This window comes from Mesorhizobium qingshengii (assembly GCF_027563465.1).
Classification (GTDB): domain Bacteria; phylum Pseudomonadota; class Alphaproteobacteria; order Rhizobiales; family Rhizobiaceae; genus Mesorhizobium; species Mesorhizobium qingshengii_A.
Genome location: NZ_JAPFQA010000015.1, coordinates 56679 through 110585, shown reverse-complemented (window position 1 = coordinate 110585; position 53907 = coordinate 56679). Strand labels below are relative to the sequence as shown.

At 63.8% G+C, this 53907-nt stretch carries 59 protein-coding genes and 1 riboswitch (2 of these 60 running past the window's edge); of the genes, 32 read left to right on the top strand and 27 right to left on the bottom strand.

Annotation, left to right across the window (positions count from 1 at the left end; all coding sequences use genetic code 11):
• Positions 1-553: the final stretch of an acetolactate synthase large subunit gene (locus OOJ09_RS25515; protein ID WP_269907843.1), read on the top strand. 1001 nt of this gene lie to the left of the window's left edge; 553 of the gene's 1554 nt are visible here — the last part of the coding sequence; its start codon lies off the left edge, out of view; its stop codon occupies positions 551-553.
• Positions 554-582: 29 nt separating this feature from the next.
• Here the strand turns inward: OOJ09_RS25515 and OOJ09_RS25510 are convergent, their stop codons facing one another.
• Complete coding sequence (locus tag OOJ09_RS25510; RefSeq protein WP_269907842.1) at positions 583-885, bottom strand: BolA family protein; 303 nt, start codon at positions 883-885, stop codon at positions 583-585.
• A 180-nt stretch (positions 886-1065) separates the two neighbouring features.
• On the opposite strand from OOJ09_RS25510, the gene OOJ09_RS25505 reads away from it, so the two are divergent.
• The 6 genes from OOJ09_RS25505 (at position 1066) to OOJ09_RS25480 (ending at position 7067) form a co-directional block, all read left to right on the top strand.
• Positions 1066-1695, top strand: a complete 630-nt coding sequence (locus OOJ09_RS25505; RefSeq protein ID WP_091584801.1) for a J domain-containing protein — start codon at positions 1066-1068, stop codon at positions 1693-1695.
• Positions 1696-1818: 123 nt separating this feature from the next.
• Positions 1819-2805, top strand: coding sequence for a cobaltochelatase subunit CobS (gene cobS / locus OOJ09_RS25500; protein ID WP_091584803.1), 987 nt, complete (start codon positions 1819-1821; stop codon positions 2803-2805).
• 61 nt (positions 2806-2866) lie between these two features.
• Positions 2867-4765: a cobaltochelatase subunit CobT gene (gene cobT, locus OOJ09_RS25495; RefSeq protein WP_269907841.1), complete on the top strand. Its 1899-nt coding sequence runs from the start codon at positions 2867-2869 to the stop codon at positions 4763-4765.
• Positions 4766-4952: 187 nt separating this feature from the next.
• Positions 4953-5969 (top strand): esterase-like activity of phytase family protein, encoded by a 1017-nt coding sequence (locus tag OOJ09_RS25490; RefSeq protein WP_269907840.1) that lies wholly within the window; start codon positions 4953-4955, stop codon positions 5967-5969.
• A gap of 247 nt (positions 5970-6216) precedes the next feature.
• The gene (locus OOJ09_RS25485; RefSeq protein ID WP_269907839.1) at positions 6217-6585 is read left to right on the top strand and encodes an ArsR/SmtB family transcription factor; all 369 of its coding nucleotides are present in this window, start codon (positions 6217-6219) and stop codon (positions 6583-6585) included.
• The gene (locus tag OOJ09_RS25480) at positions 6582-7067 is read left to right on the top strand and encodes an SRPBCC family protein (RefSeq protein WP_269907838.1); all 486 of its coding nucleotides are present in this window, start codon (positions 6582-6584) and stop codon (positions 7065-7067) included. The genes OOJ09_RS25485 and OOJ09_RS25480 overlap by 4 nt, the downstream gene beginning before the upstream one ends.
• 41 nt (positions 7068-7108) lie before the next feature.
• Here OOJ09_RS25480 and OOJ09_RS25475 read toward each other — a convergent pair whose 3' ends face one another.
• From OOJ09_RS25475 to rpmB, 3 genes are all read right to left on the bottom strand, one after another.
• Positions 7109-7789 (bottom strand): spermidine synthase, encoded by a 681-nt coding sequence (locus OOJ09_RS25475; RefSeq protein ID WP_269907837.1) that lies wholly within the window; start codon positions 7787-7789, stop codon positions 7109-7111.
• A gap of 22 nt (positions 7790-7811) precedes the next feature.
• On the bottom strand, positions 7812-8498 hold the full coding sequence (locus tag OOJ09_RS25470) for a queuosine precursor transporter (RefSeq protein WP_269907836.1): 687 nt from the start codon (positions 8496-8498) through the stop codon (positions 7812-7814).
• A 158-nt stretch (positions 8499-8656) separates the two neighbouring features.
• Positions 8657-8953 (bottom strand): 50S ribosomal protein L28, encoded by a 297-nt coding sequence (rpmB, locus tag OOJ09_RS25465; RefSeq protein WP_091585249.1) that lies wholly within the window; start codon positions 8951-8953, stop codon positions 8657-8659.
• Between the two features lie 257 nt (positions 8954-9210).
• Here rpmB and OOJ09_RS25460 point away from each other — a divergent pair, with 257 nt between their 5' ends.
• From OOJ09_RS25460 to OOJ09_RS25450, 3 genes are read left to right on the top strand one after another with little or no spacing between them, the layout of a single operon-like run.
• Entirely contained in the window at positions 9211-9999 is a 789-nt protein-coding gene (locus OOJ09_RS25460) for a DUF3108 domain-containing protein (RefSeq protein ID WP_269907835.1), read from the top strand.
• 44 nt (positions 10000-10043) lie between these two features.
• On the top strand, positions 10044-10958 hold the full coding sequence (locus OOJ09_RS25455; protein ID WP_269907834.1) for a DMT family transporter: 915 nt from the start codon (positions 10044-10046) through the stop codon (positions 10956-10958).
• Positions 10955-11629, top strand: a complete 675-nt coding sequence (locus OOJ09_RS25450; protein ID WP_269907833.1) for a lysoplasmalogenase family protein — start codon at positions 10955-10957, stop codon at positions 11627-11629. Before OOJ09_RS25455 ends, OOJ09_RS25450 begins: the two co-directional genes overlap by 4 nt.
• Here the strand turns inward: OOJ09_RS25450 and OOJ09_RS25445 are convergent.
• Together OOJ09_RS25445 and gloB are read right to left on the bottom strand one after the other, a co-directional pair.
• The gene (locus tag OOJ09_RS25445; protein WP_269907832.1) at positions 11604-12044 is read right to left on the bottom strand and encodes a cupin domain-containing protein; all 441 of its coding nucleotides are present in this window, start codon (positions 12042-12044) and stop codon (positions 11604-11606) included. The two genes, OOJ09_RS25450 and OOJ09_RS25445, sit on opposite strands and share 26 nt — an antisense overlap.
• Before the next feature lie 21 nt (positions 12045-12065).
• The gene (gene gloB / locus OOJ09_RS25440; RefSeq protein ID WP_269907831.1) at positions 12066-12833 is read right to left on the bottom strand and encodes a hydroxyacylglutathione hydrolase; all 768 of its coding nucleotides are present in this window, start codon (positions 12831-12833) and stop codon (positions 12066-12068) included.
• Between the two features lie 225 nt (positions 12834-13058).
• On the opposite strand from gloB, the gene OOJ09_RS25435 reads away from it, so the two are divergent.
• From OOJ09_RS25435 to OOJ09_RS25425, 3 genes are all read left to right on the top strand, one after another.
• A complete protein-coding gene (locus OOJ09_RS25435) occupies positions 13059-13847 on the top strand; it encodes a class I SAM-dependent methyltransferase (RefSeq protein WP_269907830.1) in 789 nt (262 codons plus the stop codon).
• Positions 13848-13975: 128 nt separating this feature from the next.
• Positions 13976-15799 (top strand): ABC transporter ATP-binding protein/permease, encoded by a 1824-nt coding sequence (locus tag OOJ09_RS25430; protein WP_269907829.1) that lies wholly within the window; start codon positions 13976-13978, stop codon positions 15797-15799.
• Between the two features lie 85 nt (positions 15800-15884).
• The gene (locus OOJ09_RS25425) at positions 15885-16688 is read left to right on the top strand and encodes a DUF1194 domain-containing protein (protein ID WP_269907828.1); all 804 of its coding nucleotides are present in this window, start codon (positions 15885-15887) and stop codon (positions 16686-16688) included.
• 87 nt (positions 16689-16775) lie between these two features.
• Here OOJ09_RS25425 and OOJ09_RS25420 read toward each other — a convergent pair whose 3' ends face one another.
• Positions 16776-17690, bottom strand: coding sequence for a glycosyltransferase family 2 protein (locus tag OOJ09_RS25420; protein ID WP_269907827.1), 915 nt, complete (start codon positions 17688-17690; stop codon positions 16776-16778).
• Positions 17691-18056: 366 nt separating this feature from the next.
• Here OOJ09_RS25420 and OOJ09_RS25415 point away from each other — a divergent pair, with 366 nt between their 5' ends.
• Positions 18057-18377: a DUF1330 domain-containing protein gene (locus tag OOJ09_RS25415; RefSeq protein WP_269907826.1), complete on the top strand. Its 321-nt coding sequence runs from the start codon at positions 18057-18059 to the stop codon at positions 18375-18377.
• 62 nt (positions 18378-18439) lie between these two features.
• Here OOJ09_RS25415 and OOJ09_RS25410 read toward each other — a convergent pair whose 3' ends face one another.
• From OOJ09_RS25410 to metX, 4 genes are all read right to left on the bottom strand, one after another.
• Positions 18440-19432, bottom strand: a complete 993-nt coding sequence (locus tag OOJ09_RS25410) for a glycosyltransferase (protein ID WP_269907825.1) — start codon at positions 19430-19432, stop codon at positions 18440-18442.
• A gap of 166 nt (positions 19433-19598) precedes the next feature.
• On the bottom strand, positions 19599-20432 hold the full coding sequence (locus OOJ09_RS25405) for a Stf0 family sulfotransferase (protein ID WP_269907824.1): 834 nt from the start codon (positions 20430-20432) through the stop codon (positions 19599-19601).
• A complete protein-coding gene (gene metW, locus OOJ09_RS25400) occupies positions 20378-20992 on the bottom strand; it encodes a methionine biosynthesis protein MetW (RefSeq protein ID WP_269907823.1) in 615 nt (204 codons plus the stop codon). The genes OOJ09_RS25405 and metW overlap by 55 nt, the downstream gene beginning before the upstream one ends.
• A complete protein-coding gene (metX, locus tag OOJ09_RS25395) occupies positions 20989-22158 on the bottom strand; it encodes a homoserine O-acetyltransferase MetX (RefSeq protein WP_269907822.1) in 1170 nt (389 codons plus the stop codon). Before metX ends, metW begins: the two co-directional genes overlap by 4 nt.
• A gap of 120 nt (positions 22159-22278) precedes the next feature.
• Positions 22279-22356, bottom strand: a riboswitch (SAM riboswitch).
• A 134-nt stretch (positions 22357-22490) separates the two neighbouring features.
• On the opposite strand from metX, the gene hisC reads away from it, so the two are divergent.
• On the top strand, positions 22491-23600 hold the full coding sequence (gene hisC / locus OOJ09_RS25390; protein WP_269907821.1) for a histidinol-phosphate transaminase: 1110 nt from the start codon (positions 22491-22493) through the stop codon (positions 23598-23600).
• Between the two features lie 6 nt (positions 23601-23606).
• The gene (locus OOJ09_RS25385) at positions 23607-24542 is read left to right on the top strand and encodes a prephenate/arogenate dehydrogenase family protein (RefSeq protein ID WP_269907820.1); all 936 of its coding nucleotides are present in this window, start codon (positions 23607-23609) and stop codon (positions 24540-24542) included.
• A gap of 58 nt (positions 24543-24600) precedes the next feature.
• Here the strand turns inward: OOJ09_RS25385 and OOJ09_RS25380 are convergent, their stop codons facing one another.
• Together OOJ09_RS25380 and OOJ09_RS25375 are read right to left on the bottom strand one after the other, a co-directional pair.
• Positions 24601-25530: a sugar kinase gene (locus tag OOJ09_RS25380; protein WP_269907819.1), complete on the bottom strand. Its 930-nt coding sequence runs from the start codon at positions 25528-25530 to the stop codon at positions 24601-24603.
• Positions 25531-25537: 7 nt separating this feature from the next.
• A complete protein-coding gene (locus OOJ09_RS25375; RefSeq protein ID WP_269907818.1) occupies positions 25538-26536 on the bottom strand; it encodes a DUF2125 domain-containing protein in 999 nt (332 codons plus the stop codon).
• 153 nt (positions 26537-26689) lie between these two features.
• Here OOJ09_RS25375 and OOJ09_RS25370 point away from each other — a divergent pair, with 153 nt between their 5' ends.
• The 3 genes from OOJ09_RS25370 to OOJ09_RS25360 all read left to right on the top strand — a co-directional run bounded on the left by OOJ09_RS25370 (position 26690) and on the right by OOJ09_RS25360 (position 28992).
• Entirely contained in the window at positions 26690-27211 is a 522-nt protein-coding gene (locus OOJ09_RS25370) for a gamma-glutamylcyclotransferase (RefSeq protein ID WP_269907817.1), read from the top strand.
• A 115-nt stretch (positions 27212-27326) separates the two neighbouring features.
• Positions 27327-28274, top strand: coding sequence for an aldo/keto reductase (locus OOJ09_RS25365; RefSeq protein WP_269907816.1), 948 nt, complete (start codon positions 27327-27329; stop codon positions 28272-28274).
• Positions 28275-28365: 91 nt separating this feature from the next.
• Positions 28366-28992, top strand: a complete 627-nt coding sequence (locus tag OOJ09_RS25360; protein WP_269907815.1) for a LysE family translocator — start codon at positions 28366-28368, stop codon at positions 28990-28992.
• 9 nt (positions 28993-29001) lie between these two features.
• Here OOJ09_RS25360 and OOJ09_RS25355 read toward each other — a convergent pair whose 3' ends face one another.
• Both OOJ09_RS25355 and OOJ09_RS32080 read right to left on the bottom strand, forming a co-directional pair.
• Entirely contained in the window at positions 29002-29790 is a 789-nt protein-coding gene (locus OOJ09_RS25355; RefSeq protein WP_269907814.1) for a lysophospholipid acyltransferase family protein, read from the bottom strand.
• Complete coding sequence (locus tag OOJ09_RS32080; RefSeq protein WP_420107543.1) at positions 29739-30056, bottom strand: hypothetical protein; 318 nt, start codon at positions 30054-30056, stop codon at positions 29739-29741. Before OOJ09_RS32080 ends, OOJ09_RS25355 begins: the two co-directional genes overlap by 52 nt.
• A gap of 284 nt (positions 30057-30340) precedes the next feature.
• Here OOJ09_RS32080 and OOJ09_RS25345 point away from each other — a divergent pair, with 284 nt between their 5' ends.
• Positions 30341-30811: a DUF1348 family protein gene (locus tag OOJ09_RS25345; RefSeq protein WP_269907813.1), complete on the top strand. Its 471-nt coding sequence runs from the start codon at positions 30341-30343 to the stop codon at positions 30809-30811.
• Between the two features lie 24 nt (positions 30812-30835).
• Entirely contained in the window at positions 30836-31468 is a 633-nt protein-coding gene (locus tag OOJ09_RS25340; RefSeq protein ID WP_269907812.1) for a pyridoxamine 5'-phosphate oxidase family protein, read from the top strand.
• A gap of 6 nt (positions 31469-31474) precedes the next feature.
• Here OOJ09_RS25340 and OOJ09_RS25335 read toward each other — a convergent pair whose 3' ends face one another.
• From OOJ09_RS25335 to ftsE, 3 genes are all read right to left on the bottom strand, one after another.
• Entirely contained in the window at positions 31475-32197 is a 723-nt protein-coding gene (locus OOJ09_RS25335; RefSeq protein ID WP_269907811.1) for a YdcF family protein, read from the bottom strand.
• 98 nt (positions 32198-32295) lie between these two features.
• A complete protein-coding gene (locus tag OOJ09_RS25330) occupies positions 32296-33285 on the bottom strand; it encodes a cell division protein FtsX (protein ID WP_269907810.1) in 990 nt (329 codons plus the stop codon).
• Positions 33278-33937, bottom strand: coding sequence for a cell division ATP-binding protein FtsE (gene ftsE, locus OOJ09_RS25325; protein WP_023757234.1), 660 nt, complete (start codon positions 33935-33937; stop codon positions 33278-33280). The genes OOJ09_RS25330 and ftsE overlap by 8 nt, the downstream gene beginning before the upstream one ends.
• A gap of 308 nt (positions 33938-34245) precedes the next feature.
• On the opposite strand from ftsE, the gene OOJ09_RS25320 reads away from it, so the two are divergent.
• The 3 genes from OOJ09_RS25320 (at position 34246) to OOJ09_RS25310 (ending at position 35972) form a co-directional block, all read left to right on the top strand.
• Entirely contained in the window at positions 34246-34887 is a 642-nt protein-coding gene (locus OOJ09_RS25320; RefSeq protein ID WP_269907809.1) for a hypothetical protein, read from the top strand.
• A gap of 95 nt (positions 34888-34982) precedes the next feature.
• A complete protein-coding gene (hpt, locus tag OOJ09_RS25315; protein WP_269907808.1) occupies positions 34983-35525 on the top strand; it encodes a hypoxanthine phosphoribosyltransferase in 543 nt (180 codons plus the stop codon).
• Positions 35526-35600: 75 nt separating this feature from the next.
• Entirely contained in the window at positions 35601-35972 is a 372-nt protein-coding gene (locus tag OOJ09_RS25310; protein WP_269907807.1) for a response regulator, read from the top strand.
• Here the strand turns inward: OOJ09_RS25310 and OOJ09_RS25305 are convergent, their stop codons facing one another.
• Positions 35973-36920 (bottom strand): DMT family transporter, encoded by a 948-nt coding sequence (locus OOJ09_RS25305; RefSeq protein WP_269907806.1) that lies wholly within the window; start codon positions 36918-36920, stop codon positions 35973-35975.
• Positions 36921-37143: 223 nt separating this feature from the next.
• Between OOJ09_RS25305 and OOJ09_RS25300 the strand changes: the two genes are divergently transcribed.
• Complete coding sequence (locus OOJ09_RS25300) at positions 37144-38007, top strand: LysR substrate-binding domain-containing protein (protein WP_269907805.1); 864 nt, start codon at positions 37144-37146, stop codon at positions 38005-38007.
• Here OOJ09_RS25300 and OOJ09_RS25295 read toward each other — a convergent pair.
• The 3 genes from OOJ09_RS25295 to OOJ09_RS25285 form a co-directional block, all read right to left on the bottom strand.
• Entirely contained in the window at positions 38004-38375 is a 372-nt protein-coding gene (locus OOJ09_RS25295) for a glyoxalase superfamily protein (RefSeq protein ID WP_269907804.1), read from the bottom strand. The genes OOJ09_RS25300 and OOJ09_RS25295 overlap by 4 nt on opposite strands.
• Positions 38376-38430: 55 nt before the next feature.
• Complete coding sequence (locus OOJ09_RS25290; RefSeq protein ID WP_269907803.1) at positions 38431-41019, bottom strand: TIGR02302 family protein; 2589 nt, start codon at positions 41017-41019, stop codon at positions 38431-38433.
• Positions 41020-41134: 115 nt separating this feature from the next.
• Entirely contained in the window at positions 41135-42076 is a 942-nt protein-coding gene (locus tag OOJ09_RS25285) for a threonine/serine dehydratase (protein ID WP_269907802.1), read from the bottom strand.
• Between the two features lie 50 nt (positions 42077-42126).
• On the opposite strand from OOJ09_RS25285, the gene OOJ09_RS25280 reads away from it, so the two are divergent.
• Entirely contained in the window at positions 42127-42429 is a 303-nt protein-coding gene (locus OOJ09_RS25280; RefSeq protein WP_269907801.1) for an ArsR/SmtB family transcription factor, read from the top strand.
• A gap of 21 nt (positions 42430-42450) precedes the next feature.
• Here OOJ09_RS25280 and lysA read toward each other — a convergent pair whose 3' ends face one another.
• The 3 genes from lysA to argH form a co-directional block, all read right to left on the bottom strand.
• Entirely contained in the window at positions 42451-43719 is a 1269-nt protein-coding gene (gene lysA / locus OOJ09_RS25275) for a diaminopimelate decarboxylase (protein WP_269907800.1), read from the bottom strand.
• A gap of 68 nt (positions 43720-43787) precedes the next feature.
• Positions 43788-43994, bottom strand: a complete 207-nt coding sequence (locus tag OOJ09_RS25270; RefSeq protein ID WP_269907799.1) for a lipoprotein — start codon at positions 43992-43994, stop codon at positions 43788-43790.
• Between the two features lie 93 nt (positions 43995-44087).
• Entirely contained in the window at positions 44088-45488 is a 1401-nt protein-coding gene (gene argH / locus OOJ09_RS25265) for an argininosuccinate lyase (protein WP_269907798.1), read from the bottom strand.
• A 35-nt stretch (positions 45489-45523) separates the two neighbouring features.
• On the opposite strand from argH, the gene tlpA reads away from it, so the two are divergent.
• Positions 45524-46204, top strand: coding sequence for a thiol:disulfide interchange protein TlpA (gene tlpA, locus OOJ09_RS25260; protein WP_269907797.1), 681 nt, complete (start codon positions 45524-45526; stop codon positions 46202-46204).
• Between the two features lie 36 nt (positions 46205-46240).
• Here the strand turns inward: tlpA and OOJ09_RS25255 are convergent, their stop codons facing one another.
• Positions 46241-47281 (bottom strand): endonuclease/exonuclease/phosphatase family protein, encoded by a 1041-nt coding sequence (locus OOJ09_RS25255; RefSeq protein ID WP_269907796.1) that lies wholly within the window; start codon positions 47279-47281, stop codon positions 46241-46243.
• 238 nt (positions 47282-47519) lie between these two features.
• Here OOJ09_RS25255 and OOJ09_RS25250 point away from each other — a divergent pair, with 238 nt between their 5' ends.
• The 5 genes from OOJ09_RS25250 to OOJ09_RS25230 all read left to right on the top strand — a co-directional run bounded on the left by OOJ09_RS25250 (position 47520) and on the right by OOJ09_RS25230 (position 52825).
• Positions 47520-48872: an extracellular solute-binding protein gene (locus OOJ09_RS25250; RefSeq protein ID WP_269907795.1), complete on the top strand. Its 1353-nt coding sequence runs from the start codon at positions 47520-47522 to the stop codon at positions 48870-48872.
• 159 nt (positions 48873-49031) lie between these two features.
• Entirely contained in the window at positions 49032-49916 is an 885-nt protein-coding gene (locus OOJ09_RS25245) for a carbohydrate ABC transporter permease (protein WP_269907794.1), read from the top strand.
• 7 nt (positions 49917-49923) lie between these two features.
• Complete coding sequence (locus tag OOJ09_RS25240; RefSeq protein WP_269907793.1) at positions 49924-50838, top strand: ABC transporter permease subunit; 915 nt, start codon at positions 49924-49926, stop codon at positions 50836-50838.
• A gap of 14 nt (positions 50839-50852) precedes the next feature.
• Positions 50853-51953, top strand: coding sequence for a sn-glycerol-3-phosphate import ATP-binding protein UgpC (locus OOJ09_RS25235; protein WP_269907792.1), 1101 nt, complete (start codon positions 50853-50855; stop codon positions 51951-51953).
• Positions 51954-52015: 62 nt separating this feature from the next.
• Positions 52016-52825, top strand: a complete 810-nt coding sequence (locus OOJ09_RS25230; protein WP_269907791.1) for a phosphodiesterase — start codon at positions 52016-52018, stop codon at positions 52823-52825.
• Positions 52826-52878: 53 nt separating this feature from the next.
• On the opposite strand, the gene OOJ09_RS25225 is transcribed toward OOJ09_RS25230, so the two are convergent.
• Positions 52879-53907 carry the 3' portion of an ABC transporter ATP-binding protein gene (locus OOJ09_RS25225; RefSeq protein WP_269907790.1) on the bottom strand. It continues 54 nt past the right edge of the window, so the window shows 1029 of its 1083 coding nt (coding positions 55-1083); its start codon lies off the right edge, out of view; it ends in the stop codon at positions 52879-52881.

Here is a 53907-nt window from a genome sequence, read left to right as displayed (position 1 = left end):
AACGCCGAGTGGCAAGCTGACGGAAGATGCGATCGCGTTGTCGGTGGCGCGAAAGCTTCCCGCGGATGCGATCATCTGTGATGAGGCGATCACTTCGGCGCGGCGTTTCTTCGCGCTGTCGGCCTTTGCCGCGCCGCACGACTACATGATGGGCACGGGCGGATCGATCGGCGGAGGCATTCCGATGGCAACAGGGGCGGCGATCGCTTGTCCCGGTCGCAAGGTGATCAACCTGGAGGCCGACGGAAGCGGCATGTACACGGTGCAGGGGCTGTGGACGCAGGCGAGGGAAAACCTCGACGTGGTGACGATCGTCTTTTCCAACAGGACCTATGCGATCCTGCATGGCGAAATGCGTAATGTCGGCGTTAGCGCGATCGGCGAGAACGCCAGGCGCATGCTCGACCTCGACCATCCCGCGCTGGACTGGGTGTTGCTGGCCAAGGGCATGGGCGTGGAGGCGGCCCGCGCCGAAACGTGCAAACGGTTCGACGTGCTGCTGGACAGTGCCTTGTCGCGGCGCGGGCCGTTTCTCATCGAAGCGGTGCTCTGAGCGCCGCGGAAGGCGAGGGGCGACCTGGCCTACCAGCGGGTCTTTTCGCCGGGAGCCGCCGGTTCGATCGCCAACGCATGCACGCCGGCCTTCAGTTCGTCGGCAAGCAACTCGTTGACGGCGCGGTGACGGTCGATGCGGCTCATGCCGGCAAAGGCGGAAGCGACGACGCGGACGCGAAAATGCGTCTCGCCGGTGCCGTCATAGGTGCCGTGATGGTCGGAGCCGGAATGGTGATGGCCGGCGTGGAGATGGCTTTCGTTGATGATGACCAGCCGGTCCGGCGAAAATGCCTTGTTGAGCTTGTCCTCCATGGTCGCCTGTATGGACATCGCCGTCTCCCTTCACCACATATGGCTGGCGCAGCAGCCCATAAAACCGGAATCGGTCTTGGCAAGGCCGTTGCCACGCAACAAAATCCGCCATTCGCCCGCTTTATGCCGCGATTCAGCGGTTAGGGCGATCATCGCGAAAATGTCAATTCTTGTTTCGCATCTGCGAACGCCCCATAAATGGGTGAAATGAAGCCGTACCCCAAATATTTCGAGAAGATTCGCATCCGCCCGGAGAAGGATGCGGAGCTGAAGTCGCATTCGCCGATCTGCCAGTGGGACGGCTGCAAGGAGGCGGGCACCCATCGCGCGCCGGTCGGGCGCATGAAGGAGGGCGAGTATTTCCGCTTCTGCTTCGACCATGTGCGCGAGTACAACAAGGGCTTCAATTATTTCTCCGGCGTGCCGGACACCGAGGTCGCGCGCTTCCAGAAGGAAGCGATGACCGGCCACCGGCCGACCTGGAAAATGGGCGTCAACGGCGCCTCGACGCGTTCGTCGCCCGATATGGCCCAGATGCGTTCCGGCCGCGCCGGCTACTACAATCGCATGCGCGACCCCTTCGACCTGTTCAAGGGGCCGAAGGATCCGCGCGAGGCGCGCGAGCGCAAGGCCAAGCCGCTTGAGGCCAAGGCGCTGGAAACGCTTGGCCTTGATACAAAGGCGACTGGCAAGGAGATCAAGGCGCGCTATAAGGAACTGGTGAAGCGTCACCATCCGGATGCGAATGGCGGCGACAGAGGTTCGGAAGACCGGTTCCGCGATGTGCTGCAGGCCTATCGCGTGCTCAAACAGGCGGGCCTGTGCTGAGCGACCTTTCGGTCGGGGCATTTTTCCAACTTTCATAAGATTGGAAAAGGCTCTAAGACCGCCCCCGAACAAAATCGATTGCCGGCGAAATCAGGCTTTTCGCCCGTGGAGACGTTGAGAGATATGAACAAGGTCGATCGCGACATCGCCAACCTGCCCGACACGACGGTGTCGGTGAAGGAAAAATTCGGTTTCGAGTCCAAGATGGTGGTGCCGGCCTATTCGGCGACCAGCGAACATGTGCCCGACATCGATCCGGACTATCTGTTCGACAAGAACACGACCATGGCGATCCTGGCGGGCTTTGCCTACAACCGCCGCGTCATGGTGTCGGGCTATCACGGCACCGGCAAGTCGACCCATATCGAACAGGTCGCCGCCCGTCTCAACTGGCCTTGCGTGCGCGTCAACCTCGACAGCCATGTCAGCCGCATCGATCTCGTCGGCAAGGACGCGATCGTCGTCAAGGACGGCTTGCAGATCACCGAATTCCGCGACGGCATCCTGCCCTGGGCCTATCAGCACAATGTCGCGCTGTGCTTCGACGAGTATGACGCCGGTCGCCCCGACGTGATGTTCGTCATCCAGCGCGTGCTGGAATCGTCGGGCCGGCTGACGCTGCTCGACCAGAGCCGGGTCATCCGCCCGCATCCGGCCTTCCGGCTGTTCTCGACCGCCAACACGGTCGGGTTGGGCGACACCACCGGCCTCTATCACGGCACCCAGCAGATCAACCAGGCGCAGATGGACCGCTGGTCGATCGTCACCACGCTGAACTATCTGCCGCACGACAATGAAGTCGCCATCGTGCTGGCCAAGGCCAAGCACTATCGCGACGGCAAGGGCAAGGACATCGTCAACAAGATGGTGCGCGTCGCCGACATGACGCGCTCGGCCTTCATCAATGGCGATTTGTCGACGGTGATGAGCCCGCGTACGGTCATCACCTGGGCCGAGAATGCCGAGATCTTCGGCAATATCGGCATGGCGTTCCGGCTGACCTTCCTCAACAAGTGCGACGAGCTCGAGCGCTCGGTGGTGGCCGAGTTCTACCAGCGTGCCTTCGGCGAGGATCTGCCGGAGAGTGCCGCCAACGTCGTGCTGGGCTAAGAGCGCGATGCCGGAAGGTCATATGACTTGTCCGGCAACATCCTGCTCCAGGGAATAATCGATGGCGGGTCCGGGCGACAACACGCGCAACAAGTCGAAGACGGGTTCTGAAGCCGACAGCTTCAAGCGCGCCGTCACCGTCTGCATGCGCGCCATCGCTGGCGACAAGGAGCTGGAAGTCGGCTTCGCCAAGGACAGGCCCGCACTCGCCGGCAGCCGCGCCCGCTTGCCGGAACTGCCAAAGAAGGCGTCGAAGACCGACATCGCCATCACCCGCGGTCTCGGCGATTCCATGGCGCTGAAACGCGCCTGCCACGATGTGCGCATCCACACCAAGCTGGCGCCGGAAGGCAAGCAGGCCCGCGCCATCTATGACGCGGTAGAACAGGCCCGCGTCGAGGCGATCGGCAGCCGCGCCATGCAGGGTGTGGCCGACAATATCGGCTCGATGCTGGAGGACAAATACGCCAAGGCCAATCTGGTCGACGTCAAGGACAAGGCCGACGCGCCGATCGAGGAAGCGCTGGCGCTGATGGTGCGCGAGAAGCTGACAGGCCGCCCGATCCCGAAGAGCGGCGAGCGGCTGGTCGAGCTCTGGCGCCCCTGGGTCGAGGAAAAGGCCAAGGCCGACCTCGACGGACTTTCAGCCAAGCTCGACGACCAGCAGGCCTTCGCCCGCGTCGTGCGCGAGATGCTCGCTTCCATGGAAATGGCCGAGGAACTCGGCGACGACCAGGAGACGGAAGACTCCGACGACAATGACGACAACCAGCCGCAAGGCGAGGAGCAAAGCGAGGAAGGCGGCGAGGAGGATTCCGGCTCCGAGCAGTCGCAGTCCGAGGATGCCGAGGCTTCGGCCGATGACGAGCAGTCTGCCGAGACGGAGGCGTCCGACGCCACCGCCGACGATCTGTCCGACGATGACGATGCGGATGCCGAGACGCCCGGCGAGGCACGCCGCAACGACAATCCCTTCGCCAATCTGCCGAAGGAAATCGACTACAAGGTCTTCACATCCGCCTTCGACGAGACGGTCGGCGCCGAGGAGCTGTGCGAAGAAGAAGAGCTCGACCGGCTGCGCGCCTTCCTCGACAAGCAGCTTGCCAATCTGTCCGGCGTCGTCGGGCGGCTGGCCAACCGGCTGCAGCGCCGGCTGATGGCGCAACAGAACCGGTCCTGGGATTTCGACCTGGAAGAAGGCTATCTCGACCCGGCACGGCTGGTGCGCGTCGTCATTGACCCGATGCAGCCGCTCTCCTTCAAGCAGGAGCGCGACACCAAGTTCCGCGACACGGTGGTGACGCTGGTGCTCGACAATTCCGGCTCGATGCGTGGCCGGCCGATCACGGTCGCGGCCACCTGCGCCGACATCCTGGCGCGCACGCTGGAGCGCTGCGGCGTCTCGGTCGAGATCCTCGGCTTCACCACCCGGGCCTGGAAGGGCGGGCAGGCGCGCGAGAAATGGTTGAAGGACGGCAAGCCGCCGAATCCCGGGCGCCTCAACGACCTGCGCCACATCATCTACAAGTCGGCCGACCATCCGTGGCGGCGGGCACGGCGCAACCTCGGCCTGATGATGCGCGAGGGCCTGCTCAAGGAAAACATCGACGGCGAGGCACTGCTGTGGGCGCACAGTCGGCTGATCGCCCGGCCGGAACAGCGCAAGATCCTGATGATGATCTCGGACGGCGCGCCGGTCGACGATTCGACGCTGTCGGTCAATCCGGGCAATTATCTCGAGCGCCATCTGCGCGCCGTCATCGAGCTGATCGAGACGCGCTCGCCGGTCGAATTGCTGGCCATCGGCATCGGCCATGACGTCACGCGCTATTACAGGCGCGCTGTCACCATCGTCGATGCCGAGGAACTGGCCGGCGCCATGACCGAGCAACTGGCTTCGCTGTTCGCCGAGGAAAGCGCGCGCGACACGCGGCGCGGCGGCATGCGGCGCGCCTCGTGACGGCGGTTTTTCAGAAGACTGGATCGCCGCGCCGCCCCTCACCTGCCTGCTGGCACCCTCTCCCCGTGAAGAACGGGGAGAGGGGCGATTTCATCCTCGATTTCGCTATCTGTCAGCGTTTCAAAGATAGTGCCGAGGCCAGCGGTCTTCTCCCCGTTCTTCACGGGGAGAAGGTGGCGGCAGCCGGATGAGGGGCGGCGCCAGCCTACGCTTTTTCGCCTTGAGCCTCGTCACGCTTTTGGCGATGGCGCCTGGCGGTTCGGCCGGTCCGGCCGCGGTCGAACCGATCGAAATCTCGGCTCGCCCGATCACCGAATTCCAGATTGGCCGTGCCGACAGGCAGTTCGGACCGCTCGAATTCGTCGGCGGGCTGGAGATGACCTCGCCGTCGCGCGACTTCGGTGCGCTGTCGGCGCTCCGCTTTCTGAAAGCCGGCGGCGATTTCGTCGGAGTGGCCGACACCGGCTTCTGGTTCTTCGGTACGGTGGTCCGCGACGCCGACAGGCGACCGGTCGGCATCCGGAATTTCCATATGCAGCAGATGGTCGACGGATCAGGCCAGCCGATCGACAAGAAATGGGAAGTCGACGCAGAAGGCCTCGCGGTCAAGGACGGCATCGCCACCGTCGGCTTCGAGCGCAATCACCGCGTCGCCCAGTTCAAGATCGACCCCGCGGATATGAAGGCGCCGTTCAAGCAGCTGGATTTCCTGGTGCCGGCACGGGAGCTGCGCCAGAATCGCGGCTTCGAGACCGTCACCCATGCCAGTGCCAGCGGCCAGCATCAGGGCGGGCTGGTGGTGGTGTCGGAGAAGAGCCTGGACAAGTCCGGCAACATCTATGCCGCCATCATCGAAGGGCCACACAAGGGCGTCTTCACCGTCAAGCGCAACGGCGATTTCGACATCACCGATGGCGCCTTCCTGCCGGACGGCGATCTGCTGCTCCTGGAGCGCAGCTTTTCGATGGCTTCCGGCGTCAAGATGCGGCTGCGGCGCATCCATGGCGAGAGCGTCGAGAAGGGTGCCGTCGCCGACGGGCCGGTGCTGCTGGAAGCCGACATGGGATACCAGATCGACAATATGGAAGGGCTAGACGTCTGGACCCGCGACGACGGCGCGCTGATGGTGTCGCTGGTTTCCGACGACAACCACTCGATCCTGCAGCGCAACCTCTATCTGGAATTTATTCTGCATCAGGATTGAGTGGCGCTCCAGCTGCGAACCTGAAGTTGAGGGCTTTTAACGGCGGGTTCGATTTGACCGACGCCTTCCCCCCACTCCGTCGCTGCTTCGCAGCGCCCCTCTCCCCCTCTGGAGGGAGAGGAAGGGGGTCTGATTTGGCGAACGCAGCTCGACGGAGTGGGGGTCGACCGTTCATCACCCGATTCACGCGCCAAAATACTTTAGTGTCGACTTGACAATTGGCGCTGAAGGATCAATACTCAAGTCCATGCTTAACCATTCCAAGATCGACAGCATCCTTCGCGCCCTTGTCGAGCCGACACGCCGGCAGATCCTGGAAAGGTTGAGCCGCGGACCGGCCACCGTCAGCCAGTTGGCGGAGCCGTTCGGCATGACGTTCGCCGCCGTGCTGCAGCATCTGCAAACGCTGGAGGCCTGCGGGCTGATCCGCAGCGAAAAGATCGGGCGGGTGCGCACCTGCCGGATCGAGCCGGGCGGGCTCGCTCCGCTCGCCGACTGGATCACGGAACGCCGCATACCGGCGGAACGGCACCTCGACCGGCTCGGCCAGATTCTGGCCGAGCCGGATCAATCGCCCCCGAAAGTTCAAGATCAGGAAAAGGACGAACAGACATGAACCAGATCGCCCCCGTGAAAGACGAGCCTTCCGTCATCCACTCCACCTTCACCATCGAGCGGACCTATCCGCAATCCCCCGAACGCGTCTTCCATGCCTTCGCCGACAAGGCGACGGTGCGGCGCTGGCGGGTCGAAGGCGATGGCTTTGCGATCGCCGAATTCAGCTTCGATTTTCGCGTCGGCGGTGGCGAGGTGTCGCGCTTCAGCTATGCCGGCGGACCGGAGGTCAGGCTCGACGCGCAGTTCCAGGACATCGTTCCCGGCCAGCGCATCGTGTTTTCCTACCGGATGGCAATCGGGCCGCAGCCAATGTCGGCATCGCTCACCACCGTCGAGCTGACGCCTTCGGGCAACGGCACGCGGCTGACCTACACCGAGCAGGGTGCGTTTTTCGACGGTGTCGATTCCGCGAAGGGGCGGGAAGAGGGGACGCGCGGGCTGTTGGAGGCCCTCGCCGCGGAACTTCGGAAGTCGAATTAGACCTGAACACCGCCTGCGGCCGGTCCGCTGCCGGCTTCCCGTCAGGGCCGGGAGCCGTTGGTGGCGATCCAGATGACATGACGCGCGCCACGCTTGCCGTTGGCGCGCGTGTTGACCTCCTCGACCGCGAACCCCGCCTGCTTCAGCCGCCGCGCGAAGCCACTGTCCGACCCTTGAGACCACACGGCCAGCACGCCGCCCGGCTTGAGGGCGGTGCGTGCGGCAGCCAGGCCCTGCAGGCTGTAAAGCGCGTCATTGGACTTGTGGACGATGCCTTCCGGGCCGTTGTCGACATCGAGCAGGATGGCGTCATAACCCGACGCCTGCGACCGTATCAGCTGCCCGACATCGGTCTCCTCGACGGTGACGCGCGGATCGTCGAGACAGCCGCCAAACATTTCGGCCATCGGGCCGCGTGCCCAGGCGACGACGGCTGGCACCAACTCGGCGACAACAATCTGGGCATCGCCGCCCAGCTCGGCGAGTGCCGCGCGCAGCGTGAATCCCATGCCAAGCCCGCCGATGAGGATTCTCGGTTGCCGATGGCTGGCAATCTTCCGGCAGGAGAGTTTTGCCAGCGCTTCCTCGGAGCCGCTGAGGCGGCTGTTCATCAGCTCGTTGGTGCCCAGCATGATCGAGAATTCGGAACCGCGCCGCTTGAGGCGAAGTTCCTGCCTGCCGTCGGGCGTCTTCGCGCAATCCAGCTGGACCCAGGGGATCACTGCCTGATTCCCCTTTTCTGAATCATGGCTGTGCGGCCAGCGCCGGCTGGCTCCAACGGGTGGCCAGCAGCCGGTAGGGGATAAGCGCCACCACGGCGATGATCAGCTTCACAGTGAGGTCGCCAAGCGCCCACGAAACCCAACGCATCGAATCGACATGGAAGACGCCCATCAGCGGTGCGGTTTCGAGCGCGAAACCGTCGTTCGGGCCAGCGAAGGCGAAAGCGGCCGATAACGCGACGGTGAAGAACACGGCGGTGTCGAATACCGAACCGACCAGCGTGCCGACGATCGGCGCGCGCCACCAGCTCTGCCGGCGCAGCCGGTTGAACACGGTCACGTCGAGCAATTGCGCGCTGAGGAACGCCGCGCCGGACGCCGCCGCGATGCGCACCAGCCGGTCGGCGGCGGTTTCGAATTCGATCAGGCCGTGGCGGAACAGGAAGGGCGGGACAAGGATCGAGCAGACCACCGCCGTCATGAAGCCGACAAACACGATCCGGCGCGCCACGGCAGGCCCATAGCGGCGGTTGGCGAGGTCGGTGACCAGGAAGGAGAAGGGATAGGTGAAGGCGCCCCAGGTCAACAGGTCGGCCAGCGAAAGGCCGCCGATCTGTCCCTGCATCGGGAACTGCACGAGAATGTTCGACGCCACGACGACAAGCGCCATGGCCGCCACGAATGGCAAATATCGCGAGAAGGAATTCATTTTTTTATCCTGGGTAATGGAACCAGCGGAGCATCATGCCCATCCGGGCGATGCTCGCTTCGTATTTGAGCACCGGATTTTAGACCTTGCGGTTTCTATCCGATGCTCAAGGCCAACAAGAGGTTGGCCAGGGCGGTCGTCCCCCGCCTTAAGCGATATCAGGCAGCGGGCTGATCAGCCAGCTTCTTGGCGATCTGCTTCTTCAGCAGGCGCGCGCGCTGCGACAATTCCTTGACGTCGGCCTTGGCCAGGAAAGCATCGAGACCGCCGCGATGTTCGACCGAACGCAGCGCGTTGGCCGAAATGCGCAGGCGCACATTCTGGTTCAGCGCTTCCGAAATCAGCGTCACATTGACGAGGTTCGGCAGGAAGCGACGCTTGGTCTTGTTGTTGGCGTGGCTCACATTGTTGCCGGACATGACTGCCTTGGCAGTGAGTTCGCAGGTGCGGGACATTGTTCTAACCTTCAGTTCTCGGGGCTTGCCAAACCTTTGTGCCCACGCCGGGTGGCGCGCGGTTCTGGTCAGGCGGCCTTATGGAAAAAGTTGGCGTTCCATAGTTGCATTTCGCCGGTGCGTCAAGCTCCGGCTTGCCCACGGAAGCGCCCGGCATTTCATATTAAGGCCGGATTTCTTCCTATAAGCCGTCCCATAGGGACATGCCAGACCGGAGTTGCCCACCTCCGGTCGAAAATCAAGGATACGATCCCGCCATGCTTCGTTCGTCACATGCCCTCGCCATCGCGATCGCTGTCGCGCTGCCTTCGCCTGGCTTCGCTGCCTCGCCCCAGTCCTTCAAGGGCGAGTACACGGTGTCGTTTTTTGGTCTTTCGATCGCGAGATCGACGTTCTCCAGCCACTATGAGAACGGCGCTTACGCGATCGAAGGCAGCGTCAGCGCCGCGGGTCTGGCCAAGCTGTTCGACGACACGCGCGGTACGATCTCGTCCAAAGGCACCATTTCGGGCAAGAAGATGGTGCCGCAGGCGTTCCGTGCCGACTACACCTCCGGCAAGAAGGCATCGGTGGTCGATATCCGCTTTACCAATGGCGCGGTCACCTCGACGCAGGTCATCCCGGCGCCGGGCAAGCGCGATCCCAACAACTGGGTGCCGCTCGGCGCCAGTGACCTCGCGTCGGTGCTCGATCCGATGGCGGCTACCGTTGTCCATGCCGACAGCCTCGACCAGGTCTGCGGCCGCACGGTGAAGTTCTATGATGGCGAGATGCGCGCCGATCTGACGCTGACCTACGATTCGAAAGGGGCGATCTCGGTGCCAGGCTACAAGGGCGACACCGTCACCTGCCGGATGGGCTTTGAGCCGGTGGCGGGCTATCGCAAGGGCCGCAAGGCGCTGAACTATCTGAAGAACCGCAGCCGCATGATGGTGACGTTTGCGCCGCTCGGCCAAACCGGAGTATATGCGCCGATCCACGCCACGGTCGGAACGCAGATCGGTACCTTGACCATCAGCGCCGGGCGTTTCGAAGCAATACAATAGCCAGGCGCGCCACTGGACCGGAATGGCGCGCCACTGGAGACAGAATGGGGCGCGCAACACTGATCGGCTTTTCGGCGGTCGCCATGTGGGCACTGCTGGCGCTGCTTACGGATGCATCCGGCAGGGTGCCGCCGTTCCTGCTGTCGGCGATCACCTTCTCGATCGGCACCGGGGTCGGGCTGGTCGCGCGGCTGTTCATGCCAGCTTCCGACAAGAGCCAGAAGATACCGCCGCAAGTCTGGCTGATCGGCATTGCCGGCCTGTTCGGCTACCACTTCTTCTACTTCACCGCGCTGCGCAATGCGCCGGCGGTGGAGGCGAGCCTGATTGCCTATCTGTGGCCGCTGCTGATCGTGCTTGGTTCGGCGCTGATGCCGGGCGAACGGCTGGCCTGGAACCATGTCGTCGGCGCGCTTCTCGGCCTCGCCGGCACCGTGCTGATCGTCACCAAGGGCGGCGGTCTCGCATTCGACGCCCGCTATGCCTTCGGCTATGCGATGGCCGCCGTCTGCGCGTTGCTGTGGTCGTCCTATTCGCTTCTGTCGCGGCGCTTCCCATCGGTGCCGACCAGCATCGTCACCTGGTTCTGCGCGGCCACCGCGGTGCTGTCGCTCGCCTGCCACCTGGCGCTGGAACAAACCGTGCTGCCTGACGGTGTCGGCCAGTGGCTGGCTGTGCTCGGGCTTGGCCTGATGCCCGTGGGGGCGGCTTTCTATGCCTGGGACATCGGGGTCAAGCGCGGCAACATCCAGGTGCTCGGGGCGGCAAGCTATGCGGCGCCGCTACTGTCGACGCTGGTGCTGATCGCGGCCGGCGTCGCCGAGCCGTCGCCGCGCATCCTGGCCGCCTGCGTGCTCATCACCGGCGGGGCGGCCCTTGCGGCAAAATCGCTGTTCCCGCGCAAGCCGGCAGCATCCGCAAGCGGAGCCGGGGCATCCGAACGCGGAGCCGGGGCATGACGCTGCCATTTGCCGGCGGCATCGACGCCAACGCCAATGCGACGCTGATCTTCTCGCTGGTGGCGGCTGTGATCTACGCCTTCACGCTTGGCATGGCGCCGACGCTTGCCCGCTCGGCGGCAAAGACGCTCGCCGTGGCGATGCTTGCCGTGCTGGCGGCACTGCAGGGCGGCCCGCTTCTGCTGGTCGCCGCTCTTGCGCTCAGCGCCGTTGGCGACGCCTTCCTGTCGCGCGATGGCGAAAAGGCCTTTCTCGGCGGGCTGGCCAGTTTTCTCGTCGCGCACATCGTCTATGTGGTGCTGTTCCTGCGCAGCGGCGGCGGGTTGGGATTGCTTGGTGCCGAATCGTGGCGCGCGGCGATCGCGCTGGCGATGGCCGTGTTTGCAATCGTCATGCTGGCGGCGCTCTGGCGTCGCGTCGGTCCCGACCTGCGTGTCCCGATCGCCGTCTATGTCGCGGCGATCCTGGCAATGGGCATGTCTGCCCTGACGACAAGCAATGTGTGGCTGATCGGCGGCGCCGTGCTGTTCATGGCATCCGACGGGCTGCTCGCCACCGAAAAATTCCTGGTGGCCGCCATCTCGTCGCATCGCGTCTGGATGCGCTTTGCCGTCTGGGCGCTCTACTACGCCGCTCAGCTGGGGATCACCCTGGGTTTCCTGCTAAGGTAGGACTCCAGCCTGGCTCGGCCAGTTCGAAGGCGGCAAAATCAAAGCCCGGCGCGACGGTGCAGCCGACCAGCGTCCACTCGCCGAGGCTGCGCGCCGATTGCCACCAACCGGCCGGCACGACGATCTGCGGCCGCTCGCCCGCTGCCAGCCCGACGCCAAGCACCTGCTCAATCATGGCGCTGCCTTCCTCCCACATCGACAGCGCCAGTGGGGCGCCGGCATGGAAATGCCAGACTTCCGCTGCGTCCTTGACCCGGTGCCAGGCTGACAACTGGTCTTGTTCCAGCAGGAAGTAGATCGCCGTCGAATGGCCCCGCGCGCTGCCGGCGTGATCGCGAAAGGTCTCCGCGTACCAGCCACCTTCCGGATGTGGCTTCAAACCGAGGATGGCGATGATTTCCGCGGAGCTCGTCATGGTTGGACGATACCACCGGTCTCAGAAATTGTCCTTGCGCTTGCGGATCTCGGCGAACACCTCGGCATCGCTCGCTTTTTCCATGCCCAGATGCTTGCGGATCGCAGGGTCATGCCAGCGCAGGAAGGGATTGGTCGACAGCTCCTCGCCGATCGTCGTCGGCAGGGTCGGCTTGTCGTCGGCGCGCAGCGCCTCGATCCTGGCAACCCTCTCCTTCAGCGCCGAATTGGTCGGGTCGACGGTCACTGCGAAACGGGCGTTGGCGAGCGTATACTCATGACCGCAATAGATGACCGTCGCGGCGGGAAGCGCTGCAAGCTTCTTCAACGATTCATGCATCACCGGCGGCTTGCATTCGAACAGACGCCCGCAACCCAGCGCAAACAGCGTGTCGGCGGTGAATGCCACTTTCGATGCCGGCAAGTAATAGGAGACATGGCCGGCGGTGTGGCCGGGCGTGGCGATCACCTCGATCCTCTCGTCACCGAGATGGACGACGGAACCCTCTTCGACGGTTTCGTCGATGCCGGGGATCCTGGCCTTTTCCGCCTCCGGGCCGACGATGCGCAGCTTGAAGCGCTCCTTCAGCGCCAGATTCGCCTCGACGTGATCCATGTGATGATGCGTGGTCAGGATCATCGTCGGCGTCCAGCCGGTGCGCTTGATCGCTGCCAGGATCGGCGCCTCCTCGGGCGCATCGATGATCGCCGTCTGGCCGCTTTTGGGGTCATGCACCAGCACGCCGAAATTGTCGCTGCGGCACATGAATTGTTCGATTTCGACCGGCATCCTCGTCTCTCCATTGTCGCCGCACACATAGGGCCCCGGCACGCGGATGTCATCCCAAGGGTGACCAATGCCACCCCGGGGTGACGGATGTCATCCCCAAGGGGGGGGACGAACGTCGTCCCCAGGGTGACGAATGTCATCCCGGCATGTCGAATGACATCCCGGAAAGTCGGGCTCATCAAGGCCTTTGTTGAAACCCGATGATATCACGGCTACATCCCTCGCATGCATTCCGACATCGTCGATCTCCGCTCCTTCTATTCGACAACGCTCGGCCGCTTCGCCGAGCGCTCGATCACCATGGCGCTGTCATCGATATGGGCTGTTGTGCCCAATGAGCGGCTGGTTGGCCTCGGCTACACGCTGCCCTGGCTGGAGCGCTTCGGCACCGACGCCGAGCGGGTCTTTGCCTTCATGCCGGCGACGCAGGGCGCCGTGGTGTGGCCGGCGACGGGGCCGACCGCGACGGCACTGGTCTTCGACGAGGAACTGCCGCTGGTCGATTCCTGCATCGATCGCATGCTGCTCGTCCACTCACTCGAACATGTCGAAAACCCGCGCGAAACGCTGAACGAGATCTGGCGCGTGCTGTCGCCGGCGGGGCGCGTCGTCATCGTCGTGCCCAACCGGCGCGGCGTCTGGGCGCGCTTCGAGCACACGCCGTTCGGCAATGGCCGGCCTTTTTCGCGCGGACAGCTCACCGAATTGCTGCGCGAGGCGAATTTCACGCCCGCGGCCTGGTCCGATGCGCTGTTCTTCCCGCCATCGCGGCGGCGCTTCATGATGCGCTTTCACAATGTGCTGGAACGCGTCGGTCGGCGGCTGTGGCCGATCTTTTCCGGCGTCATCGTCGTCGAGGCGCAGAAACGGCTCTATCAGGGCGTGCCGGTCGCTCAGCGGACGTCTCGCCGCGTCTTCGTGCCGGTGCTGTCGCCGCACGGCGCCACGCGGCTCGGCCGCCGGGCGGAGGCCGATAGGGCAATCTCGCCGGTTCGCCAGGTGACACCTTCGTGATCATGATGAAAACTCGCGACGCGGGGCTTTTCCCGACCTATGTGTCATGCGCGGCCCGTTGAAAGACCAATGCCGTCAAGTCTCTCCATCCGGTTTCAGCACCGCTTCTGAACGCAAGGACCTTGGCTATGGCTGATCAACCGGACAACGACGCTTTCGCCCGGCCGGTTGCGGCGGTCGAGGCCAGCACCCTTCGGGATCAGGTGGCGACGATCAAGCAGGCGCTGATGGGATCGCCGGTTCGCAAGTGGTTGCTCTGGACGTCGGTTGGCATCGTGGCCGTCATCATCGCAACGTCGATCGGCCAGGTTCTGCTCAACCGCTGGAACCAGCCTTTCTACGATGCGCTTGCACGCCGCGACATGGCGGCCTTCCTGAACCAGCTTCTCGTCTTCGCCGCCATAGCCGGCGGCCTTCTGGTGCTCAATATAGGCCAGACCTGGCTCAACCAGATGATCAGGCTGAAGCTACGCGAGGCGCTGACGCTCGACCTGATCGACCAGTGGACGCGGCCGGCGCGCGCCTTCCGGCTGGCCAATGCCGGCGCCATCGGCGTCAATCCCGACCAGCGCATGCAGCAGGACGCCGCGCATCTGTCCGACCTGTCAACGGATCTCGGCGTCGGCCTGCTGCAGTCCTTCATCCTGCTGGTGTCCTTCGTCGGCGTGTTGTGGGAACTGTCTTCGGGCTTCGTGTTCCACATTGGCGGGACCTCCCTGGCGATCCCTGGCTACATGGTCTGGGCCGCTATCCTCTATGCCGGCACCGCCTCGTGGCTGAGCTGGCTGGTCGGCCGGACGCTGATCCGCCTCAACAGCGACCGCTACGCGCGGGAAGCGGAGCTGCGCTCCTCGATGGTGCGCGTCAACGAGAATGTCGATGCCATTGCCTTGTACCATGGCGAGCCCGACGCCAGGCGGCGGCTCGAACTCGACCTCGGCACGGTGCTCGGCGCCATGCGGCGCATCTACACCGCCCAGATCAACCTGTCCTGGGTCACCGATACCTATGGCTGGATCACGGTCGTGGCACCGATCCTGGTCGCCTCGCCGGTCTATTTTGCAGGTGACATCAGTTTTGGCGGGCTGATGATGGCGGTCGGCGCCTTCAATCAGGTTCATTCTTCCTTGCGCTGGTTCATCAACAACATCGGCAGCATCGCCGATTGGCGCGCCACACTGATGCGCGTTGCCGATTTCCGCATCGCGCTCGATGAGACCGATGTGCTGCACGACACGGAAAAACGTATCGAGTTCGTTGAGAACCCTGGCGGCAGCCTGACCTTCGAGAAGCTAGAAGTGGCCTCGCCGGAGGGGTGCACCAGGCTCGCCGACCAGCATGTCGAAATCCGCGCCGGCGAGCGCGTCATGATCACCGGCGACCCGGGCGCCGGCAAGACGCTGTTCTTCCGCGCCATCGCCGGACTGTGGCCATGGGGACGCGGACGGATCGGCCTGCCGGCGGGAGAAACCCTCATATTCGTGCCGCGCGTCCCGTATTTCCCGGCCGGTACGCTGCGCGAGATCCTCGATCACTCGAACGGACCCGCGCCGGCGAGTGATGCCCAGATTTCAGAGGTGCTTGCCGAGGTCGGGCTCGGGCGCCTGGCGTCCTCGCTCGACCGCTCCGCGCGCTGGGAGCACGAACTGGGCGATGACGAACAGCGCTCGCTGGCCTTCGCCAGGCTCGCCTTGCGACAGCCGAAATGGGTGATCATCGATGAAGCCATGGACGCGTTCGACGGACCCTCGTTGCGGCGGGTGCTGTCGATGCTGGAGAAGCGCTTGCCCGGAGCCGCGATCCTCAACATCGGACGTGGCCAGCACAACATTCAGTTCTTCCCACGCGCGTTGACCATCATGAAGGATGCCGCTGCACCGGCCCTGAAACCTGCCCGTATCAGGGCGGGCGCGATCGAACCGCCGCCGATCGCCGCGCGTCGCAAGAAGTAGGCCGGCGTCCGGGCCACGGTGCAGAGCTTTATTTCGCCGTGATCGCGAGGGAAGCTTCCCCGCAGAAACAACCTCGGCGCCGGCCATGCTTGATGCTCTCCGCCTGCTTGCCTGTCTTGCCTGCGCCCAGGCAGCCCCTGTCGCCTCGCCGCCCGATGCGCTGGCCGTGGACGTCGAGCTGGTGCTGGCTGTCGATATCTCGCTGTCGATGGACGAAAGGGAATTCGCCCTGCAGCGCGCCGGCTATGTCGAGGCGCTGCGGCATCCCGATTTCATCAAGGCGGTCCGCGCCGGCAACACGGGCCGTATCGCGCTCGCCTATTTCGAATGGGCCGGCACGGTGCGCGATGACGCGGTCATCGGCTGGCAAATCATCGACAGCGCCGAAAGCGCCAACAGCTTTGCCGACAAGGTCGCGGCTCGCCCGTTCCGCAGCTTTCGCGGCACCTCGATTTCCGGTGCGCTTGCCTTCGGCGCCAGGCTTTTCGATGGCATTGTCTTCCGGGGCGAACGCAGCGTCATCGATATTTCCGGCGATGGCCCGAACAATATCGGGCCGCCGGTCACCACGACACGCGATGCCGCCATCGCCAAAGGCATCGTCGTCAACGGCCTGCCGATCCTGATCAGCCCGTCGCCCACCTTCAGCCATCTCGATCAATATTATGCCCAGTGCGTGACCGGAGGGCCCGGTTCCTTTGTGCTGCCGATCCACGCGGCCGCCGAGTTTTCCACGGCCATCCGGCGCAAATTGATCCTCGAGGTCAGCGGCGTTCAGGAGAGGGGCAGGGTCGTTCCCGTCGATGCCGCGGCTCCCATCGACTGCCTGCAAGGCGAACGGGACAGACGGTTCTATTCCGATCCGTTTTTTCCGGAACTCGATCGATGAGCTTGCGCCGGACCTGCTTGGCATCTCGCTGTCCCAAGGCCGCTGCCCACCCCCGGATCAGGTCCGAGGGCATGCTTTCGGGATATATCAGGCCGGACGGGCACCAAGCTTTTTAAGATCACGGCGCCAGCGCCGGCCACGGACATAGCCGTGCATCAGTTCCGGCAGCGAGTAGCCGAGCGCTGTCGACGAGCGGTTGGCCATGTAACCCGCAATCGCCTCCGGTATCCGGCCTCTGAGGATATCGGCAATGATCTGCCGCGAGATCATGTAGGGCGGAATGTGCGGGTAGGAGCGCGCAATATGCGGGTGTTTGCCCATCAGGTTCGCATAGGCTTCGACATAGCCGTCGCGGCGGCCCGAAATCGAATTCTCCGAATTGTATTTCGTCCAGTCCATGTCCCCGGACAATTGCGCGCCGAAGCGCCGGGCAAGACGCAGCAGCAATTCCCGATCCTGCATCCGGGTGATGTCGCTGTCGTAGCCGCCAATGCCCAGCAAGGCTTCGCGGCGGGCCGTTATCGCTGAACCGGCAATGAAGATCGTCTGCGCGACCAGCGCCCGTTCCAGCATGGTCGGGCTCAGGAACACTTCTCGGTTGACGCAGTTTGTGGCGCGATTGCTCTTCAGGGAGACAAACGAGCTGATCAGGACCTGAAGCGCCGGATTGTCTTCAAACCAGCTCAGGGTCCGTTCGAGCCGGTGCGGCAGGTAGACATCGTCGGAATCGAGGAATGTCACCACAGGCGCCCGCGCCCGCTCGATGCCGGCATTCCTGGCGGCGTTGGCGCCTCGCCATTTCGCGCCGACATAGATCAGCCGCGGGTCGCGAATGCGCGCGAGCGAGGCCTCGGTTCCATCGGTCGAGCCATCGTCGACGACAATATGCTCAAGTCTCGGCATGCTCTGGGAAAGCACGCTTTCCACCGCGCGCAGCACTGTTTCGCGCCGGTTGTGCGTTGGCGTTATGACCGTGATGAGCGGCTCGGTGATTCCGACCATGCCGCGTCAGCGGTTTCCCGCGCAAGTATGCGCGTCAATCCAGGACTTTTCGATTTTCACAACGGTCGAATGGATCGGACTTCCCCCTCCGCCACACCTCAATCGTATTCGCCGCGACGCTATATAAAACAGCTGCACGTGTCACTCGCCGCGCCGGTGCCCAACCCCGCGTGAGATGACGAATTCCCGCCCCTAGCGTTCCAATTGCAACAGCTTTGCCGAAAAGGGGGTGCGAATCACCTGCGGGGAGGTCGCTCCGACCGCATGCATTCCATTACCTCGGGCGTAATCGCCTTGCGATCGGCGTTTCGGCACATTGCCCTTGCGAGGCCTGCTGATCGGCCTCGATGCAGAGGGAGTGCAGTCATGACCGCCTATGCCGTTGCTCATATGCGCCACGTCACGCCAGGACCGTGGATCGTCGAATATCTTGAGAAGATCGATGCCACGCTGGAGCCCTTCTGCGGTCGTTTCGTCGTCCATGGCGGCGAGTTCGAGGTCGTCGAAAACAGCTGGCCGGGACATCTGATCGTCATCGAATTCCCGGACAGACACCATGTGCGCGCATGGTACGAATCGCCCGCCTACCAGGCGATCCTGGGCCTGCGGACCAAGAATTCGGAATCCGACGTGATCTTCGTTACCGGCGTTGGACATCCACACAAGGCCACGGATGTCCTCGAGTAGTCGGTTGCTCCTGGATCAATTCAACATTGGCAGGCGCAATTCAAAGGACCGCCACCAAGCATTTAGCTGTGTCCGACATAGTCCGGCACGAGTTCGATTTCGTCCCGGACAATACCGGTTGCGAAACTGAACTGACCCCAAAACGCCAAGCCATAAAATACCTGACCGACCACAAGGGAGAACGGAATTTGCCAAAGGGGCATCCCTGTCTCGCGGGCATGGCCCACTATACGTCGTGTTGTACGCCAGGACATGGTGAACCAGCGGCTGAATGATTTGGCCACCCGTTGCATGCGGCTGGGTGAACCAAGCTCGACAAATTTCCGATCGGCATCGCGGCCGGTTACCAGCGCACGCCAGTAAAAGAATTTCCAGCCGCGCGGCGCGTAATGGTAGACGCGTGCGTTAACGTTGCGAATTTCATGACCTTCGCGTTGCAGTTTACGCATCAGCAAAGTGCAGGAAACCTTGAAGCCATTGTGCTTCGGAAAAGGGTTGTTTGTAATCCAGAGACGTCGAAAGGCTATATTGTTGGCGTTGAGTGCCCGCTTCGAAGCAAATCGCCTGTCTCCTCGCGCCATCGGGAAAAACCAAATCAAGGCAAACGTTCTTGAAAAGAAATCGTCGTACAAAAGATATGTGTATCCGTTTACGCAGATAATCTCCGGGTCCTCAAAAGGTCCAAGGAGAGCCGAGAGCCACCCCTGCTCCGGAACCGTATCCGAATCGGTGAAGACAACTACATCTCCATCTGTCCTCAGGACTCCATTATTCTTGAGGTCATAATATCGTCCCCCCGGGCAAGCGGCAAAGATCAGGTCGGCAACCTGTTCCAATTGCGGCGCTTGCGCTGTGATGTCGTCAAGAAGAGCGTTCGCATCCGTGTCTCTGCCGCCGTGAGCAATGACAACCTTGGGTCTTGCCAAGCCGTTCGAAGAAACGACGGCAATTTCACGCGCCAAGGCCTTCAGTCCAACGCCGACCTCGGCCCAATCGATGGACCTGGCGTTCTCCATTTCCACGACGAGTGAATATGTCGTGCGTTCTTCAGCCATCTCTACACCGACCAGTTATCAGTGCCTGGGTGACTATAGTTCCCACAACCCAATGTAAAGGCAACCCCTGCCGATCAGGCGGCACCGTTTTCGCATGGCGCTCGTTGATCAGATATACTCTGGCGGATTGTCTTTACGATCAAACCGGAACCCGATCGCGGATTTTTTATCGAAAAAGCCGAATACGACGATTGCTGGCCAGAAATCTTGAGGTGTCGGAGTACTGCGACAAGAAACGCTCCCTCCATTCCGCACTGACGGTGTCTCGTTGAATTTCGAGACCAGAGTTGGGGACAGACGCAGGCTCAAAGGCGATCTTGGTATCAGCCAGATATGCGATTTTCTCGAGGTTCGCCCGTGGGGCCTCCAAGATTTCCTCGTATGTCAATGACAGGAAGGGCAATCCGTTCCTTGCGAGCCAGACATCCCAGGCCAGATTTTCCAGCGCGATTTTTTCAAGCGACTCCGCGATCGCCGCACCGTCGTAGCGTGGCGCCTGCCGACTGGTCTCGGTTGAGCGGAATCGACCAGTTTGACGAGCGCGCGTCCACGAAATCGCCTGACCAAGCAGATCGCGGCGAGTCAGACGGACATAGCGCAATCTTGGAAGGCTGGCAGGGAGATCCACAGTCTTGGCTACCTGGGAAAACTGGCTGGCAAACAGTTTGACTGCGTAAACTCCGGATGTGGATCGCCCATCCTTCAATGCACGCAGGACCTGGGCACGGGGATCGCGAGGATAGTCCGGCAATTCGAGAACCCGGCGGCCGCCGAACCATTCCAGAGGGTTGCCAAGTCCGGCGGCTGCCATCAATCCAGCGAGATGGTTGCTGCCGCTACGCGGTGACGTGCAGATCAAAATTCCGGCTTTTATCCCAACCAGGATGTCTGGCGGAATTTCAACTGGCAAAGGGCGTTTGCGAAATAGGTGCATGGCGAACAAAGCTACCGTCTCAGCAAAAACACCGCCTGCTGGCCGAAGAAATTCCAGAACCACCACGGCATCGACAGCCCGATCTTCTGGCCGTTGGCGTCGAGCGCGGTTGCCTTTTCCACCGTCGCGCCAAGCTCGTCGCACAGGTTGACGAAGTCGCGGATGGTGCAGAAATGGATGTTGGGCGTGTCGTACCAGGAGTAGGGTAGGTCCTTGGTCACCGGCATGCGGCCGTTGAGGAACAGCGACAGGCGCACCCGCCAATGGCCGAAATTGGGAAAGGACACGATCGCCCGGTTGCCGATCCTGAGCAGTTCGTCGAGCACCAGCTTCGGGTTGCGGGTGGCCTGCAGCGTCTGCGACAGCACGACGAAGTCAAAACCCTTGTCGGGATAGAATTGGAGATCCTTGTCGGCATCGCCCTGGATGACCGAGAGGCCGCGCGCCACGCATTCGTTGACGCCGCGCTGCGACAGTTCGAGTCCACGGCCGTCGACCTGCTTGGTGTCCTGCAGCAGTTCGAGCAGCGAGCCGTCGCCCGAACCGACGTCGAGCACGCGGGACTGTGGCGGGATGAGGTTGGCGACGACCTCGAGGTCGACACGCTGGTCGCGGTTGACACTCATGATGCGAGCCCTCTCGCCCGTGCCGCAGAACCGATGAAGCCGTTGATGGCGGCAAACAACTCCGGCTCGTCGAGCAGGAAGGCGTCGTGGCCACGGTCGGTCTCGATCTCGACGAATGACACCGATGCGCCGGCGGCATTGAGCGCGTGCACGATCGAGCGGCTCTCCTCCGTCGGAAACAGCCAGTCCGAGGTGAAGGACACCAGGCAGAAGCGGGTTTTGGTGCCGGCAAAAGCATCGGCCAGTCGGCCGCCATGGTCGGCGGCGAGGTCGAAATAGTCCATCGACCGCGTCATGTAGAGATAGGAATTGGCGTCGAAGCGATCGACGAAGGTCATGCCCTGGTGGCGCAGATAGCTTTCGATCTGGAAGTCGGCATCGAAGCCGAAGGTGAGCGCTTCGCGATCCTGCAGATTGCGGCCGAATTTCCGGTGCAGGGCGGCTTCCGACAGATAGGTGATGTGGGCGGCCATGCGCGCCACCGCCAGCCCCTTTTCCGGGCGTTTGCCGTACTCAAAATATTTGCCGCCATGCCAGTCCGGATCGGCCATCACGGCTTGCCGGCCAACCTCATGGAAGGCGATGTTCTGCGAGGAATGGCGGGCGCCGGTGGCGATCGGCAGTGCCGAGAAGACGCGTTCCGGATAGCTCGATGCCCATTGCAGCACCTGCATGCCGCCCATCGAGCCGCCGAGCACGCAAAACAGCTTTTCGATGCCGAAATGGTCAATCAGCATCTGCTGCGCGCGCACCATGTCGCGGATGGTGATGATCGGCAGGTCGAGCCCATAGGGCTTGCCGGTGGCGGGATTGGTCGAGGCCGGGCCGGTGGAGCCCAGGCAGCCGCCGATGACGTTTGAGCAGATGACGAAGAAGCGGTTGGTGTCGATGATCTTGCCCGGGCCGATCAGCACTTCCCACCAGCCCGGCTTGCCGGTCACCGGATTGGTGTTGGCGACGTGCTGGTCGCCGGTCAGCGCGTGGCAGACGAGGATGGCATTGGAACGGGCGTCATTGAGCGTGCCATAGGTCTGGTAGGCGATCTGGAACGGCGACAGCAGCGTGCCGGCGTCGAGCTTGAGCGGCTTGTCAGATCCAAAACGCAACACCGGGCTCGACGGTTGGTCGGCCTCGTTGTTGGTCTTTCCAGCGCGCAGAGCGGCCATCACATCTCTCTACCATTCCGCATCGTGCTTTTCGAAAAATCGCTGCCGATTTTCGGGCCGATGCGCTCATCCGCCCGGTCGCGGACAATAAAAAACCGGCAATGCCTTCGCAAAGCCGGTTACGTCACGCAAACGGCCCTTTAGCGAATTGTTTAACGTGGCTGCAAGCCGACCGGCCAAATCACCACGGAACTGTCGCTGCCCTTCTAGAACTCGCCCGCCTTGCCGTCAATGCCGGCCACTGGCACCACCGCAACCTCTCGACATTGCCGGTCATGGCTTGTATTTCCGCTGCGGCTCCTGCCGGGAGCTTTCTCGATGGATATCTCGAAATGAAGCAGACACCGGATCAGGCACGTCCAACCCCGCGCGCGGGCATCATGGACATCGACGCCTATGTGCCGGGCAAGAGCACGGCGCCGGCCGGCGTCGCCAAGGTCTACAAGCTGTCGTCGAACGAGAATCCGCTTGGGCCCTCGCCGAAGGCGATCGAAGCCGCGCGGGAGATTGCCGGAAAGCTCGACATCTATCCCGACGGCACCGCCAGGCGGCTGCGCGAAGCGATCGCCGAGGTGCATGGCCTCAACGCACAGAACATCATCTGTTCCAACGGTTCCGACGAGATTCTGGGCCTGCTGGCGCAGACCTATCTGGCGCCCGGTGACGAGGCGATCTTCACCGAACACGCCTTCATGGTCTACAAGATCTACATCCAGTCGGCAGGTGCCATCCCGGTAGCGGTCAAGGAGACCGATGAGCGCGCCGACATCGACGCAATCCTGGCCGCCGTCACGCCGCGCACGAAAATCGTGTTCCTCGCAAATCCCAACAATCCGACCGGCACCTATGTGCCGTTCCAGGAGGTGTGCCGCCTGCATGCCGGCCTGCCCAGGCACGTGCTGCTGGTGCTCGACGCGGCTTACGCCGAATATGTCCGCCGCAACGACTATGAAGCCGGCATCGAACTGGTCGGCAGCGCCGAGAACGTTGTGATGACCCGCACCTTCTCCAAGATCGGTCTTGGCGGGGCGCGGATCGGCTGGATGTACGCGCCGATGCACATCGTCGACGCCATCAACCGTGTGCGTGGTCCCTTCAACGTCAATGCAACGGCGATCGAAGCCGGTATCGCGGCGATCCGCGACCGCGCCCATGTCGAGCGCAGCGTCGCGCACAACGAGACCTGGCTGGCCTGGGTCAGCGAACAGATGACGGGACTTGGGTTGCGGGTGACGCCCAGCGTCGGCAATTTCGTCCTCATTCATTTTCCCGATGACCAGAAACACTCCGCGGCGGCGGCGGACGACTATCTGACCGCGCGCGGCTATATCTTGCGGCGCGTTTCCGGCTATGGCTTTCCCAACGCGCTGCGCATGACCATCGGCACCGAAGAGGCCAATCGCGGCGTCGTCGCCGCACTCACGACATTCCTGAAAAGCTAGAGCACCATGGCATCACCGATGTTTGAGAAGATCGCTCTGGTCGGCATCGGCCTGATCGGCTCGTCGCTGGCCCGTGTCATCCGCCGCGAGGGGCTGGCCGGTCACGTCGCCATCTCGACCCGCAGTGCCGCCACGCTGGCGCGGGCGGAGGCACTTGGGCTGGGGGATTCCTACACCACCGACGCGAAAGAAGCGGTTCGCGATGCCGATCTGGTCATCGTCTCGGTGCCGGTCGGCTCATCCGGCGCGGTGGCCGAGGAAATCGCGCCGGCGCTGAAACCGGGCGCGATCCTCACCGATGTCGGCTCGACCAAGGCATCGGTCATCGCGCAGATGCAGCCGCATGTGCCGGCCGGCGTCCATTTCATTCCCGGCCATCCGCTGGCGGGCACCGAGAAGTCCGGGCCGGATGCCGGTTTCGCCGACCTGTTCGACAATCGCTGGTGCATCTTCACGCCGCTGCCGGACACCGATCCGGATGCGCTGGAGAGGCTTTCCGAATTCTGGCGCCGCTGCGGCGCCAACATCGACACGATGGATCCCCAGCATCACGACATGACGCTGGCCATCGTCTCGCACCTGCCGCACATCATCGCCTACAACATCGTCGGCACCGCCGACGATTTGCAGTCGGTGACCAAGTCCGAGGTCATCAAATATTCGGCTTCGGGTTTCCGGGACTTCACGCGTCTTGCCGCCTCCGACCCGACCATGTGGCGCGACGTCTGCCTGCACAACAAGGACGCCATCCTCGAAATGCTGGCGCGGTTCTCGGAGGATCTGGCGTCGCTGCAGCGGGCCATCCGCTGGGGCGACGGCGAGAAACTCTTCGATCTGTTCACCCGCACCCGGGCCGTGCGCCGTTCGATCATCGAGGCCGGCCAGGACATCGACGTGCCCGACTTCGGCCGCCAGGCGGTGGAGCACCCGGCCAAGAGCTGAGGTCCCATTGATATTCAGGTGAGGCCGGCTGACCTGAAATCTCAACAGACCTTATGGGCTATGATAGCGCAGGCCAGGTCGCCGCGACCATGGCCAGCGTCTCGGCCCTGTCCGGGGCGCCGAGCCTGCCACCGAAGCGCAGGCATTTGAGCGCGGCGGCGGCACTGGCAAAACGCAAGGCCTGCTCGACCGGCATGGCTTCCGCCAGCCCGACGGCAAAGGCACCGTGGAAGACATCGCCGGCGGCCAGGGTGTCGACCGCCTTGATCTTCGGCGCCGCTACATGACGGGATGATCCCGCCGCGCGATCGAACCACCAGGTTCCCGCCGCACCGCCAGTGACCGCAACAAAGGCGTCGGTGCGCCGGGCAAGTGCCTCGCAGGCCTGGCGCGGGTCGAGATCCCGATTGCACAGAATGCGCGCCGCCGGCTCCGAAGCCACGATGTGGGACGCCAGCGGCAAGAGTTGCTCCAGCACATCGCTTGACGCGGTATCGGCATCGAGGATCGCCGGCCGGCCGATAGCGCGCGCCGCCTTCAGCGCAAGCGCTGCCGCACCCGGCCAGCGCACGTCGACCAGCATGGCATCGAATGCGGAGACGTCGGCCGCCGGCAAGGCCTCGGGATCGGCCTGGGCCCGGCTGTCATAGAACGGCACGATGATGCGCTCGCCCTGCGCGTCGACCAGGATCGAGGCCAGCGCGGAGCGGGCGCCGCCGACACGGCGGACAAAGCCGCAATCGACGCCCTCGGCCTCGATCGCGGCAACCAGATGGTCGCCGACCAGGTCATCGCCGGCGCTCGCCCACAGCGACACCTCGGCGCCCAGGCGACGCGCGGCGCAGGCAGCGCTCGTCGCCATGCCCGAGGCGATCTGGACGCCGTCGGAGGCGATGAATTTTCCCTGATGCGCCGGTAGTGTCTCGACACGCAGGATGGTGTCCAGCGTCAGCGCGCCAACGCTCAGCAGCTTCACCGGTCTTGCCATGGAAGGGTTATTCAACCGGCTTGATCTTGCCCAGCGGGATGAAGCCGAGCGAGGCCTTGCCCTTGACCACCTTCAGCGGCATGGACGGTTCGTTGCCGAGCAGTGCCAAGGCGCCAAAGCCCTGTTCGATCTGGCTTTTCTGCTCGGGGATGGCGGTGCCGAGGATTGCCGCCACGGCCTTCGGATCCTTCAGCCTGATCATCAGATCGGCATCGATCAGGCCGTCGGCATCGACCGACAGCGGTCCGGAAACCGTGACGCGCGCCGTCCCCGATGACAGGTCGAGGTTGCGGATCTCGACCGTCTGGCCGCGCAGGCTGTGCGCGTGGGTGCCGATCAGCGCAACGCCGTTCTTCAGCGTGGCGTCGCCGCTGGCATCGAGAGGCGGCAAGACGCGCCCGCCGATTGCGTCGGGGTTGATCTCGAGATCGCCAAAGCTGCCGAGATAGTCGATATCCCCGCCGTTCGGCTGCAACTGGCCGGCCGCCTTGCCGGCGCTGAACAACTGCACCGGATCGGTGTCGTCGGCCGGGTCGGTCTGGCCTGACAGGCCCTCGGCCTGCAGCGAGATCCGTCGCGGCAGCGGCCATGACAGTTTGACGTTGGCTTGCAGATTGTCCCAGTCGATCCACAGCGGCACCATGCCCGGGACCGAGGTTCTGAGCGGACCACGCAGATCGGCAACCGGCGACAAGGGTTGGGTGATCTGGGCGACGGCATTGAAACTGCCGGCCGAGGCGGCGATGTTCCTGGCATCGTCCTCATAAGCGAGGTTGTCGCAAGAGACGGCAAAGCTCAGGGGATAGCCGCTGACCTGGAGATTGGCGCAGCCGGCCGCGACGCCACTTTTGTTGAGCGTGGCAACTGCCTTGTCGGCCTCGCTTCTGACCCGGTCCGCCAGATAGAACCAGCCGCCGCTGTAGATGGCGAACAGCAGGACGATGAACGCCGCAAGCCACCACAGGCGGCGACGGTTACTCGGTTGGCGTTCGTCACTTGACGTCATGCTTTGGCTCTCGTTAACGCATGGGTGTTGGGGACGGACTCTCGATTCCGGCAACGGTGGGTGGACGGAGACGAATAGGTAGACGGAGACGGGTGGAAAAAACACCGGTCCCGGTGCGGTGTTGCCATTCTTTTTGCAATCAGGCGCGGCGATATGGGCGATTTTTGGGTGTTTGGCTACGGTTCGCTGATCTGGCGGCCGGGTTTCGCGCATGTCGAGACACAGCGCGCGCGCCTGCACGGCTACCGGCGCTCGCTTTGCGTCTTCTCCTTCGTGCATCGCGGCACGCGTGAACGGCCGGGGCTGGTGCTCGGCCTCGACCATGGCGGCTCCTGCGTCGGCCTGGCGTTCCGTGTTCCCGGCGAATTGCGCGACGAGGCGATCGCCTATTTGCGCGAGCGCGAGCTGGTCACCAACGTCTATCTCGAGCGCATGCTCAAGATTCGCCTCGACGGCGGCCGGACGGTCGAGGCGGTGGCCTACATCGTCGACCGCAAGCACGAGCAGTATGCCGGTGCACTGGACGCGGCGCACGCGGCGGCCGTGGTGCGCGGCGCGGTCGGCCAATCCGGCAACAACGAGGACTATGTGCTCAGCACGCTGGAGCACCTCGAGGCGCTGGGCATTCGCGACCACTGGCTTGAGGATGTCGCCAGGCGGGTCGCGCCTTTGTGAAGCGCTGGCTCTGCGGAAAAGGCGGCCAGGCCTTTGACCTCGATGAGGCAAGACCTAGGTTAGATGCCGAACCTGGGGGGCATCCGCCCCAATTCAATCATCACGGAGATCCGTCTTGCAGAAACGCCGTCTCGGTCGTACCGACCTTTCCATCGCGCCGCTGGTTCTGGGCGGCAATGTCTTCGGCTGGACCGCCGACGAGAAAACGTCTTTCGATCTGCTCGACCGCTTTGTCGGCGCCGGCCTCAACGCCGTCGATACGGCCGACGCCTATTCGCGCTGGGTCCCCGGCAACAAGGGCGGCGAATCGGAAACCATCATCGGCAAGTGGATGAAGGACCGCGGCAACCGCGACAAGGTCGTCGTGGTCACCAAGGTCGGCTCCGACATGGGGCAAGGCCACAAGGATCTGTCCGCCGCCTATATCGAAAAGGCGGTCGACGCGTCGCTGAAGCGGCTGCAGACCGACGTCATCGACCTCTATCTGTCGCACTGGCCGGATTCGGCTACCCCTTATGAGGAAACCCTTGGCGCCTACGAGAAGCTGCTCGCCAAGGGCAAGATCCGCCATGCCGGCTGTTCGAACCTCGACGCCGGGCAGTTGCGCGCGGCGCTCGACGTGGCGAGCCTGCGCGGCCTGCCGCGCTACGAGGTGCTGCAGCCGGAATACAATCTCTACGATCGCTCCTCCTTCGATGGGCCGTTGCGCGATCTGTGCATGGCCGAGGAGATCGGCGTCATCACCTATTTCAGCCTGGCCAAGGGCTTCCTCAGCGGCAAATACCGCAGCGAGGCCGATCTCGGCCAAAGCGAGCGGGGCGAGGACGTCGGCAGCTATCTGAATGCACGCGGCATGCGCATCCTCGCCGCACTGGATGCGGTATCGGCCAGGCATTCGGCCAAGCCGGCGGAAGTGGCGCTTGCCTGGGTGATCGCGCGGCCAGGCGTCACCGCGCCGATCGCCAGCGCCACCAAGCCGAGCCAGATGGACAGCCTGATCAAGGCGGTGTCGCTGAGGTTGACAGCCAACGACATGGCCGAGCTCGACAAAGCCAGCGGCTGAGGATCCCGGCCGCCGCTGCGCGCACGAACGTCCAAGACCATCCTCCTGTCTTGCCATACCGTCCTTCGCACGGGGCAAGGCAGAGGGTGAGATGGCCGAACCGCTTCTTTCGCAGCCGGATCTCTGGCGTCAGCTGTTCGCGCTGGTGCTTGCCGCCACCGTCGTCATGGGCAGCCCCGGGCCGGCAACGATAAGCGTCACCGCCGTCGGTGCCGCCTTTGGCCTGCGCCGCTCGCTGCGCTATGCCTGCGGGATCATCCTGGGCACGATCGCCGTGCTGTTGGTGGTGGCGACCGGGGTGGCGGCGATGCTTGCCTCGATGCCGCGGCTTGCGCCGCTGCTGGCTGTCGGGTCTGCCGGCTACATCCTCTACCTGGCGTTCAGGATCGCCACCGCTCCGCCCTTGGCAACGCATGCCGGCCAGGCCGCACGGCCAACGTTCCCAGGCGGCTTCCTGCTGGCGGTCGCCAACCCGAAGGCCTATGTGGCGATCGCCGCCGTGTTCGCCGGTGTCTCTTCGAAACAGGGTGCCGTTGAGCTTGGTCCATGGCTGAAACTGGCCGTTCTCGCGCTGATGATCGTCGCCATCCATGCCGTGTGGCTTGTCGCGGGCGCAGTGTTCGCGCGCTTCCTGCGCCAGCCCGTGGCCTCGCGGATCACCAATCTGATCTTTGCGGCAACGCTGATGTTGACCACCGCGCTGGCCATGTTCGGCTGAGCGTTGTCTTCAGGCCTTGGCGCCGAGCTCCTGCAGCCGTTTCACCGCCGTCGGCGGCAGGGCAGGCGGGTCTGGGGCGCGGGATGCCTCGATGAGGAACTGGTCGCAGGCAGCTTCGGTCTCACCGATCAGGCGCGCCATGAATTCGTCCTTGCTCAGGCCAGGCGGGATCGCCGGCAGGAAACGCGCCTTGATGGTGCCGGGGTAACGCAGGAATTTGCGGCGCGGCCAGTAGAGGCCGGCAACATGGGCGACCGGCACCACCGGAACGCCAAGCTGCGCATAGATTTCGACAATGCCGTATTTGTAGGCCGGCTCGTCGCCCGGGGCGCGGCGCGTGCCCTCGGGATAGATGATCAGCTGGCGCGGATTGCGTGCCATTTCCTCCTTGGTCGCGGCGACCACTGCCTTCAGTGCCTTGGAGCGGCTGCCGCGGTCCACCGGGATCATCCGCATCTTCATGATGTACCAGCCGAAGAACGGGATCCAGGTCAGTTCCCGCTTGAGGATGTAGAGCGGATCCTGGAGGAAGGGGAAGAAGGCAATCGCGTCCCAGAACGACTGGTGCTTGGGCGCCAGGATGAAGGAGCCTTCAGGCAGGTTTTCCTGGCCGGTGATGTCGTTCTTCGTTCCGGCGATCTTGTCATAGAGCCACATCGAGGTGCGCGACCAGAATTTCGGCACGAACCAGGCGCGGTGACGGGGCGACAGGAAATAGTAGGGGGTCCAGAGGATCATCTGGACGATCAGATTGACGTAGAAGACGAAATTGAACGCCAGCGATCTGACATAGAGCATGGGGGAGGTCCGGTGAGGAGGTGTGCGTTGGTTACACCAAGCGCGGGCAAAAAGGAAACAGGGCGATACGGCTCATTCCACCAGCTTGCTTGCGCCAGGCGTTCCCACAGGCGGGGGGCCGCGAAATCGAGGAATGCGCGCAGTTTCACCGGCAGCCGGCCCTGGCCGGTGTGCACCAGGTTTACCGGCCACGGCTCCGGTTCGAATTCCCGAGTACCGGCCTCCACCGTCGCGACGAAAAGGGACATGGCCTTGAGCCGAGCCATCGCTTCTTCCGGAAATTGGAAGGGTTGATTGCAAATATGCTATCTACATCCGGCATGTGGAAGGGCGCATATGGGAATGGTAAATCGCGAGGATTTCTGCGCCGTCAGGCTGGCAGGCTATGACGGTGGAGAGATCATCGAGACACCTGGACCAACTCTATCAATGAGGTTGCCCGCACCGAAATGGATTTTCCGGTTGTTTCTGCTAGCGATGCTGCCTGAATCCGGAGCGGGCCAGCGGTGTCCGCCAGGCCTCACCCCATTCATCCCGCAGAGGAGTTGCCATGTCTGAAAATCGCCCACCGCTTCCGCCGTTTACGGCAGAGACCGCCGCGCAAAAGGCACGCATGGCCGAGGATGCCTGGAATTCCCGCGACCCGGCACGGGTCGCGCTCGCCTACACGACAGACAGCTGCTGGCGCAATCGCGCCGAGTTCCTGCAAGGGCGCAATGCCATCCAGGCCTTCCTGACACGGAAATGGAGCCGCGAGCTCGATTACCGGCTGATCAAGGAGGTCTGGGCGTTCCACGGCAACCGCATCGCCGTGCGCTTCGCCTATGAATGGCGCGACGACAGCGGTTCATGGTTCCGCAGCTATGGCAACGAGAACTGGGAATTCGACGAACACGGGCTGATGCGCCTGCGCATCGCCAGCATCAACGACCTGCCGATCGGCGCGGCGGACCGCAAATATCACTGGCCGCTCGGCCGGCGGCCGGACGACCACCCGTCGCTTTCGGAGCTCGGGCTTTAGCACCTTCCCACAAGGAGGCTTTCGATGAACGCGCATGCCTTCACCAGCGACGTCGCCTTCACGCCGACCGTCAAGGCGATTCAGGCCCGCAAGGGCTCACGTCAGTCCTATGCCCGCGTCGAAGAGCGTGGCGGCTTGCAAGCCGATATCACGCCAGACCTTGCCGCCTTCATCGAGATGCAGACCAGCGTCTTCCTGTCGACGGCCAATGGCGATGGCCAGCCTTACATTCAGCATCGCGGCGGGCCTGCCGGCTTCCTCAAGGTGCTGGATGAACGGACGATCGGCTTCGCGGATTTCGCCGGCAACAGGCAGTTCATCACGCAGGGCAATCTGGCCGACAATCCGCGAGCCTTCCTGTTCCTGATCGATTACGCCCACCGCCAGCGCATCAAGATCTGGGGCTCCGCGCGGGTCGTGGAAGGCGACGCCGAGCTGATGGCGAGGCTGATGCCGCGAGACTACAAGGCGCGCCCGGAGCAGGTCATCCTTTTCACGGTCGCGGCCTGGGATGCCAATTGCCCGCAACACATTCCGCAACGGTTCGAAGCCGCCGACGTGGCGGCGGCACTGGCCGAGCGGGATCGGCGCATCGAGCAGCTTGAACAGGAGATCGTGCGCCTGCGCGAGGTGTCGAAGGTCGGCGCCCGGGAATGAGACGGGTTAGCCGCCGGCCGCCGTTTCAGCCAGCGCGATGCCGTCGGGTGTTGGCTTGACGGGCACGATACCGCGCGCCAACGCCAGCAGATACTTGTTGTACTCGGTGAACAGCACGCGCAGCGCCCGCGGCTTGGTCAGCCAGCCGCCATTGTCGAGATTGGAATTGACCACCGGATAGGGCTCGAGCTTGGCGCCATGCAGCAGCCGGCGCATTTCCAGCAGGCTGCGCGGCATGTGATAGTTGTTGGTGACGAGGATCACCGTGCCATAGGCATGGCTTTCAATCCATTTGGCGCTTTCCTCGGCATTGCCGATCGTGTCGAGCGCGGCGCGGTCGATATCGACGCAGCAGGAAAACAGCCTCTTGTCGCCGCCGGTCGCCGCCTGAAGCTGGCGGCGGCTGGCCGAAGGATGCACGCCGCTGATCAAGAGCCGCTCGCCTTTTCCGGACGCCAGAAGATCCATCGCCGCATCGAGGCGTGACTGACCACCGGTCAACACGATGATCGCATCGGCCTTGGCCGGGTTGGCAGGCGTCGTCAGATGGCTGACCTTGTTGGCGAACCAGCCGAAACCGCCGGCAAACAACGTCGCGAGCACAAGCAGGGACAGGGCGGAAATGCGCAGGACAGTCTTCAAACGGCTGGCCTTGCCGTGGTCGTGCAAACGAGCAACCACTGGCATCTGTCCAGCCGTCCCGGTCGAATCCCGCGCGTCCATCGCCATATGGTTAACCCCGAAATGCGGCCTTTGGTAGGTAAAAGACGCAATTTGCGTTACGCCAATTCTCCATCCGTGATCATCCGACCTTTTTCCATGCGTCGTCAGCCTGCATCCGGTTGGCGGACATCGATGTCGCTGAGATAGGCGACGACGGTGGCATGCGAGGTTGCAGCCGTCAGCGCGCCGATCACCAGCACCATCAGCACGACACCGAGATAACCCGCCGAACCGATGGCAAAATTGCCGAACAGGGCGGTTGCCTGGTCGGCCTGCGGTGTCGCGATGTTGCGCGACGACCACCAGGAAAAGACGATGAAGACGAGCACGGCGGCGGCGCCGCCGGCGGCGGCGCCCTTCATGCCGGTGACCAGGAAATGCCGGCGGAATTCGCGCGCGATGAAACGCGCCTCGGCGCCGACGAAATGCAGCACCTCGATGATGTGGCCATTGCCGGCCATGGCGCCACGCGTTGCGAACACCACGGTCAGCACCGTCGCCGACAGCATCAGCGCCAGCACGGCGATGCCGATGGTCACCGTGGTGCGGGCCATGGCCACCAGCCGGTCGACCCAGGTGCGGTGATCGTCGAGCGATGCGCTCGGCAATTTCGGCGTGATCGCCGCGCGCATGGCGGCGAAATCGGGCGGGCTGTTCTCGTCGATGGTGACGATGATCAGGCGCGGCACCGGCAACTCGTCGATGTTGAGCCCGGTACCCAGCCAGGGCTCGAGCAGCCTTGCCGTCGCCTCGCGATCGATGATGCGGGTCGCCTTCACGCCGGGAAACTCGCCGGCGATCTGCGAGGCCTGGGCAAGGGCCGCCTCCATGTCGAGGCCATCGGCCGGCTTGATCTGGATCGTTGCCTCGCGCGAGATCTGGTTCTCCCAGACCGAGGCGGTGTCGCGCACCAGCGTCACCGCGCCGAAAGTCAGGCAGGACAGGAAGGTCATGATGGCGATGACCAGCACCAGCGCTCGTCCCGCGATGTTCTGCGCCGGCACGATAGGCGCCATCTTGCGCTGGGCACGCGGCCTTGCCACGGCCGCTTCGGCGTCGTGGTCGTCAAGATGTTCGGCGGACAGCTCAGTCATAGATGTCCAGCCTTCCGCCAGCCAGGATCATGCGGCGTGCGTCGACCTGTTCCATCAGGCCGAGGTCGTGGGTCGCGATCACCACCGCTGTGCCCAGACGGTTCAGCTCGATGAACAGCCGCAGCAGGCGTCGCGCCAGCGGCGGATCGACATTGCCGGTTGGCTCGTCGGCCAGCAGGATCTCCGGCTGCTCGATCAGCGCACGGGCGATCGCGGCGCGCTGTTTCTCGCCGCCGGACAGGACCGGCGGCAGCACATGCATGCGCTCGCCAAGGCCAACCCATTTCAACAGCTCGGTGACATCGGTGCGATAGCTTGCTTCCTCGCGCCCGCGCACGCGCAGCGGCAGCGCGACATTCTCGTAGGTGGTCATGTGGTCGAGCAAGCGAAAGTCCTGGAAGACCACGCCGATGCGACGCCGCAGGTGCGGCAGCTCGCTGCGCGAGATGCGCGAGCGGTCCTTGCCGAAGATGGTGATCAGCCCGCGCGTCGGCTTCAGTGACATGAACAGCAGGCGCAGCAAGGTCGTCTTGCCGGCGCCCGAAGGCCCGCTCAGGAACTGGAAGGAGCGCTCCGGGATGTGCAGGGAGATATCGCGGAGGATTTCCGGACCCATGCCATAGCGGAGGCCGACATTTTCGAAGCGAATCACTTTCGACGACCTGAAATTTCTAGAGCACGATGCCGAAAAGTGTGAGGTGGTTTTCGGACGACATCATGCTCTATCTCTTAGTTTAGAGGCGGATACAGATTTCAGGTTGATTTGACCTGAAATCTGTATCCGGCTCTGGCGGCGGCAAGCCGGCCTGTTCTGGGAAAAGACCATCGGCCGGCATGGTTAACCGGCGGTTAATTCCTGGGCTCTTTCGGCTCGTCACGAGGGCTCCGGTGGGGAAGCGTTAACCATTTGCGTTTACGCAAAAGAAACGAAAAGCGAACACGTGCTGCAATGCTGGGGCCATGATGGCTGAGGATCGAACCGCGCGCCCGGTTTCCGGCGAAATCATGACCGATCCGCCGGCAAATGCCGTCGCGGACCGGATCATGCGCGGATCGGTGGCCGATATCATCGATGCCGACTATGAGGTGATGCCGCGCCTTGTCCCTGCCGCTGAAAGCGTTTCGCCGCCGCGGGTGATCATCCCGCCGTCCATCGAGGGCATGGACATGCTGCGCAAGCCGGAGGCACCGGCGGAGCGGCCGCCGGCCGCGCGCGGCGGGCCGATCTTCTGGATCGCCGGCATCGGTGCCGCCCTTGCCGCTTTCTGGGTCTCCGGCGGGCATGCGCTGGTGCGCCAGGCGCCGTTCCTGTCCGGAGGGCAAGCGCCGGCGCTGACCATTTCGGGGGTCACCTCACGCGTCGACGCCTCCGGGCCAAACCCCGTTCTGTTCGTCGACGGCGAGGCCGCCAATGACGGAACGAAACCGGCGCGGCTGCCGCCGCTCGAAATCCGGGTGACCGGCAATGACGGACGCTTGACCCGCTATACGTTGGGGACATCCGGCCGTTCGCTGGCATCGGGCGAAAGATTCGGCTTTGCCAGCCGGCTCGACGTGCCTAGAAACGGCGTGAGGACCGTATCGGTCACCTTCGCCGAATAGCGTGTGTCGATATTCAGGTGAGGCCGGCCTGCAAACGCCCTGCGCTTCCGCTGTGGGTGAAGGCGTCTTGGGTAAAAATCTTGAGGGGGCGGAAAATGCCAGTTGTACGCGGCAAGGACATCGAGGTCCTGTTTTCGGCATCGGCGATCGCACGGCGCAATCTCGAACTCGCCAAGGAGATCGCCGAGCACGACTATCACGACCTCCTGGTGATTTCGGTGCTGAAAGGCTCATTCATCTTCGCCGCCGATCTCATCCGCGCCATGCATGATGTCGGCCTGTCGCCGGAGGTCGAGTTCATCTTCATCTCCAGCTACGGCGCCGGCACCACCAGCGGTGAGGTTAGGGTGCTGCGCGATATCGACAATGAGGTCGCCGGCCGCGACGTGCTTTTGATCGACGACATTCTCGAATCGGGCAAGACGCTGACCTTCACCCGCGACCTGATGCTGTCGCGCGGCGCCAAGAGCTGCGCCATCGCCGTGCTGCTCGACAAGCGCATGCGCCGCCAGACCGCGCTCACCGCCGACTATGTCGGCTTCGACTGTCCCGATTATTTCGTCGTCGGCTACGGCATGGACGTTGCCCATGCTTTTCGCGAACTGCCGTTTGTCGGTATTGTCAAAGGCGACGTCTGAACGACTTCCAAAAAGGCTCGCCGACCCTCCGCGCCTTCAGGAAAAGTCAACTTTTCGCCGCCAAATATGCCGGCCATGGCAAAGCTTCTGATCGTCGAGGACGATGAGTCCGTTCGCACTCTCGCGGCCCGCGCGCTTGAACGCGCCGGGCACACAATCGATATCGCCGCGGACGGCGCGCAAGGGCTTTCGCTGATTCAAGCGGCGCATGGCCGCTACGATCTCGTCGTCTCCGACATCCGCATGCCGGAGATGGACGGCATCGAGATGGCGATTGCGGCGGCGGCACTGTTCCCGTCGGTGAAGATCATGCTGATGACCGGCTATGCCGACCAGCGCGAGCGTGCCGAGGAGTTGAACGGCATTATCCTCGATGTCGTGCAAAAGCCCTTCACGCTGGCCGAAATCCGCTCGCGCGTCGAACGCGCTCTGATCTGCTTCGCCTGATCAGGCAGGATCGGTGGCGGCGAGCACGGGCGCGGCGCTCTTGCGCCGTTCCGTGCCGAGCGCCAGCAGTCCGGCACCGATGATGAGGGCGGCACCGATCACGGTCGTCGATCGCGGGACCTCGGCGAAAAACAGGAAACCCCACAGCGGCGACCACAGGATGCCCGTGTATTCGAAGGTGGCAACGCGATTGGCCGGCGCCATCCGGTAGGCCTGCGACAGCAGGATCATGCCGGCTGAGGCGACGAAGCCGCACGCCGCCATCTTGAGGAAATCCGGCAATGTCGGCCACAGCCAGGGCCGCACGAGGAATTCCAGGCTCGGATGGACGGCGTGGGTTATGCCGGCAAGGTGAAACGCGCTGGCAACCACGGCGGCGCCGACCAGATAGGCGCCGTTCTGATAGAAGGCCATGACGGTGGACGATTCGGTATCGCCGATCTTGCGGGCCATCAGCTGCGAGAAACCGTAGAGCGCCGCCGAGCCCAGCGACAGCAGCGCCGCCCAATCGAACAGTCCGGCGCCGGGGCGTAACATCACGACCACGCCGAGCAGTCCGATCAGCACGGTCGCCAGCGTCCGCCAGGAGACGCGCTCGCCAAGATACGGCCCGGCCAGCGCCATGATGAACAGCGGCGCCATGAAATAGAGCGCCACCGCGTCGGCCAGCGGCAAGGCGGCGATGGCCAGATAGTAGACCGTGTAGGAGGTGAACTGGATGAAGGCGCGCATCGTCAGCAGGCCAAACCGCCGCGACAGGATTGCCCGCAGACCGACATCGGCGTGGACGAGAACGATCAGGATCGGCAAGGCGACGATCGAGCGGATCGCCATCACTTCGGTCACCGGATACCCGCTCGAAACGGCCTTGACGAGCGGATCCTGCAGCGAGAAGACCAGCACGCCCAGGCACAGGCTCAGGATGCCGAGCACCATCCGATTCCGCATGAGGATCCAAGGCTCCAGTACCAGGGCTGCAAGCACGCTTGCCGCAAGCTAAAAAGAACCCGCCACCGTTTCGGGCAGCGGGCACGAGTGAGGACTCTTGATTGGTCCGCAGCCGATCTCACAGCCGCATATCCAATGGGTGAAGCGACTATCATCCGGTGTTTGACATGTTGCAAACGAATTGGAATGATACCAACGATCAAATTTCCTTATGGTGGATAGAATGCGGCCAACCCTCGACAGCGATCTCTTGCGCACCTTCGTGGCCATTGCCGAGGCCGGCAATTTCACCAAGGCGGCGGAGCTCGCCGGCCGCACCCAGTCGGCTGTGTCGATGCAGATGAAGAAGCTCGAAGGCCTTGTCGGCGACAGCCTGTTCGAGCGCGGTTCACGCGGCGTCGCGCTGACGCGGCGCGGCGGCGAACTCATCGTCAATGCCCGCCGCATTGTTTCGCTGCTGGATGAGACGGCTGCGTCGATGGCGGCGGCGCCGCTTGGCGGGCCGGTGCGCATCGGCATCCCGGAGGAATATGGCCAGGCCATCCTGTCGCGCGCGCTGGGTGCATTTTCGAAATGTCACACAAAGGTCGAGGTCACCGTACGCTATGCGCATTCGGGGGCGCAATTGGCGGCGCTCGCCGCCGGGGAACTCGATCTCTGCGTGGTGTTCGAATGGCAGGATCCCGCCGGCGGCGAAGTCCTGATGCACGATCCAACCGTTTGGGTGACATCGAACCTGCACCACATGCATGAGGAGCGGCCGGTGCCGATCGCGCTCTACAACCGGGCCGGCTGGTGCAAGGACTTCGCCATCAAATCGCTGGAGCAACTCGGTCTTGCCTATCGCGTCGCCTATACGAGCGACACCACTGGCGGCCTCAAGCTCGCCGTCACCTCGGGACTGGCGATCGCGCCGATTTCGCGCAGCAACATTCCGGCGGACTGTCGCGAACTGACTTCGGCGGACGGGTTCGGCCACGTCGATTCTTCAAATGTGGTGATGCATCGCAACCCGAATGCCTTCGGCGAGGCGATCGACGGCATGGAAGAGGCGATCCGTGAGGCATTCGTCAACAGGCAGGATTAGCCCGCCGATTCCTCGTGGAAATGCAGCCGGTTGCCGAACGGGTCGCTCACCGATATTTCACGGGTCTTCCACGGCGTCTCCTCCAGGCCCGGCCTAGCGAAGCGATACTTTTTGCCGATCAGTTCGCGATGCAGGGCCGCGATGTCCTCGACCTTGATGCGCACGGCAATGCCGGGTGCGCCGTCGCCGTGATGCTCACTGAGATGCAGGACGTAGCCATCGCGGCCGACTGCCATGTAAAGCGGCGCATTGTCGTCGAAGCGATGTTCCCACCGCACGTCGAAGCCGAGGAAGCCGACATAGAATTCGCGTGCCTTGGCAATGTCGAAGATGCGCAGGATGGGCGTGACAGTGCCAAGTTTCGGCATGGTGCTGCAACCGTTCGGGAAGTCTTCGGGTGGAGTTGGAGGCGAGCGCTGATTCCTATTTCAGCTCGAGCAGCCGTTCCAGGTAGCTGCGTTCGATGTCGGGGCTGAGCGCATTGCCGAGCCGCTTGCGGATCGCTTCCAGGATCTGGCGGGCGCGCTGCACGTCGATCTCGTCCGGCACCTTCACCGAATCGCCGAAATCGGGGCCCTGGCTGGCGCGTGGCCGGCCGAGCGGGTCACGATCGGCGTCCTGCTGGCGGCCACCATCCTGGCTGCCGCCCTGGTCGCCCTGCATGGCCTGCATCTGCTTCATCATGTCCTTGGCGCCTTTGCGCAGCGCCTCCAGCGCCCGGCCCTGATGGCCGACGGCCTCATCGCCCTGGCCTTCGCCGAGCGCCTGTTCGGCGTTGCCCATGGACTTGCCGGCCTCGCCAAATCCTTCATTGGGCTCCATGCCCATGCCTTCGAGCCCCTTCTTCAACTGCTCGAGGTCGCTTTTCAGCTGTCCCTGACCCTGTTGCAGCTGTTTTAGCGCATCGGCGAATTCCTGTGGCGTCATCGACTTCGGCCGGGCGAGCGGATCGCGGTCCTGGCCCACACCCGGCAGGTTCTCATCCTGGCCACCACCAAGCTGTTCGTCGCGGTTCTGTCCGCGCTGACGCTCGCCACGCTGCATCTGGTCCATGCGGAAGGTGTCGTTCATCATCTCCTGCTGGCGCCGCAGGATCTCGCCCAGCTTGTCCATCTGCTGGCGCATCTCGCTGTCCTGCTGGCCGCCTTGCTGCTGACGGCCGGCCTGCAGATTGTTCATCATGTCCTGCAGTTGCGACAGCAATTGCTGCGCCTTGTCGCGATCGCCGGATTTTGCCAGGTTCTCGATCTGGTCCATCATGCGGTCGATGTCGCTCTGGCGCAGTTCCTGGCCGTTCTGCTGCATCTGCGGTGCGTTTGGGTTCTGCTTGGCGCGTTCGGCGAATTCCTGCAGGAACTGGTTCATCGCCTCGCGCAGTTCCTTCATCGCCTTTTCGATTTCCGCGTCGCTGGCGCCATTCTTGATGGCGTCCTGCAGCGCTTGCTGCGCCTGGCGCAACCGCTTTTCCGCGGCCGAGAGATTGCCTTCCTCGATGCCGAGCGCGATTTCCCAGAGATAGGAGACCTCGTTGCGCAACTGGTCGTCGCTGGCGGCCATCTTCAGCCGGCTGCGGGCACTCATGATGGCGAGGTAGTGCGCCATGTTGTCGAACGTATCTTCGGGCCGCAGCGTGACCGCGTCCATCAGGTCGAGTACACGCGGCTTGGCGTTGGCGTCGAGCGCCAGCAGGCGGCGTTCTTCGATCACCGCTCGCGCCAGCGGGTTGGCGAACGGCCGCTCCGGCATCACCAGCGTCTTGGTCTCGCTCGAGGCGGTGTGTCCGGCATCGTCGGTGGCCACGAGCGTCAGCTTGATGCCGCTGCCGGCCCAAACATGCTCGGTCAGGTCCTTCGAGGTCCTTGCGGCGTTCGACTTGCCGCCGCGGCGCGGCAGCGCCAGCGGCATTTCAGGCGGACCATAGAGCGGATGCGCATTCGGCGCCTGCGGATCAGCGAGCGCGAAAACCGCCTTGGCGGTGGCGGCGCCATAGTCGTCGTCGATCTGGTAGTTGAGTTCGAAGGCGCCGTTGGCGGCGCGCTTCGGCTCGCCGACGAAGCGGATCTGCGGCGGCTTGTCGGGCACGATCGCGAAGGCCCAGCGGCCAAGCTCGTCATCGCTCGACTTCAGCGTCAACGTGCCGTCGCCGGTCAGCTTGCCGGTGAATTGGCGCACTTTGGATGGCGTCGCCGGGCTTGCAGCCGGTTTGGCCGTGGCGGCCTGCGGGCCGGCCGGGTCGATAGCGCGGGAATTGCCATCCTTGCCGGCATAGGCCAGCGTTTCGTCGCCTGAGCCGCCGGTAACGCGCAGCGAGACGTCGCTGCCTTCGGGAACGGTGAAGGTCGGCGTCATCTGGTTGGCGTCGGCGGTCAGGAAGATCGGCGGCTTGCCGGTGTAGGTCGGCGGCGTCACCCATGCGTCGATGCGCGGCGGCACGGCATCATGCGCGCCATGGGCATTGAACCCGTCGCTCAGTCTGCCGCCTGTCGGCCCGAAGGAGAAGGCAAAGGCGGTAACCAGCAGAAGTGCCGCTACCGCGCGCAACCCCCAGGGGTCTCGCTCCGGCACGCGCGTGCGCGGCAGGTCGGCGCCGAGGCTGTCGAGCTTTCCGGCCATGCGCTTCTGGTGTTCGCGCCAGAGCGCCCGCGAGAAGCTGCTTTCCCTGCCACTTGGCCGGTCGGTCTGCACCAGCACCGGGCTGTGCGACAAGTGATTGGCCGCCTCGATGCGGCGGTCGACCTCGGCGGTGCCGGGCATGCGGAAGAAGCGCAGCGGATAGAGCGCGGCCAGCGCCGCGATGCCGAATGCGGCGACCGCGCCGATGCGCGCGATGTCCGGCAACCGCGAGAAGATGCCGAGCCAGGAGACGCTGAGGAACAGGCTGGCGACGATGACAAGCGGCAGCAGCAACGGCCAGCCACGCTCGACCATCATCGAGACCCGCGTCGCCAGCCGGCTCAAGGCAAGGCGCCCGGCCAGGCCGCGATCGCTGCTGAAGGTGGGTCGTTCCGTCATCGGCCCTTCCATGGGGCGGGCAGGATAGCCCATGCCTCACGACTCGAAGAATACCAGCAAACACGGCAAAGGCGAGGCGGTTCCAAAAAAGTGAAGCCCGCCCCGGCGGTTGCGGTCAGAAGGTCGCGGGATTCGCGTTCGCGCCGCAGACCAGCACCGCGACCCGTTCACCGGGTTCCGGTGCGTAGCGCCCGGACAGCACGGCCGCGAACGCGGCGGCGCCACCCGGCTCGGAGATGATACGCACCCGGTTCCACAGCGCCTTCTGCGCGGCGATGATGTCGTCATCGCTGACCAGGATGGAGCGCTCGACAAAGGCCTCGGCGATCGGGAACATCATCTCGCCGACGCGCTTGGGCGCCAGCGAATCGGCGGCGATGCCCTCGGCCGGGGCGTCGACGGGCCGTCCTGCCTCGAAGGCGCGATGAAGCGTCGGCGCCGCTTCCGGCTCGACGGCGATGATGCGGATGCGGCCGGCAAACCAGGCGGCGATGCCGCCGATCAGTCCGCCGCCGCCGACGGCGACCAGCAGCGTGTCGATATCGGGCAGATCGCTCTCGATTTCCAGCCCAAGCGTGCCCTGGCCGACAAGCGTTTCCTCCTGGTTGAAGGCATGGATCTGCAAGGCACCGGTTTCCTCGGCGAAGCGTTCGCTGGCGGCCAGCGCCTCGGCGTAGCGAGCACCGCCGACGATCAGTTCAGCGCCGTAGCCGCGGATCCGTTCCAGCTTGGCCGGCGGGCTCACCTCGGGAACGAAGATGGTTGCCTTGTGGCCAAGCCGCATGGCGGCATAGGCGACGGCGGCGCCATGGTTGCCGCCCGAAGCGGCGACGACGCCGGCTTCGGGAACCGGCCGTTCCAGGAGGTTGGTGAAGGCGCCGCGCGCCTTGAACGAGCCGGAATGCTGCAGGCATTCGAGCTTCAGGTCGACCGCCAGCGGCGTGCGGTCGAAGTCGGCCATGTCGACGCGCAGCACCGGCGTGTGGCGCACATAGGGGCGGATGCGCGGTTCCATCGCGGCAATACGTTCGCGTGTGATCGTGTTGCCCTGCGACATCGATACCTCCCTGGGGTTGACAGTAATTAGTAACTTGGCAAAATTCCTAAATGCAAGAGGTCGATGTCTTCAAGGCGATCGCCAATGAGCGCAGGCTGCAGATCCTCGATTGGCTCAAGGATCCGCGCGCGCATTTCCCTCGCCAGGTCGACGGCGATCTCGTCGAGGACGGCGTTTGCGCGCTGTCGATTGCCGAGAAGCTCGGCATCACGCAAGCGACGCTCAGCGAGCATATGCGCGTGCTCACCCAGGCCGGCCTGTTGCGAACCAGGCGCATCAAGCAATGGACGTTCTACCGCCGCGACGAGGACAGGATCGCCGACACCAGGGCGCTCATCCAGAGCCGGCTGTAGCACCGAGGCGTAGGGCGCCCTCTATGCAAGCCAGTCGGGCACGGAATCCAGCCCGATCAGATCGTCATAGGTCAGGCGCGGACGCACGACGTGGAAGCGGTCGCCGTCGACCAGCACCTCGGGCACCAGCAGGCGGGTGTTGTAGGTGCCGGCCTGCACCGCGCCATAGGCGCCGGCGGTGGAAACGGCAATCAGGTCGCCAGCCTTCAGCCTCGGCAGATCGCGGTCGAGGCCGAGATAGTCCCCGGTTTCGCAGACCGGGCCCACCACATCGACCATCATGCGCGGTGTGTCGGCCGGCGGTTGCACCACCGGGCGGATGTCGTGGAAGGCGTCGTAGAGCGTCGGCCGGATGAGGTCGTTCATGGCAGCGTCGACGACGAGGAAGTTCTTCGCGTCGCCTTCCTTCACGAAGATCACTTCCGAGACGAGGATGCCGGCATTGCCGACGATCAGCCGGCCTGGCTCGAACATCACCTTGAGCCCGAGCTTGGTGACATGCTTCCTGACGATCTGGGCATAAGCGTCGGGGAGTGGAGGCGGGTTGTTGTCGACGCGATAGGGAATGCCGAGGCCGCCGCCGAGATCGACATGCTCGATGGCGTGGCCATCGGCGCGCAGCGCGCCGACCAGGTCGACAAGCAGCGCGAAGGCGTCGTCGAAGGGCTGCAGCTCGGTGATCTGGCTGCCGATATGGGTGTCTATTCCGGTGACCCTGATGCCCGGAAGCTTAGCCGCGCGGGCATAGACCTGCCGCGCCCTCTGCCGCGGGATGCCGAACTTGTTCTCGGCCTTGCCGGTGGAGATCTTCTTGTGGGTCCTGGCGTCGACGTCGGGATTGATGCGCAGCGAGATCGACGCCACCTTGCCAAGTGCCGCGGCACGCGCCGACAAGAGTTCGAGTTCAGGCTCGGATTCGACGTTGAAGCAGAGGATGCCAGCCGTCAGCGCAAAGTCCATTTCGCGCGCGGTCTTGCCGACGCCCGAGAACAGGATCTTGCTGGCCGGAATGCCGGCGGCCAGCGCCCGGCGCAATTCGCCTTCCGACACCACGTCGGCGCCGGCGCCGAGCCTGGCCAGCGTTCTCAGAACCGCCTGGTTGGAATTGGCCTTCATGGCGTAGCAGACCAGCGCGTCGAGCCCGGCAAGGGCTTGGGCAAACACCCGGTAGTGCCTGGTCAAGGTGGCCGTCGAATAACAGTAGAACGGCGTGCCAACCTGTGCGGCGATATCAGGGATAGCCACGTCCTCGGCATGCAGTACGCCGTCGCGGTAGTCGAAATGGTTCACGGGGATGGTTCCGGAAAGTTGGAGCACGGTGAGATCGGGTTCAGAAAGAAACCCAGTCTCATCGGCTTCTAGATCAGCGGGTCGAGGATGAACTTCTTGTCCTCGACCGGTTTTTCCGGCTCTGGTGGCACGGGCTGGTGGGCCTTCGAGGCATCCTTGCGCGCTTGCACGGCTGCCTCATAAGGCGTGTCCAGAGCTCCCCTCCGGCCGCAGGCCGAGACGGCCGCAATTGCCATCAGCAGCGTCAGCGTCACCAAAATCCTGCTTCCGGTCATCGATCCATCCGTCCGAAACTTTTGCCAGCCGCCGCTTTTAGCCGAGTTCTCGGCGTATTGCACCCCGGATATTGCTGATCGCGATATCCGGCATCACGCTTTTGCGATGCGCTTTTTCCAGGCGCGGATCTGCTTCCTGACTTCGGACGGGGCCGTGCCACCGAAACTGGTGCGGCTCTTGACCGAGTTCTGCACCGCCAGCACCGAAAATATATCCGCGGTGATGCCAGGATTGATCGACTGCAGATCCTCCAGCGAAAGCTTCTCCAACCCGACCTTCTTCTCTTCCGCCAGTGCCACCGCCCGGCCGGTGACGTGATGCGCCTCGCGGAACGGCAGGCCGAGCGTCCGCACCAGCCAGTCGGCGAGGTCGGTCGCGGTGGCATGGCCGGAGCCGGCGGCCTTTTTCATCGCCGCTGCGTTCACCGTCATGTCCGAGACCATGCCGGTCATCGCAGCCAGCATGAGGTCGAGCGTCTCGGCGGCATCGAACACCGATTCCTTGTCTTCCTGCATGTCCTTGCCATAGGTCAGCGGCATGCCCTTCATCACCGTCAGCAGGCCGACAAGATGGCCGGTGACGCGGCCGGTCTTGCCGCGCACCAGTTCGGCGGCGTCGGGGTTCTTCTTCTGCGGCATGATCGAGGAGCCGGTGGAGAAGCTGTCCGAGAGCCTGACGAAGCCGAACTGCGGCGTCGACCAGATGATGATCTCCTCGGCCAACCGCGACAAATGCGTGGCGCAGATCGCGGCCATGCCGAGGAACTCCAGCGCGAAATCGCGATCCGAAACGCTGTCCAGCGAATTGCGCATCGGCTCGCGGAAGCCGAGCGCCTTGGCGGTTCCGTGACGGTCGATCGGGAAGCTGGTGCCGGCAAGCGCGGCGGCACCGAGCGGGCTCTCATCCATGCGTTCGATCGCGTCGCGGACGCGCGACAGGTCACGCGAAAACATCTCGACATAGGCCATGCAGTGATGGCCAAAGGTCACCGGCTGCGCTGCCTGCATATGGGTAAAGCCAGGCATCACGGTCGCCGCATGTTCCTCGGCCCGCTCCAGCAGCGCCTTGATCAGCCCTTTCAGTGCCTCGGCGACGCGAAAGCACTCGTCCTTGACCCACAACCTCAAGTCGACAGCCACCTGGTCGTTGCGCGAGCGGGCGGTGTGCAGGCGCCCGGCCGCCGGCCCGATCAGGTCGGCGAGGCGAGCCTCGATGTTCATGTGAATGTCTTCCAGCCGGGTCGAGAACTCGAACGTGCCGGCTTCGATCTCTTTCAGAATCGTGTTCAGCCCGTGAGCGATTTTTTCTTGATCGGCCGTCGAAATAATGCCCGTTTGCGCCAGCATCTCGCTGTGGGCGATCGAGCCTCTGATGTCCTGCGCATAGAGTTTGCGGTCGAACGAGATCGACGCGTTGATCGCTTCCATGATCGCGGCCGGACCCGAGGCAAAACGTCCGCCCCACATCTGGTTGCTGGTCTTCTTGTCGCTCATCGCTATAACCCGTGCTTCGGAGCAGTTTTGAGAAAATGGCAGACGGTAATAGATTCTTCCCGGCCCCACGCCTGATCCTCGCCGCCTTGGTGGCGGGCGTGCTGGCCGGCGCGGTCGCGGTATATGTCAGCGAGAGCCGGTCTGGCAACAATGCCGCGAACCAAGTCGCGGTCGGCGACAGCAAGGACGATGTCGCCTGCGCCGCCAAGAGCGACCGCGCCAAGAAGATCGCGGCCGCGGCGACAGGCGAGGTCGCGGCACTTTTGCCGGCCGATCCGCCGCAATCCCTGAAGAACCTCGCCTTCAATGGCCCGGACGGCAAGCCGATGACGATCGCCGACCATGCCGGAAAGACGGTTCTGCTCAATCTGTGGGCGACGTGGTGCGCGCCGTGCCGCGCCGAAATGCCGGCGCTCGATGCGTTGCAGAAGGAAAAGGGCAGCGACGCCTTCCAGGTGGTCGCCGTCAATGTCGATGCCGGCGACGATGTGAAGCCAAGGAAGTTCCTCAAGGACACCGGCGTCGAGACACTCGGCTACTACAGGGACTCGACGATGGCGCTGTTCAACGACCTCAAGACGCGCGGCCTGGCGCTTGGCCTTCCGGTCACCATGCTGATCGATGGCGAAGGCTGCCTGGTTGCCCATATGAACGGCCCGGCCGAATGGTCTGGACCGGACGCCAAACGGCTGGTCGAGACGGCGCTGGGCGGCTGAGGCGGGCAAGCATCTGACATCTGCCGGTCTGCGGCGTCACGCAATGCGAATGGTTACCGCCAGAGCCTCATGATCCGAGCTCGGGCTGCCATCCGGCAGCACCGCCGGGACAACGGCCGGATGACTTGCGACAAGGCCGCGCGTGAAAAACCAGTCGATGCGGCCAACAGGTGTGCCGGGTTCCCGTCGCTGGGTGGGCAGATCGAGGTTGTTGGCGGCCTGCCAGCCATAGCCTCGCTCGGCAAGCACCGCGAACAGTGGTTCATGGTGTTCGACCTCGATCAACCGGTCCGGTTCGGCAGCGATCCGCGTCCTCCACGCCATCGGGTCGTCATGGCGTTCCTCATGGCTGGCGGTCAGCGTGTTGAAGTCACCGCCCAGCAGCACCGGCGCGTCCGGGTCGTATTTGTCGATGGCATCCAGGAGATGGCTGGTCTGGATGGCTCGGCCGGCGGGATCAGTGCGGTTTTCAAGATGGACCGAGACGACCGTCACCCTGCGGTTGCGGATATGCACCTGGCCGCCGATCGCCATGCGTCCGCCGATGCGGGGCTGGCCGCGCTCCGCCCGGAACCAGCCGCCGGCCGCGTCGAGGCGTACCAGGAAAGGGCGCAGCAGCGGGATGGCGCTGGTCACGGCATTGCCGTGAAAGCCTTCGGCATTCTCGACCGCGCCGGTCGCCGACCGTTCCACTTCGTTGCCGCCGCCGAGCTCGACGAACTCGACGCCATAGGCATAGGCATGGCCAAGCCGGTCGGCCAGCACGCCGAGGGGATGGCTATTGCCGGAGCGGGCCATGCCCTTGTCGACCTCGGACAGCAGAACGACGTCGGGCGCCAGCCCGCCAAGCGTTGCCGCGATCGCATCGCCATGGCGGAGCCGCTCGACGTTCCAGGTCACCACCTTCAAGGCGTCGCCGGCGTTCTTGCGTGACGCCTTGCCGCCGATCTCGATCTCGCCAAGTGCTGGAATGGCGGCGGCATGCCGCAGATGCGTGGTGCTGTCACGCGGGCCTTCGCGCATCTCCTGCCGGTCAGCGACAGGCACATGGGTCAACTGCTGCACCAGCATCTTCATTCATTCCCTTAGCCGGATAATCATCTCTGCCATTCCGGTCTTTACGTCATCGGCAGCCGCCCCAACTACCTAAAGCGCCGGTATGACGTTTTCGTGCCGGTGCAACGCCGAAGGGGAGGAGAGACGGCTGTCCCCAGGCCCGAAAGGCCACAACAGAACTGTCACATACCTTCTCTAAGAGAGCGGGCAAGGACTTGCGCAAGACCCTTGTCAACAGCCACTCAAGAGGGAAGAAATCATGACGATCATCAAGCGGGGCTTTGCTGCCCTTGCCGCTGGCGCGCTCAGCACCGCGCTGGCGATGCCTGCCTTTGCAGAGCCGGTAAAATTCGACTTCTGGTTCGGCCTTTCGGGCGACCTCGCACGCGTTGTCGACACGCTGTGCAAGAACTTCAACGCCTCGCAGTCCGACTATGAAGTCGTCTGCACCAGCCAGGGCAACTACGACGCCACGCTGCAGAACACCATCGCCGCCTTCCGCGCCGGCAAGCAGCCCGCCATCGTCCAGGTCTATGACGTCGGCACCGCCACCATGATGCTGTCGGGCGCCTACAAGCCGGCCGACAAGCTGATGGAGGAAAACGGCTACAAGATCGACTACGCAGACTATTTCCCTGGCATCGCGCGCTACTACGCGACGTCGAAGGGCGAGATGCTGTCGTTCCCGTTCAATTCCTCGACGGCGCTGATGTACTGGAACAAGGATGCCTTCGCCAAGATCGGCAAGACCGAGGCGCCGAAGACCTGGGAAGATGTCGGCGCCGACCTCAAGGCGATGAAGGACGCCGGTTACGATTGCCCGATGGCGATCAACATCTCGGCCAACGAAAGCTGGCAGCTGATGGAGCAGTTCTCGGCCCTCCACAACCAGCCGATCGCGACCAAGAACAATGGCTATGACGGCCTCGACGCCCGTCTCGAAGTCAACAAGACCAAGTTCGTGCAGTACGTCACCGATCTGAAGAAGTGGTATGACGCCGGCCTTATCAAGATCAAGTCCAAGGACCTTGGCCAGGACATGGTCCAGGCCTTCGCTTCCGGCACCTGCCAGGTGATCATGACCTCGGTCGGCGATCACGGCACCGTCGGCAAGACGCAGAAGGAAGGCATGAACTGGGGTGTCGCAGAGCTGCCGGTCTATGCCGGTACCGAGCGCAAGAATTCGCTCGTCGGCGGCGCTTCGCTGTGGGTTCTCTCCGGCAAGTCGGATGCGGAATACAAGGGCGCGGCCGCGTTCCTCAACTTCATCCACGATCCCAAGACCGCGCTGTTCTGGTCGACCAACACCGGCTACATCCCGGTGACCAAGTCGGGCTTCGACTACATGAAGTCCAACGGTTTCTACGACAAGGCGCCCTACAAGGGCCGCGAAACCGCGATCGCCAGCCTGACTGCCTCGGAGCCGACCGAAATCACCCGTGGCATCCGGCTGGGCAACTTCACCCAGATCCGCGCCGAGTTCGGCACGCAGATGCAGGCGATCTTCGCCAACAAGGTCAGCGTCCAGGAAGGCCTCGATACGCTGGTCAAGAACGGCGACGCCATCCTCGACCGCTTCCAGCAGACCTACCCGGGCAAGATGCTGCCCTGATCGCGGGATCCACACGGCCGCCCGCCGAGTCTTGTCCGAGCATGATCTCTCCGAAAACAGGTTTCCACTTTTCGGGGTCATGCTTGGGTCGACGGGCGGCCATTTCGTAATTAATCTCACCTTGCTCCAAGCTGGCCGCCAGGCGGCATCGGCGGACCGATGGAAAAGCGCGTTACCTTCAGCAGGTGGACAATCGGCATCCTTTTCGCGGTGCCTCAGCTCCTCCTGATCTTCACGTTCTTCTACTGGCCGGCGGGTCAGGCGGTCTACTGGTCGCTGACGCTGCAGCAGCCTTGGGGTGGTGGCAACATCTGGGTCGGGCTCGACAATTTCCGCTCGATCCTGTCCAGCGCCGATTACTGGAACTCGATCACCGCCAGCCTTGTCTTTGCCGGCATCAGCACCGGGCTTGCGATGTTCATCGCGCTGGTGCTCGCGGCGCTGACGGATCGGCAGCTTACCGGCTCGCGTTTCTATCGCGTGGTGCTGATCTGGCCCTATGGCATCGCCGCGCCGGCGCTGGCGCTCGCCTTCCGCTTCATCCTGGCGCCCGAGGCCGGGTTCCTCGCCGTCGTCAACCGGATGTGGCCGGGAATCTGGGATCCGGGCCTCGACGGTGCCGACGCCATGGCGTCGATCATCGCCGCCTTTTCGTGGAAATATGTCGGCTACAACTTCATCTTCTTCCTCGCCGCGTTCCAGGCCATCCCGCGTTCGTTGATCGAGGCGGCGGCGATGGACGGGTCCGGCGTCATCAGGCGGTTCTGGGACATCCAGTTCCCGCTGATCACGCCGACGATCTTCTTCCTGCTGGTCATCAACATCACCGAAAGCTTCCAGGATTCCTTCGGCATCGTCGACATCATGACTTCCGGCGGACCGGCGAACGCCACCAATTTGATGGTCTACAAGATCTATTCCGACGGCTTCAAAGGCCTCGACTATTCAGGTGCCGCCGCACAGAGCATCATCCTTATGCTGCTCATCATCGTGCTGACCATCTTCCAGTTCCGCTTCATCGAGCGGCGCGTTCACTACCGGTGAGGCTGGCATGGTAGAGCGCACTCCGATCCTCAATTTCGTCACCCACGTCATCCTGTTCCTCGGCTTCCTGATGGCCGTTGCGCCGTTCGTGATCGTTGCCATCGCCTCGTCGCACAATCTGAAGGACGTCAACGACGTGCCGATGCCGCTGCTGCCGGGCAGCGACTTCTGGATCAACATCAAGACGGCATGGACGACGGCCGACCTCGGCCCCAAGCTTTTGAACAGCTTCATCATGGCGACCGGCGTCGCCGCCGGCAAAGTGATCATCTCGGCGCTCACAGCCTTCTCGATCGTCTATTTCCGCTATCCCGGCCGCACCTTCATATTCTGGCTGATCTTCGTCACGCTGATGCTGCCGCTGGAGGTGCGCATCGTGCCGACCTACGCCGTCGTCGCCAATGTGCTGTCGCCCTATCAGGCCATCCTCGACGTCACCGGTCTGAGCTGGCTGATAGAAAAGGTCTCGGGCGTCCAGGTTTCGCTCAGCCTCGGGCTGCTCAACTCCTATTCCGGGCTTATCCTGCCGTTGATCGCCACGGCCACCGGCACCTTCCTCTACCGGCAGTTCTTCCTGACCGTGCCGGACGAACTGACCGAAGCGGCACGCATGGACGGCGCCGGCGCATTGCGCTTCTTTATCGACATCCTGCTGCCGCTGTCGCGCAACAACATGGCGGCGCTTGGGACGATCATGTTCCTGTGGGCCTGGAACCAGTATCTGTGGCCGCTGCTCATCACCACCGACCAGTCGCATGCGACGGCGGTGACCGAGCTCAAGCAGCTCATCCCAAATGTCGGCGGCATTCCGGAATGGAACATCGCCATGGCCGGCACGCTGATCGTCATGCTGCCGCCGCTGATCGTCGTGGTGGCGATGCAGCGCTGGTTCGTGCGCGGCCTGATCGCCACCGAGAAATAACAAGGAGACGGAAGATGGCCTCCATCACCATCCGCGACGCCAAGAAGAGCTACGCCAAGATGCAGGTCGTGCACGGCGTCGACCTGGAGATCGCCTCGGGCGAATTCGTCGTCATCCTGGGGCCGTCCGGCTGCGGCAAGTCCACGCTGCTGCGGATGATCGCCGGACTGGAGGAGATCTCCGGCGGCGAGATCGCGATCGACGGCACCGTGGTCAACAAGCTGGAACCGCGCGAGCGCGGCTGCGCCATGGTGTTCCAGAACTACGCGCTTTATCCGCATATGAGCGTGGCGCAGAACATCGGCTATTCGCTCAAGGTGGCGGGTGTTCCCGCCGCCGAGCGTACACAGCGCATCCAGGCGGTTGCCCGCACGCTGGAGCTTGAACATCTCCTCGATCGCAAGCCGATGGCCCTTTCCGGCGGGCAAAGACAACGCGTCGCCATGGGCCGCGCGATGATCCGCGAGCCGAAGGTGTTCCTGTTCGACGAACCGCTGTCCAATCTCGACGCCAAGCTGCGCGTCCAGATGCGCTCGGAGATCCGCAAGCTGCATCGCCGGCTGAACGCCACCTCGGTGTTCGTCACCCATGACCAGGTCGAGGCGATGACGCTTGCCGACCGTCTGGTGGTCATGAACGGCGGGCGCGTCGAGCAGGTCGGCACGCCCGCCGAAATCTACAGCCGTCCGGCCACCCGCTTCGTCGCCACCTTCGTCGGTGCGCCGGCGATGAACATTCTCGAAGGCACGGTCGAACTCGACGGGCTGTCGTTGCTCGGCGGCAGCCGGCGCCTGGCCATGGCACGCGCCGGCCTGCCGGTCGGCACGAAGGTCGCGATGGGCATCCGGCCCGAAGCCGTCCGGCTGGTGGCACCTGGAACGGCCGGCGCGCTCAAGGCCACCGTCGACCTGGTCGAGGAACTGGGCGCGGGGCGGGTCATCTATGTCGATCTCGACGGCGCGCCGTTTTCGGTGATGACGTCGGAGGCGGTCCACCCCGAGCCCGGTAGCGCCGTCGGCCTGAAGATCTTGCCGGAGGACATGCATTTCTTCTCGTCGGAGACGGGAGGCCGCCTCGATGTCTTCAAGGTGTCCGTACCCGAACCGGCGCTCTGATCCCGAAGCCCCCATCATCGCGGTGATGAATCCGCCGGCCCTCGGCAAGTCCAGGAAACATCATGAAAATCATCCAGGTCACCGATGTGCATCTCGGCCGTCGCGGCGAGCGCCGCTATGGGGCGGACCTGCATCAAAGGCTGGCGGCATGCATCGCGCACATCAATGCGCAACATGCCGATGCCGCGCTTTGCGTCTTCACCGGCGACCTGACCGAGACCGGCGCGCCTGAAAGCTATGCCGATCTCAGGGTGGCCTTGAGTGCGCTGTCAGTGCCCTGGCGGCTGCTACCGGGGAACCACGACCGGCGGGCCAATCTTGTCGAGGCGTTTCCGGAAAATCCGGTCGACGAGAATGGTTTTGTGCAGTCGGTCCATGACACCGGCACCGAAGTGCTGCTGTTTCTCGACAGCCTGGCGGAAGGGCGCATCGAAGGCGAATTGTGCGAAACGCGGCTTGCCTGGCTCGATGCCCGGCTCGAACAATCAGCCGGCAGGCCGGCTTATGTTTTCCTGCATCATCCACCGGTCGCGCTCGGCCTGCCGCAACTCGATCCGCTGGCACTCGACCAGCCCGAGCAGTTGCTGGACCGGCTGCGGCGCCACGGAAACGTGCGCCATATCTTCTTCGGCCACGTCCATCGCGACATCGCCGGCACGGTCGCCGGCATCCCGTTCTCGGCACAGCGCGGCCTGCATGCACGGTTCGCGCTTGCCCTCGACAGATCGAGCGAGATCGTCGAGCAGGCGCCGCCATCCTACGCGGTCATCCTCATCGACAGCGCAGGCGGGCGCGTGGTGGTGCATGGCTGCGATTTTCTGGAGCAGTGGCCGGCCTATTCCGCCGAAACCGGTGAACGCATCACCGCCTAGCGCGCGCTGTCGCGCTTGAATAAAGCTGGCGGCGCTTATGAAGCGCGCGGCGTTCAGGCGAACACGTGCGCCTTTCCCAACACGGTCAGCCGGACAATCTCGCCGACCGCGGGGGCGTCCATGCCTGGCTTGCGCAGGACCAGCGGCGTGTTGCCGATCGCGGCCGCATCGGGCGGATCGGCACTGTTCAAGAGCCGGACCGCGATCGTGCACATCGAGCCGCCGAATTCCGATTCGGTCACTTCGCCGAACAGCATATCGGGCGTGCCCGACATGCCCTCGCGCGACGTTCTTTTCAAGGCGATCTGCTCCGGCCGCAGCATGATGCGGGCCACGTCGCGATTGTCGGCGGTGTCAACCGGGATGCGGCCGAGCGGCGAGTTGGCGAAACCGCCCGATATCTTCGCCGGCAGGATGATGGCGTCGCCGAGGAACTCGGCGATCATCCTGTCCCTGGGTCTGAGATAGAGCTCGCGCGGCGAGTCGACCTGCGAGAACTTGCCTTCGCGCATCACCGCCACCTGGCTGGCGAAGGACAGCGCCTCGGCCTGGTCGTGCGTCACCAGGATGGTGGTGATGCCGGCCGCTTCCAGGAGCTCGGCCACCGCCTTGCGCATCGAGGCGCGCAGGCCGGTGTCCAGCGCCGAGAACGGCTCGTCGAGAAGCATCAGCCGAGGCTTCATGGCCATGGCGCGGGCCAGCGCCACACGCTGCTGCTGGCCGCCGGAGAGCTCGTGCGGGCGGCGTTTGAGGATCGCCTTGTCCAGTCCGACGATGTAGGCGAGTTCGACGATGCGCTCGGAGCGCTTGTCGTCGCCGCGGGCCATGCCAAAACCGATGTTATCGCCGATGGTCAGATGCGGGAACAGGGCGCCGTCCTGCGCCACCACGCCGATGCCGCGGCGGTGCGCCGGCACGGCACTGCCGCCATTGGCCAGCACTTCGCCGTCGAGCGCGATGCGGCCCTGGTCCGGCGCCTCGAAGCCGGCGATCAGCCGCAGCAAGGTCGTCTTGCCGCAGCCGGACGGGCCGACGATCGCCGTGCGGCTGCCGCTGGCGACACTCAGATCGACACCGGCAAG

Bases quoted from the DNA above. Each gene is read 5' to 3' on its own strand.
- OOJ09_RS25470 (WP_269907836.1), bottom strand. From the start codon at position 8,498: ATGAATTCCTTCTCGCGATATTTGCCATTCGTGGCGGCCATGGCGCTT.
- OOJ09_RS25240 (WP_269907793.1), top strand. From the start codon at position 49,924: ATGGTAGAGCGCACTCCGATCCTCAATTTCGTCACCCACGTCATCCTG.
- hpt (WP_269907808.1), top strand. From the start codon at position 34,983: ATGCCAGTTGTACGCGGCAAGGACATCGAGGTCCTGTTTTCGGCATCG.
- OOJ09_RS25255 (WP_269907796.1), bottom strand. From the start codon at position 47,281: ATGAAGATGCTGGTGCAGCAGTTGACCCATGTGCCTGTCGCTGACCGG.
- OOJ09_RS25300 (WP_269907805.1), top strand. From the start codon at position 37,144: ATGCGGCCAACCCTCGACAGCGATCTCTTGCGCACCTTCGTGGCCATT.
- OOJ09_RS25505 (WP_091584801.1), top strand. From the start codon at position 1,066: ATGGGTGAAATGAAGCCGTACCCCAAATATTTCGAGAAGATTCGCATC.
- OOJ09_RS25385 (WP_269907820.1), top strand. From the start codon at position 23,607: ATGGCATCACCGATGTTTGAGAAGATCGCTCTGGTCGGCATCGGCCTG.
- OOJ09_RS25340 (WP_269907812.1), top strand. From the start codon at position 30,836: ATGAACGCGCATGCCTTCACCAGCGACGTCGCCTTCACGCCGACCGTC.
- OOJ09_RS25250 (WP_269907795.1), top strand. From the start codon at position 47,520: ATGACGATCATCAAGCGGGGCTTTGCTGCCCTTGCCGCTGGCGCGCTC.
- OOJ09_RS25415 (WP_269907826.1), top strand. From the start codon at position 18,057: ATGACCGCCTATGCCGTTGCTCATATGCGCCACGTCACGCCAGGACCG.
- OOJ09_RS25410 (WP_269907825.1), bottom strand. From the start codon at position 19,432: ATGGCTGAAGAACGCACGACATATTCACTCGTCGTGGAAATGGAGAAC.
- OOJ09_RS25290 (WP_269907803.1), bottom strand. From the start codon at position 41,019: ATGACGGAACGACCCACCTTCAGCAGCGATCGCGGCCTGGCCGGGCGC.
- OOJ09_RS25345 (WP_269907813.1), top strand. From the start codon at position 30,341: ATGTCTGAAAATCGCCCACCGCTTCCGCCGTTTACGGCAGAGACCGCC.
- OOJ09_RS25360 (WP_269907815.1), top strand. From the start codon at position 28,366: ATGGCCGAACCGCTTCTTTCGCAGCCGGATCTCTGGCGTCAGCTGTTC.
- gloB (WP_269907831.1), bottom strand. From the start codon at position 12,833: ATGCCGGTCGAAATCGAACAATTCATGTGCCGCAGCGACAATTTCGGC.
- OOJ09_RS25450 (WP_269907833.1), top strand. From the start codon at position 10,955: ATGACGCTGCCATTTGCCGGCGGCATCGACGCCAACGCCAATGCGACG.
- OOJ09_RS25370 (WP_269907817.1), top strand. From the start codon at position 26,690: ATGGGCGATTTTTGGGTGTTTGGCTACGGTTCGCTGATCTGGCGGCCG.
- OOJ09_RS25480 (WP_269907838.1), top strand. From the start codon at position 6,582: ATGAACCAGATCGCCCCCGTGAAAGACGAGCCTTCCGTCATCCACTCC.
- OOJ09_RS25455 (WP_269907834.1), top strand. From the start codon at position 10,044: ATGGGGCGCGCAACACTGATCGGCTTTTCGGCGGTCGCCATGTGGGCA.
- cobS (WP_091584803.1), top strand. From the start codon at position 1,819: ATGAACAAGGTCGATCGCGACATCGCCAACCTGCCCGACACGACGGTG.
- OOJ09_RS25355 (WP_269907814.1), bottom strand. From the start codon at position 29,790: ATGCTCTATGTCAGATCGCTGGCGTTCAATTTCGTCTTCTACGTCAAT.
- OOJ09_RS25320 (WP_269907809.1), top strand. From the start codon at position 34,246: ATGATGGCTGAGGATCGAACCGCGCGCCCGGTTTCCGGCGAAATCATG.
- OOJ09_RS25460 (WP_269907835.1), top strand. From the start codon at position 9,211: ATGCTTCGTTCGTCACATGCCCTCGCCATCGCGATCGCTGTCGCGCTG.
- metX (WP_269907822.1), bottom strand. From the start codon at position 22,158: ATGGCCGCTCTGCGCGCTGGAAAGACCAACAACGAGGCCGACCAACCG.
- OOJ09_RS25335 (WP_269907811.1), bottom strand. From the start codon at position 32,197: ATGGCGATGGACGCGCGGGATTCGACCGGGACGGCTGGACAGATGCCA.
- OOJ09_RS25285 (WP_269907802.1), bottom strand. From the start codon at position 42,076: ATGTCGCAGGGCAACACGATCACACGCGAACGTATTGCCGCGATGGAA.
- argH (WP_269907798.1), bottom strand. From the start codon at position 45,488: ATGAGCGACAAGAAGACCAGCAACCAGATGTGGGGCGGACGTTTTGCC.
- OOJ09_RS25280 (WP_269907801.1), top strand. From the start codon at position 42,127: ATGCAAGAGGTCGATGTCTTCAAGGCGATCGCCAATGAGCGCAGGCTG.
- OOJ09_RS25230 (WP_269907791.1), top strand. From the start codon at position 52,016: ATGAAAATCATCCAGGTCACCGATGTGCATCTCGGCCGTCGCGGCGAG.
- OOJ09_RS25425 (WP_269907828.1), top strand. From the start codon at position 15,885: ATGCTTGATGCTCTCCGCCTGCTTGCCTGTCTTGCCTGCGCCCAGGCA.
- OOJ09_RS25245 (WP_269907794.1), top strand. From the start codon at position 49,032: ATGGAAAAGCGCGTTACCTTCAGCAGGTGGACAATCGGCATCCTTTTC.
- cobT (WP_269907841.1), top strand. From the start codon at position 2,867: ATGGCGGGTCCGGGCGACAACACGCGCAACAAGTCGAAGACGGGTTCT.
- OOJ09_RS25430 (WP_269907829.1), top strand. From the start codon at position 13,976: ATGGCTGATCAACCGGACAACGACGCTTTCGCCCGGCCGGTTGCGGCG.
- OOJ09_RS25490 (WP_269907840.1), top strand. From the start codon at position 4,953: ATGAGGGGCGGCGCCAGCCTACGCTTTTTCGCCTTGAGCCTCGTCACG.
- OOJ09_RS25375 (WP_269907818.1), bottom strand. From the start codon at position 26,536: ATGACGTCAAGTGACGAACGCCAACCGAGTAACCGTCGCCGCCTGTGG.
- OOJ09_RS25295 (WP_269907804.1), bottom strand. From the start codon at position 38,375: ATGCCGAAACTTGGCACTGTCACGCCCATCCTGCGCATCTTCGACATT.
- OOJ09_RS25445 (WP_269907832.1), bottom strand. From the start codon at position 12,044: ATGACGAGCTCCGCGGAAATCATCGCCATCCTCGGTTTGAAGCCACAT.
- OOJ09_RS25310 (WP_269907807.1), top strand. From the start codon at position 35,601: ATGGCAAAGCTTCTGATCGTCGAGGACGATGAGTCCGTTCGCACTCTC.
- OOJ09_RS25380 (WP_269907819.1), bottom strand. From the start codon at position 25,530: ATGGCAAGACCGGTGAAGCTGCTGAGCGTTGGCGCGCTGACGCTGGAC.
- tlpA (WP_269907797.1), top strand. From the start codon at position 45,524: ATGGCAGACGGTAATAGATTCTTCCCGGCCCCACGCCTGATCCTCGCC.
- OOJ09_RS25485 (WP_269907839.1), top strand. From the start codon at position 6,217: ATGCTTAACCATTCCAAGATCGACAGCATCCTTCGCGCCCTTGTCGAG.
- OOJ09_RS25235 (WP_269907792.1), top strand. From the start codon at position 50,853: ATGGCCTCCATCACCATCCGCGACGCCAAGAAGAGCTACGCCAAGATG.
- metW (WP_269907823.1), bottom strand. From the start codon at position 20,992: ATGAGTGTCAACCGCGACCAGCGTGTCGACCTCGAGGTCGTCGCCAAC.
- OOJ09_RS25270 (WP_269907799.1), bottom strand. From the start codon at position 43,994: ATGACCGGAAGCAGGATTTTGGTGACGCTGACGCTGCTGATGGCAATT.
- OOJ09_RS25510 (WP_269907842.1), bottom strand. From the start codon at position 885: ATGTCCATACAGGCGACCATGGAGGACAAGCTCAACAAGGCATTTTCG.
- hisC (WP_269907821.1), top strand. From the start codon at position 22,491: ATGAAGCAGACACCGGATCAGGCACGTCCAACCCCGCGCGCGGGCATC.
- OOJ09_RS25305 (WP_269907806.1), bottom strand. From the start codon at position 36,920: ATGCGGAATCGGATGGTGCTCGGCATCCTGAGCCTGTGCCTGGGCGTG.
- OOJ09_RS25435 (WP_269907830.1), top strand. From the start codon at position 13,059: ATGCATTCCGACATCGTCGATCTCCGCTCCTTCTATTCGACAACGCTC.
- rpmB (WP_091585249.1), bottom strand. From the start codon at position 8,953: ATGTCCCGCACCTGCGAACTCACTGCCAAGGCAGTCATGTCCGGCAAC.
- OOJ09_RS32080 (WP_420107543.1), bottom strand. From the start codon at position 30,056: ATGGCTCGGCTCAAGGCCATGTCCCTTTTCGTCGCGACGGTGGAGGCC.
- OOJ09_RS25330 (WP_269907810.1), bottom strand. From the start codon at position 33,285: ATGACTGAGCTGTCCGCCGAACATCTTGACGACCACGACGCCGAAGCG.
- OOJ09_RS25420 (WP_269907827.1), bottom strand. From the start codon at position 17,690: ATGGTCGGAATCACCGAGCCGCTCATCACGGTCATAACGCCAACGCAC.